Raw genomic sequence first — 57671 nt, 5'->3', positions numbered from 1 at the left:
GCGCTAGTTGCGGCGCAGGAGGCGTTGTTTCTGGCGGTTCCAGTCGCGTTCCCGCTCGGTGGCGCGCTTGTCGAACTTCTGCTTCCCTTTGGCCAGGGCGATGTCCAGCTTGGCCAGCCCCCGCTTCCAGTACAGGCTCACCGGCACGCAGGTGTAGCCGTCCTTTTGCACGCCACTGAAAATGCGGGCCAGCTCGCGCCGGTGCAACAGCAACTTGCGGTTGCGCAGCGGGTCCGGGGTGATGTGGGTGCTGGCGGTGGGGAGCGGCTCGATGCGGGCGCCGAACAGGTAGGCCTCCCCGTCGCGGAGCAGGATGTAGGCCTCCGACAGGTTGGCTTTCCCTTCACGCAGGGATTTCACTTCCCATCCTTCCAGCGCCAGTCCGGCCTCGAAGTGCTCTTCCAGGTGGTAGTCGAAGCGCGCCTTGCGGTTCTGCGCCACGGTGCTGGATGGTGTTTTCGCTTTTTTCGTTTTGCCCATGGGGGCGCGATTATAGAGACAGCCCGGTGCTTTAGCGAGCGTCATTGGCATGCCGGCATGGACGTCCGGCGGTTTTGCGGCTTGAGCGCCTGTCGCAAAATCAACACAATGATCGCATTTCACCAAGGGGTAAGGTTTGCATGAAGCAAGGTGACAAGCCGGTCCATGGCATGTGGACCAGCCGGTGGGCGTTTATTCTCGCCGCCACCGGATCCGCCGTCGGGCTCGGTAACATCTGGAAATTCCCGTATTTTGCCGGGGAATATGGCGGTGGCGCCTTCGTGCTGGTCTACCTGCTTTGTATTGCGCTGGTCGGTGTGCCGATCATGGTGGCGGAGGTGATGCTCGGTCGCAAAGGCGGCATGAGCCCGGTGCATACGATGAAAAAACTGGCGGCGGAGAGCAAGGTGAGCCGCCGCTGGGCCGGGATCGGTTACATGGGCGCTCTGGCCGGGTTCCTGATCCTGTCGTTCTATTCGGTGATCGCCGGCTGGACGCTCTATTACATCTGGGACATGGCCCAGGGGGGCTTCCAGGGTATTTCCGCCGCCGGCTCCCTGGCTCACTTCGAGGGGATGCAGGCTAACGCCTGGTTGATGCTGGGCTGCCATACCGCCTTTATGATTCTGACCATGTGGGTGGTGGCCCGCGGTGTCAGCCGGGGGTTGGAAAAAGCGGTTCAGGTGCTGATGCCGCTGCTGTTCGTGCTGCTGATCGGGCTGGTGGTTTACGCCAGCACCACGCCGGGGTTCGCCCAGGGCGTGAACTTCATGTTCCACTTCGACTTTTCGAAGTTGTCCGGCAAGGCGGTGATGGCGGCCCTGGGGCAGGCGTTCTTTACTCTGAGCCTGGGGATGGGCGCGATCATGGTGTACGGCGCCTACATGCCTCGCGAGGTCAAGGATCGCCGTAGCGGCCAGGCCCGGCGGGTGTCCATCGTCTCCACCGTGGGGATCATCGCGTTGCTGGATACGCTGGTGGCGCTGGGTGCCGGCCTGGTGATTTTTCCGGTGGTGTTTTCCAACGGCCTGGAGCCCTCCCAGGGCCCGGGGCTGCTGTTCGTGACCCTGCCGCTGGCTTTCGGACAGATGCCCGCCGGCGTCATCGTCGGGACGGTGTTCTTCGTGCTGGTGATGTGCTCGGCGTTGAGTTCCTCGATTTCCCTGGGGGAACCGATGGTGGCCTGGCTGGTGGAGCGAGGGCTGGGGCGGCCGCTGGCGGCGGTCGCTGTGGGCCTCACGGCCTGGGTGATTGGTATCGGCACGGTGCTGTCCTTCAATTACTGGAAGGACGTGACTTTCCTGGTGGGCACCTTCTTCCAGAATGTGGACTTCCTTGCTTCCAGTCTGATGTTGCCCCTGGGCGGCATGCTGATCGCTATTTTCGCCGGTTGGGTGATGAAGGAAACCCAGGCACGCAAGGAACTGGCGATGAAGAGCTTCGGGCTGTACATGGTATGGCGCGCGGTGGTGCGCATCGTGGCGCCACTGGCGGTGGCGGCGGTGTTGCTCAATGCCTTGATCGGCGTGCTGGGGGGAAGCTGAGGCATGGCCGGGACGATTCGTGTCGAGGTGGTTTACGCCCTGCCGGAGAAGCAGGAACTGATTTCCGTGGAAGTGCCGGAAGGCGCTTCCATGATGGAAGCGGTGACCGCTTCGGGGATCGCCGAGCATTTTAACGGGCTGGATCCGGCCGGGCTCAGTATGGGGGTGTTCGGCAAGGTAGAGCCAAATCCGGCGGGGCGGACGCTGGCGGAGGGGGAGCGGGTGGAACTCTACCGGCCGCTTAAAGCGGATCCGAAATCAGCGCGCCGGGCCAGAGCCCGGCGTGCCAGCCAAGGCTGAGATTGGATTACTTGGCGGCTTCCTGACGCCGGTCCTCGGCGCGCCGCAGCAATTCCTGATCCTGGTGACCGGAGGTGCGCTCACGCAGGTCGCTGGTGGCCTGACCGTCGTAGTGGCTGTACTGCCCCTGGTCGAAGTGCACCACGATCTGCTGTTCCACCATTTCACCGTTACCGGGCTGATACTGCAGCAAGTAGTACCAGGTGTTGGGGGTGAACGGATCGGTCAGTGTGGGCGGGCCGAGCACGAAGCGAACCTGTTCGGGAGTCATGCCTGGTTGCAGGCCGGACAGCATATCCTCGGTGACCACATTCCCCTGGGGAATGTCGATACGGTACACCCCGGGAAAGCGCAGGGAGCTGCAACCGGCCAGCAGGGTGGTCAATATGGCAAAAAGGGCGATGATCCTTGGCATGGGTTTTCGACTTGGCATAATGTTCGGGCGATAATACAGACTTGAACGGGGGGAACAAGGTTCCCTGAAAGTCAGGCGATTCCCATAAGGCGGCTACGGAGCGAGTACATTGGATAATCAGGATCTTAGAAAGGCAGGACTCAAGGTGACCTTGCCGAGGGTGAAAATCCTTCAGCAGCTGGAATCCTCGGAATCCCGGCATCTCAGCGCGGAAGATATCTACAAGGCCTTGATGGAGGCCGGCGAGGACGTGGGGCTGGCCACCGTCTACCGGGTGCTCACTCAATTCGAGCAGGCGGGCATCGTATTGCGCCACAATTTCGAGGGCGGCTCCGCGGTGTTCGAACTGGCTGATGAAGGCCACCATGACCATATGGTCTGCACCGAGACCGGTGAGGTGATCGAGTTCGTCGATGAGGAAATCGAGAAGCGCCAGAAGATGATCGCCGACAAGCACGGCTACGACATCGTCGATCATGCCCTGGTGCTGTACGTCAAACCGAAGCGCAAATAACCGATCAGCCCAGGCCCGGTTCCACCGCCAGCCAGCCCAACGCCGCCTAGCGGCGCCACGCCCGCAAGCCCTGCTCCCCGACCCAATCCCCGTGCTTCAGGGCACGGGCGGTGGGGTTTTGTCAGGCCACTTCCTGGCCCTTCTCGAGCATTTCCCGGGCGTGGGCCAGGGTGGAGTCGGTGATCTCCACGCCGCCCAGCATGCGCGCCAGTTCCTCTACCCGGGCGTCCGGGGCCAGGGGCTGGATGCGGGTGCGGGTGGTGTTCTTGCTCTGAATCTTGTGCACTTGCCAATGTTGGTGCCCCTGGCTGGCCACCTGCGCCTGGTGGGTGATGCACAGCACCTGGGCGTGTTCTCCCAGTTCCCGCAGCAAGCGGCCGACGATTTCGGCCACGCCACCGCCAACGCCCACATCCACTTCATCGAACACCAGGCTGGGTACGGTCAGGTTGCGGGCACAGATCACCTGGATCGCCAGGCTGACCCGGGACAATTCGCCGCCGGAGGCGACTTTGGCCAGTGGCCGCAATGGCTGGCCGGGATTGGCGGAAAAGCGGAATTCCACCAGGTCCAGGCCCTCGGCGCCGGGGCTGTCGTCTTCCACCACGGTTTCCAGTCTGGCGGCTTTCATGCCCAGGGCCTTGAGCTGGGTGGCGATCTGGCGAGTGAGGGTGGTGGCGGCGGTCTTGCGGGCCTTGCTGAGTTTGCGGGCCTGACCCATGTAGTGCTCCCGGGCCTCTTCCTCCGCCTTCGCCAGGGCCTCAAGATGCTCGTCGAAGTGCTCCAGGGTGTCCACTTCCCGGGCCAGTTGCTGGTGGTGCTCCGCCAGTTCTTCCGGGCGCACCCGGTGTTTGCGGGCCAGGCTGTAGGCCTGCCCCAGGCGCTCTTCCACCTGTGCCAGCCGCTCCGGGTCCAGGTCCAGGCGATCCAGGTAGTGGCGCAGGGCTTCAGCGGCTGCTTCCACCTGCAGGCGCGCGGATTCCACCGTGTCCAGGGCTTCCGACAAGGCGTTGTCGTGGTCGCGGGCTTCTTCCAGCCAATGGCGGATCTGGCCCAGTTGATCGTTACAGGTGCCTTCCTCGCCATCGTACAGGGCCGCCACGGACTGCTGGCACAGCCGGATCAGCGCATCGGCATGGCCCAGGCGTTGTTGTTCCTGATCCAGTTCCATCAGCTCGCCCTCGCCCAGAGCCAGGGCGTCCAGTTCATCCAGTTGAAAGCGCAATAACTCCTGGCGTTCGCTTTGTTCGCGGGCGCCGGTGAGGGCCTGGTCGTGCTCCTGGCGGGCCTGCTGCCACCGAAGCCGCCAGGTCGCCGGCGTTGGCGAAGTTGTCGAGCAGTTGGCGGTGAGTGTCCCGATGCAGCAAGGCCTGGTGTTCATGCTGGCTGTGAATGCTGATCAGCAACTCGCCGAGCTGGCGGACGTCGGCGAGCGGGGCCGGCGTGCCGTTGATATAGGCCCGGGAGCGGCCGTCGGCGCGGACCGTGCGGCGCAGCAGGCAGTCATCGCCATTGTCCAACTCCCGCTCTTCCAGCCAGGCCTTGGCCTGGGCGTGGTTGGCCACGGTGAAACTGGCCAGCACTTCCGCCCGTTCGCAGCCCGGCCGAACCACGGCGGAATCCGCCCGTTCGCCCAGGGTCAGGGAAAGGGCATCGATCAGTACGGATTTGCCGGCGCCGGTCTCGCCGCTGATGACGGTGAGGCCGGATTCCGGTTCCAGTTCGAGTTGATCGACGGTGGCGAAATGGCGAACGCTCAAGTGAGTGAGCATGTACGGAACCCCCGTGTTTCCTGGTTTGGGCGTTTGCATTGGGGCGTGTGGCGGAGCCCGCCACACAGCCTGGACAACTGTTATTCTGGCCAGTGCCTTGTCGATGTTAGGCGATTCCGGCCGCGAGCGTAAGAGCGAGGTGAAGAGGAGTAACACTGGACGGCGACCGTTTCGCTGGCAACAATCGGCAGTGGGTGGGCGCTCCGCCCATCCCGATTGGCAGTAATGGGTGACGAAAGGCAGCTGTGGAACTCAACGAACGCAAGCAACGGTTACTCATGGCCCTGGTGGAACGTCACATCCGTGACGGTCAGCCGGTGGGCTCGAAAACTCTGGCCCAGGGAGGCGGCCTGGCGGTCAGCCCGGCGACTATTCGCAATATCATGGCGGAACTGGAGGATCTGGGGTTGCTGATCAGCCCTCACACTTCGGCGGGCCGGGTGCCCACTGAGAGGGGCTATCGCCTGTATGTGGATACGCTGCTGGCGTCCAGCGCCATGCGCAGCCCGGATCACCAGCAGTTGCGTGATGAATTGCGCCAGTTGCTGGCACCGGATCAATCGCCGCAGGAGTTGGTGTCCCAAGCGTCCAGGACGCTGGCGGAACTGACTCGCATGGCCGGTCTGGTGGCGGCGCCGAGGCGTCAGGTCAGCACGCTGCGGCAGGTGGAGTTCCTGCCACTGTCCGGTCAGCGCGTGCTGGTGATTCTGGTGGTGAACCGCTCCGAAGTGCAGAACCGTATCATCCATACCGCCCGCCAGTACGACGAAGCGGAATTGCGCCAGGCCGCCAACTACATCAATCACACCTACGGCGGTTGTGATCTGGACGCCATCTGTGACGGTCTGTTGAGCACCATGGCGGCGGACCGGGCGCAGATGGACGCTCTGATGCGGACCACCCTCGACGTGGCCGGTCAGGCCTTGAGGCAGTCCGGGGATGAAGAGTCCGATTACGTGGTGTCCGGGGAGTCCAATCTGCTGGATACCGCCCAGGCCGACAGCATCGACAAGTTGCGCGACCTGTTCAATGCCTTCAACCACAAGCGGGATATCCTGCATTTGCTGGAACGCAGCATAAAAGCCGATGGCGTGCAGATCTTCATCGGCCGGGAGTCCGGCTATCAGCCGTTCGAGGAGTATTCGCTGGTATCAGCGCCGTATCGGCTGGAAAACGGCCCGGTGGGCGTGCTCGCCGTGGTCGGCCCTACCCGCATGGATTATGAGAAAGTCATCCCCACCGTGGACATCACCGCCCGCATCCTTTCCGCCGCCCTCAATCAACTGTGAAAAGCAATGAAGAGTTAATAGTGAACAGTGAATAGCGCGCGATGAAGCGTGGTGGGCGCTGAAAGCCAAGAGGCCGCGTCCAGGTGTTGGGCGCGGCCTTTTTGTTTTTGATGTTAACTCTTCACTATTAACTGTTAACTGCTTTCTCGCTTGCCCTTGAATCCGCTCAACCTGTTCCCATATCTTTGCCCGCTTTCCCGAGATGGAGCCCGCATTCGGGTATTTTGGAGTGGATATGAACGATCAGGACAAACAGAACCCCCAAGATGAGGCGGTGTCCCAGGATTCCGAACTGGAGACCCCCCAACCTGCCGCCGAGGTGACTGACGAAGACGCCGCCGCGGAGCCGGATGCGGCCCGGCAACTGGCCGAGGCGCAGGAGCAGATGCAGCGTCTGGAGAAAGCGCTGGCCGAAGCGGACCTGCGCGCCCAGGCGGAAATCCAGAATGTACGCCGCCGTGCCGAACGTGAGGTGGAGAACGCCCACAAGTTCGCTTTGGAGAAATTCGCCGGTGATCTGCTGTCCGTGGCGGACAGTCTGGAGCGAGGGCTGTCGACCCTGGATGCCGGGGATGAGGCGCTCAAACCCGCCCGCGAGGGGCTGGAGCTGACGCTGAAGGTGCTGATGGATGCCTTCGGCCGGCACAACCTGGAGCAGGTGGACCCCCACGGCGAGCCCTTCAATCCCGAGCGCCACGAGGCGATGACGATGATCCCGGCCCCCGGGGCGGAGCCCAACACCGTGATCGATGTACTGGAGAAAGGCTACCTGCTCAACGGCCGCCTGATCCGCCCGGCACGGGTGGTGGTCAGCAAGGCGGAAGGTTGATCCGGCTCCCTTGAAAAGAATCGGGGCGCCGCCATATAGCTGGCAAGTTCATTGAGGTTCAACTGTCCGGGTGGCCTTTGGCATTCGGATCGTGTGAAGGAGAAACAGACGTTATGGGTAAGATTATTGGTATCGACCTTGGCACCACCAACAGCTGTGTGGCTGTTATGGAAGGTGACAAGACCAAGGTGATCGAAAACGCGGAAGGCGCGCGCACCACGCCGTCCATCATTGCCTACACCGAGGACAACGAGGTGCTGGTCGGGCAGGCCGCCAAACGTCAGGCGGTGACCAACCCGCAGAACACCGTGTACGCGGTGAAGCGCCTGATTGGCCGTCGGTTTGAAGACGAGGTGGTGCAAAAGGACATCAAGATGGTGCCCTACAAAATCACCAAGGCCGACAATGGCGATGCCTGGGTCGATGTGAAGGGCGAGAAAATGGCGCCCCCGCAGATTTCCGCCCAGGTGCTGAAGAAAATGAAGAAGACCGCGGAGGACTATCTGGGTGAGCCGGTGACCGAAGCCGTCATCACCGTGCCCGCGTACTTCAATGATTCTCAGCGTCAGGCCACCAAGGACGCCGGCCGTATCGCCGGTCTGGACGTGAAGCGGATCATCAACGAGCCCACCGCCGCGGCCCTGGCCTATGGCCTGGACAAGAAAGGCGGTGATCGCACCATCGCGGTGTACGACCTGGGCGGGGGTACTTTCGACCTGTCCATCATCGAAATCGCCGAAGTGGACGGTGAGCACCAGTTCGAGGTGCTGGCCACCAATGGTGACACCTTCCTGGGTGGCGAGGATTTCGACCTGGCGCTGATCAACTTCCTGGCGGATCAGTTCAAGGCCGATTCCGGCATCGATCTGGGCGGCGATCCGCTGGCCATGCAGCGCCTCAAGGAAGCCGCTGAGAAAGCCAAGATCGAACTGTCCTCCGCCGAGCAGACGGAAGTGAATCTGCCCTACATCACCGCGGATTCCACCGGTCCCAAGCACCTGGTGGTGAAAGTGACCCGGGCCAAACTGGAGTCCCTGGTGGAAGGGCTGGTGAGCCGCTCCCTGGAACCCTGCAAGATCGCGCTCAACGATGCCGGCGTGAAAGCGTCCGACATCACCGACGTGATCCTGGTGGGTGGTCAGACCCGGATGCCGCTGGTGCAGAAGAAAGTGGCCGAGTTCTTTGGTAAGGAAGCGCGCAAGGACGTCAATCCGGATGAAGCCGTGGCCATTGGCGCCGCGATTCAGGGCGCCGTGCTCAGCGGTGACGTGAAGGATGTGTTGTTGCTGGACGTGACCCCGCTGACCCTGGGTATCGAGACCATGGGCGGTGTGATGACGCCGATCATCGAGAAGAACACCACCATCCCGACCAATGCGTCGCAGGTGTTCTCCACGGCGGACGACAACCAGACCGCGGTGACCGTGCATGTGCTGCAAGGCGAGCGCAAGCAGGCGGCGCAGAACAAGTCTCTGGGGCAGTTCAACCTGGAAGACATCCCGCCGGCGCCGCGCGGCGTGCCGCAGATCGAGGTGACCTTCGATATCGACGCCAACGGTATTCTGCACGTGGGCGCCAAGGACAAGGCCACCGGCAAGGAGCAGACGATCCAGATCAAGGCGTCTTCCGGCCTGTCCGATGATGAGGTCGACAAGATGGTGCGCGACGCCGAGGCCCATGCCGACGAGGATCGCAAGTTCGAGGAGCTGGTGCAGACCCGTAATCAGGCGGATCACCTGGTTCACGCGACTCGCAAGACCCTGGAGGAAGCGGGCGACAAGGCCACCGAGGAAGAGAAAGAGGCGATCAACAAAGCCATCTCCGATCTGGAAGCCGCGCTCAAGGGCAACGACAAGGACGATATCGAAGCCAAGACCAAGGCGCTTACCGAAGCGTCCGGTTCCCTGGCGCAGAAACTGTATGCGGAGGCGCAACAGGCCCAGGGCGGCCCCGCTGGTGATGAGCAAGGCAAGCAGGCCGGAGACGATGTTGTCGATGCCGAGTTCGAAGAAGTGGATGACGACAAGAAGAAATAAAACCGGCACGCTGGCACGCACCACGCTTGCACGCTGACGTGGTGCGTGCCGGAACGTCAACCGCGCTTCTCGCGGGCATGGCCTATGTTTTGCGTGTGGGCGTGCAAGCGTGAAGCGTGTTTGCGTTTATAAGCAGGAACTTTTATGTCCAAACGCGATTATTACGAAGTGCTGGGGGTGTCCAAGGACGCTGATCAGCAGGAACTGAAGAAGGCCTATCGGCGCCTGGCGATGAAATACCATCCGGACCGTAATCCGGATGACGCCGAGGCGGTGGCCAAGTTCAAGGAGGCCAAAGAGGCCTACGAAGTCCTGTCCGATGAGGATAAGCGTGCCGCCTACGATCGCTTCGGCCATGCCGGGGTGGAAGGCCAGGGCGGCTTCGGCGGCGCCGGTGCCGGTGGTTTTGGCGGCGGCGGTGGCTTCGGCGATATCTTCGGCGATATTTTTGGCGACATCTTCGGTGGTGGCGGCCGTGGTGGTCGCGGGCCGGCCCGTGGCGCGGACCTGCGCTATACCCTGGAACTCAGCCTGGAGCAGGCGGTACGGGGCTGCGAGGAGAAGATCCGCATTCCCTCCTGGGACAGCTGTGAAGTGTGCCACGGCACCGGCGCGGAAGCCGGCGAGGAGCCGGTGACCTGCCCCACCTGTAACGGTGTCGGGCAGGTGCGCATGCAGCAGGGCTTCTTCACCGTGCAGCAGACCTGTCCGGCGTGTCATGGCGAAGGCCGGATCGTTAAGAACCCATGTCGCAACTGTGGCGGCCAGGGTCGGGTGCAGAACACCAAGACCTTGTCCGTGAAGATTCCGCCCGGAGTGGATACCGGGGACCGTATCCGTCTGGCCGGCGAGGGCGAGGCCGGCATGCACGGGGCGCCGGCCGGTGACTTGTACGTGCAGGTGGCGGTGCGTGAGCACGAGATCTTCAAGCGTGACGGCAGTGATCTGCACTGCGAAGTGCCGGTGAGCTTCGTCGACGCCGCTCTGGGCGGTGAACAGGATGTGCCTACCTTGAATGGCAAGGTCAAACTCAAGGTGCCACCGGAGACGCAGACCGGTAAGCTGTTCCGGTTGCGCGGCAAGGGGGTGACCCCGGTGCGGGGTGGCCCGCCAGGCGACCTGATCTGCAGAGTGGTGGTGGAAACCCCGGTCAAGCTGAATAGCGAACAGAAAGACCTGTTGCGCAAGTTCCAGTCCTCCCTGGACAAGGGTGGCGACCGGCATAATCCCCGCCGAACCAGCTGGTTCGAGGGCGTGAAGCGCTTTTTCGACGGGCTTTGACGCTGTGAGCAGGCTCTAAACCCTCTGAAGCAATAGGGCGAAAAACCATGAAAGTAGGCATCATCGGCGCCGCCGGGCGTATGGGGCGCATGCTCATCGAGGCGACGCTGGCCAATCCGGAAGCCGAGCTGGCGGTGGCGGTCGACGTGCCGGGTTCTTCCCTGATCGGGGTGGACGCCGGTGAACTGGTGGGCGTCGGCAAGCTGGGTGTCACCGTGGGCGATGACCTCGCCCTGGTGGCGGACCAGGCGGATGTGTTCATCGATTTCACCGTGCCGGAAGCGACCGCGCGGAATATCGAGACTTGCCGCCAGGCCGGCAGTCGGCTGGTGATCGGCACCACCGGTCTGAACGATGAGCAGAAGGCGCAACTGCGCGCCGCCAGCGAGGAGATGGCGATCTGCTTCGCGCCGAACTACTCGGTGGGGGTGAATCTGTGCTTTAAACTGCTGGAAGCCGCGGCCGCCGTGCTGGGCGACGATGTCGATATAGAAATCATCGAGGCTCATCACCGCCATAAGATTGACGCGCCTTCCGGCACGGCTCTGCGCATGGGGGAAGTGGTGGCTCAGACCCTGGGGCGGGACCTCAAGGAATGCGCGGTGTATGGTCGTGAGGGGCGCACCGGTGAACGTGACCGTCAGACCATCGGATTCGAGACCATTCGTGGTGGTGATATTGTCGGCGATCACACCGTCCTGTTCGCCGCCGAGGGCGAAAGGGTGGAGATTACTCACAAGGCGTCCAGTCGCATGGCTTTTGCTCGCGGAGCGGTGCGCGCGGCTCTGTGGCTCGGGGCTCGGCCCAAGGGATTGTTCGACATGCAGGACGTGCTTGGTCTGGCGGGAGAGAGCGCCGGCTGGGGCGCCCGCTGAGATTGCCGCCGGGTGTTCCGGCGGCTTCCGCCCGTGACACTGGCGGCCGAAAGCACTAGAATAGGCCAAGCCTGAGGGCGCGTGGGGCGCATGAATCGCTGAATGACATGAAAAAGCGAGGTGGAGGAATCCATCTCGCTTTTTTGCGACCGGCCCCCGTCCCCGATCTTCCAAGGGTTTGTCCGCTGTAAACGGTGTCGCCCGCCCTGGCTTCACGCGGACAACCCGGAACCCTATCAGCCTTGGAGGTTGCGTTGACGGTACCCGCCATACTCGCATTAGAAGACGGCAGTCTCTTTCGGGGTGTTGCCATTGGCGCCACGGGTGAGACCGTGGGTGAGGTGGTGTTCAACACCGCGATGACCGGATATCAGGAAATCCTCACGGACCCGTCCTATGCCAAGCAGATCGTCACGCTGACGTATCCGCATATCGGCAACACCGGCGTCAATGAGGAGGACGAGGAGTCCTCCCGGGTGTGGGCCGCCGGCCTGATCATTCGTGATCTGACCTTGACGGTGAGCAGCTGGCGTGCGGAGCAGTCTTTGCCGGAGTACCTGGAACAGCGGAACATCGTTGCCATCGCCGACATTGATACGCGTCGTCTGACCCGTATTCTGCGGGAAAAAGGGGCTCAGAACGGCTGCATCGTCGCCGGTGACGATATCGACGAGGAAAAGGCCCTGGCCGCCGCCCGTGCTTTCCCCGGCCTCAAGGGGATGGATCTGGCCAAGGAGGTCAGTGTCAGCGAGCCTTATGCCTGGACTGAAGGCACCTGGGTGCGTGGTGAAGGCCATCGCCCTCAGGCGGAGGCGCTGTTTAACGTGGTCGCCTACGATTTCGGCTGCAAGCGTAATATCTTCCGGATGCTGGCGGATCGTGGCTGCAAGCTGACCGTGGTGCCGGCCCAAACCCCGGCATCCGAGGTGCTGGCGATGAATCCGGATGGTGTTTTCCTGGCCAATGGTCCGGGTGATCCGGAGCCTTGCGACTACGCGATCCAGGCAATCCGCGAGATACTGGAGCGCAAGCTGCCGCTGTTCGGTATCTGTCTGGGACACCAGCTGCTCGGCCTGGCCAGTGGCGCCCGTACCATGAAGATGAAGAACGGCCACCATGGCGCCAACCACCCGGTGAAAAACGTGGAAGACGGCACGGTGATGATCACCAGCCAGAACCATGGTTTCGCGGTGGACGCGGAAACCTTGCCGGATAATCTCAAAGTGACTCACGTGTCGCTGTTCGACGGCACGCTGCAGGGCGTGCATCGCACCGATGTGCCGGCCTTCAGCTTCCAGGGGCACCCGGAGGCCAGTCCTGGTCCCCACGACTGCGCCCCCCTGTTTGATCACTTCATCGAGTTGATGGAGGCGCATCGCGCCTGAGACGCGCCGGACGCCTCACCCCTGGCGTCCGGCCCGGCAATGAATTAACCCGGTAACGAATTAACCAGAGTCCGACGGTCAGCAAAAATGCCCAAGAGAACAGACATCAAAAGCATCCTCATCATCGGCGCTGGTCCCATCGTGATCGGCCAGGCCTGTGAGTTCGATTACTCCGGTGCCCAGGCCTGCAAGGCGCTGCGAGAGGAAGGCTACCGGGTGATCCTGGTGAACTCGAACCCGGCCACCATCATGACCGATCCGGCCATGGCCGACGCCACCTACATCGAGCCGATCACCTGGGAGACGGTGGCCAAGATCATCGAGAAGGAGCGCCCGGACGCGCTGCTGCCCACCATGGGCGGACAGACCGCGTTGAATTGCGCTCTGGATCTGGAACGCCATGGCGTGCTCGAGAAGTTCGCCGTGGAAATGATCGGCGCCAACGCCGACACCATCGACAAGGCGGAGAACCGCGACCGCTTCGACAAGGCGATGAAGAACATCGGCCTGGAATGTCCGCGCGCGCGGGTTGCTCACACCATGGATGAGGCCTGGGAGATTCAGGCGGAACTGGGCTTTCCCTCGATCATCCGTCCTTCCTTCACCATGGGCGGCTCCGGCGGCGGGGTGGCCTATAACAAGGAAGAGTTCGAGGAAATCTGTACCCGGGGTTTCGAGCTGTCCCCCACCCACGAGCTGCTCATCGACGAGTCGCTGCTGGGCTGGAAGGAATACGAGATGGAGGTTGTTCGTGACCGCAACGATAACTGCATCATCGTCTGTGCGATCGAGAACTTCGACCCGATGGGGGTGCACACCGGTGACTCCATCACCGTGGCGCCGGCGCAGACTCTGACCGACAAGGAATACCAGGTCATGCGCGATGCCTCCCTGGCGGTATTGCGTGAGATCGGCGTGGAAACCGGCGGCTCCAACGTGCAGTTTGGCATGTGCCCGGATACCGGCCGCATGGTGGTGATCGAGATGAACCCGCGGGTATCCCGGTCCTCCGCGCTCGCCTCCAAGGCCACCGGCTTCCCGATCGCCAAGGTGGCGGCGAAGCTGGCGGTGGGCTACACCCTGGACGAGTTGCAGAACGATATCACCGGCGGCGCGACCCCGGCCTCTTTCGAGCCGTCCATTGACTATGTCGTCACCAAGATTCCGCGGTTCAACTTCGAGAAGTTCGCCGACGCGGATCCGGTGTTGACCACGCAAATGAAGTCCGTGGGCGAAGTCATGGCTATCGGCCGTAATTTCCAGGAGTCCCTGCATAAGGCTCTGCGCGGGCTGGAAGTGGACTCCGTGGGGTTCGATCCGAAAGTGGATCTGGATGCACCGGACGCCGCTGAGCGTATCGCTCAGCAACTGTCGACGCCGGGGCCGGAGCGCATCTGGGTGATTGGCGATGCATTCCGTAGCGGTCTTGGCGTGGATGATGTGTTCGCGCTGACCAAGGTCGACCGCTGGTTCCTGGTGCAGGTGGCTGACCTGATTGCCGAGGAAGGTCGGCTGGCCGATTTCACCTTCACCGATCTGAGCCGGGACACCTTGTATCGCCTCAAGCGCAAGGGCTTTTCCGATGCCCGCCTGGCCCAGTTGCTGGGCGTGCGGGAAGCGGATGTGCGCAGCAAGCGTCAGGATCTGGGGGTGCGGCCAGTGTTCAAACGGGTGGATACCTGCGCCGCCGAGTTCCCCACCAGTACCGCTTATATGTACTCCAGTTACGACGAAGAGTGCGAATCGAACCCCTCCGACCGTGACAAGATCATGGTGATCGGCGGTGGCCCGAACCGGATCGGCCAGGGCATCGAGTTCGACTACTGCTGCGTGCACGCCGCCTTCGCCATGAAGGACGACGGTTACGAGACCATCATGGTCAACTGTAACCCGGAGACCGTGTCCACCGATTACGACACCTCCGACCGTCTCTACTTCGAGCCGGTGACGCTGGAAGACGTATTGGCCATTGCCGATGTCGAGCGGCCCAAGGGCGTGATCGTGCAGTATGGCGGGCAGACGCCGCTGAAACTGGCGCGGGCTCTGCAGGCAGCGGGCGTGCCGATTATCGGCACCAGCCCGGACGCCATCGACGAAGCGGAAGATCGCGAGCGCTTCCAGCAGATGGTCAACAAGCTTGGCCTCAGACAGCCGCCGAACCGTACCGCCCGTTCCCTGGAGGAAGGGCTGAAGCTGGCGGAAGAAATCGGTTATCCGCTGGTGGTGCGGCCCTCCTACGTGTTGGGCGGCCGGGCCATGGAAATCGTTTACAACGAGGCGGAACTGCGCAGCTACATGAACAACGCGGTGAGCGTCTCCAACGACTCTCCGGTGCTGCTGGACCGCTTCCTGGACGACGCCATTGAAGTCGACGTGGACGCTATCTGCGATGGTTCCGACGTGGTTATCGGCGGCATCATGCAGCATATCGAGCAGGCCGGCGTGCACTCTGGCGACTCCGCCTGCTCGCTGCCGCCCTATTCTCTGGATGACAATGTGCAGGACGTGATGCGCCAACAGACCGCTGACATGGCCCGCGAGCTGGGTGTGGTCGGTTTGATGAACGTGCAGTTCGCGGTGAAGGGCGAGGACGTCTATGTGCTTGAAGTAAACCCGCGAGCGTCCCGGACCGTGCCCTATGTGTCCAAATGCATTGGCGTTTCACTGGCCAAAGTGGCCGCCCGCTGCATGGTTGGCGTCAGCCTGAAGGATCAGGACTTTACCTCGGAGGTCTCGCCGCGCCACTATTTCGTCAAGGAAGCGGTTTTCCCGTTCGCCAAATTCCCGAAAGTGGACCCCATCCTCGGTCCGGAAATGAAATCCACCGGTGAGGTGATGGGTATTGGCGGCAGCTTCGCCGAGGCTTTTGGCAAGGCTTCTCTGGGAGCCGGCGAACGCCTGCCCCAGGAAGGCACGGCGTTCATTTCGGTACGCGAAGTGGACAAGTCCGCGGCGGTGGATGTGGCCCGCACCCTGAGTGAACTGGGTTTCGATCTGGTCGCCACCCGCGGTACCGCCGCGGTCATCGCTGAGGCGGGACTGCCGGTGACTCCGGTTAATAAGGTGCTCGAGGGGCGTCCGCATATTGTCGACATGATTAAAAACGACGGTGTGGCGTTGATCGTGAATACCACCGAAGGCAAGCAGGCGATCCGCGATTCCTTTGCGATCCGTCGTTCCGCCCTGCAGCACAAGGTGTTTTACACCACCACGATCACCGCCGCGCAGGCGGTGTGTCAGGCCATGGCCCTGCGCGATGAGCCGCAGGTGCGCCGATTGCAGGATTTGCACGCCGAAATCTAATTGTGCGGGGTACCCGGGGCCGGGTGCCCCGCGCTACCCACGGACGATTATTTGAGGTTGAACCTATGCAACGCATTCCGATGACGGTCAGTGGTGCCGAAGCATTGCGCAAAGAGCTGGACCATCTGAAAAAGGTGGAACGGCCCCGTATCAGCGCGGCCATCGCCGACGCTCGTGAACACGGTGATCTGAAGGAAAACGCGGAATACCACGCTGCCCGTGAACAGCAGAGCTTCTGCGAAGGGCGTATCAACGAGATCGAAGGCAAGCTGTCCGCTGCTCAGATCATCGATATTACCCAACTGGATAACACCGGTAAGGTCATTTTCGGCTCGACCGTGACCATCATCGACGTGGACACCGATGAAGAGAAGGTCTACCAGATCGTTGGTGACGACGAAGCCGATATCAAGCAGGGCAAGATCAGTGTGAATTCACCCATCGCGCGCGGCCTGATTGGCCGGGAGGAAGGCGATGTGGTGCAAATCGACACCCCGGGAGGCACCCGGGAGTACGAAGTGGACAAAGTCGAGCACCTGTAGAGGGCTGGTTTGCGCGGGGCTTCGGGCCGGACCCGGGAGCCCCGCTTTAGTCCTGGGCTCTCAGGATATTGGACAGTTTGGGGTTGGGCTTGGCGGCCGCCCGGTAAAGCAGGGCGATATTGCCGATACGCTGGATCAATTCGGCGCCACTGGCGTCGCACAGCGCATTGACCAGTTCGGTACGCTGGTCGCGGGTGGGGGCGTTGACCCGGACCTTGACCAGTTCGTGGTCTTCCAGGCGCCGGTTCAATTCCTCGGTAAAGGACTCGGTCAGGCCCTTGTCGCCAGTCTGCAGCACCGCTTTCAGGTGGTGGCCGATGGTGCGTAAGCGCTTTCTGTCCTGTGGGCTCAAAGGCATGGTGTTCTCCAAATCGGGGGCGCTATTCTAGGTACGCGGCTGCTGCCCTGCAATCATCACCGGGCGCCCCGACACTATTCCCTCGGGCGGACATCCGGGCCGGGTAACAGGATGAACCTTTATGGCCAGATCAAAAAGCAGCCAGCGCTGGCTGCGGGAACATTTCGACGATCACTGGGTGGCCCGCGCCCAGGCCGAGGGCTACCGCTCCCGGGCCAGTTTCAAGTTGCTGGAGATCCACGAAAAAGACAAGTTGTTCCGGCCCGGCATGCGTGTGCTTGATCTGGGGGCCGCCCCCGGCGGCTGGGCCCAGGTGGCCGGCCGGCTGGTCGGTTCGCGGGGGACAGTGGTGGCCAGCGATATTCTGGCCATGGACCCGATTCCCGATGTGGCCTTCATTCAGGGCGATTTCCGTGAGGAAGAGGTCTACCAGCGAATCCTGGACAGCCTGGGCGGGCACAAAGTGGACCTTGTAATGTCCGATATGGCCCCCAATATGAGTGGTAACCGTGCCGTGGATTTGCCGCGGGCCATGTATCTGGCCGAATTGGCCCTGGATATGGCGGAGAGCGTTCTTGAACCGGACGGCGTTTTCCTGGTCAAGGTGTTTCAGGGGGAGGGCTTCGATGAGTATCGGCGGAGTCTTCAGAGCCGGTTTCGCCGGGTGGTGAGCCGCAAACCGGCGGCCAGCCGCCCACGCTCCAATGAAGTGTATCAATTGGGGTGGCACCTGAAATAGTGTAAGGTTTAGATGTCAGTATGCGCACTTGCGCCCGAACGAATCGAGGTCTCCCTTGAACGACATGACCAAGAACATCGTACTGTGGCTGGTGATTGCCGGGGTCCTTTATGTGGTGGCCTCCAGCATCAATCCTCAGCCCAGTCAGCAGATGCTGAACTACTCCTCCTTCATCGAGAGCGTGGAGAGTGGCAAGGTGGCCCGGGTAACCATCGGGGATACCCGGATTTCCGGTGAAATGACGAATGGCGGCAAGTTCGAGACGGTCAAGCCGCCGGCGCTGGACACCAATCTGATTCCCACCCTGATCCAGAATAAAGTGGATGTGGTTGGCAAGGAGCCGGAGCGCCAGGGGTTCCTGACCCAGTTGTTCCTGTCAGTGCTGCCGATTCTGCTGATTCTGGCCATTTTCATCTTCTTCATGCGGCAGATGCAGGGCGGCGGCAAGGGCGGTGGTGGCCCGATGACCTTCGGGAAGTCGAAGGCGCGGCTGATGAGCGAGGATCAGATCAAAACCACCTTCGCGGATGTGGCCGGTGTCGAGGAAGCCAAGGAAGAAGTGCAGGAATTGGTGGAGTTTCTGCGCGATCCCGCCAAATTCCAGCGACTTGGCGGCAAAATTCCCCGTGGTGTGCTGATGGTGGGGTCGCCGGGTACCGGTAAGACCCTGCTGGCCAAGGCCATCGCCGGCGAAGCCAAGGTGCCGTTTTTCAGCATCTCCGGTTCCGACTTTGTGGAAATGTTCGTCGGCGTCGGCGCCTCCCGGGTGCGGGACATGTTCGATCAGGCCAAGAAGCATGCGCCCTGTATTATCTTCATCGACGAGATCGACGCGGTGGGCCGTTCCCGTGGCGCCGGTCTTGGCGGCGGCCATGATGAGCGTGAACAGACCCTGAACCAGTTGCTGGTGGAGATGGACGGTTTTGATGCCAATGACGGCATTATCGTTATCGCCGCCACCAACCGCCCTGATGTGCTGGACCCAGCGCTGCTGCGTCCGGGCCGGTTCGACCGTCAGGTGACCGTGCCGTTGCCGGATATCCGTGGGCGTGAGCAGGTATTGAAAGTGCATATGCGCCCGGTGCCGGTGGCCGAGGATGTGGATGCCAGCGTGATCGCCCGTGGCACGCCGGGCTTCTCCGGCGCCGACCTGGCCAATCTGGTTAACGAAGCAGCCCTGTTCGCCGCCCGCGCCAACAAGCGGGTGGTGACCATGGAGGAGTTTGAGAAGGCCAAGGACAAGATCCTGATGGGCGCCGAGCGCCGCTCCATGGTTATGAGTGAGAAAGAGAAGCTCAACACCGCCTATCACGAAGCCGGTCACGCCATCGTCGGCCGACTGGTGCCGGAACACGATCCGGTCTACAAGGTGAGCATTATCCCTCGCGGGCGGGCTCTGGGTGTGACCATGTACCTCCCCGAGGAGGACAAATACTCCCAGTCCAAGCGGGCCATCGAGTCGGCGATCTGTTCGCTGTATGGCGGTCGTCTGGCCGAGGAAATGACGCTGGGCTTTGACGGGGTCACCACCGGTGCCTCCAACGACATCGAGCGCGCCACCAAAATGGCCCGTGCCATGGTCACCAAGTGGGGGCTGAGCGAAAAAATGGGGCCGCTGGCCTATGAGGAAGACGAGGGTGAGGTCTTCCTGGGTAAGCAAGTGGGGCAGCGCAAGCATATGTCCGAGCAGACCGCCGAGGAAATCGACCGGGAAGTTCGCGCCATCATCGATCGCTGTTACACCCATGCCAAGGACATCCTGGACAATAACCGCGACAAGCTGGATCTGATGGCCGAAGCGTTGATGCAGTATGAGACCATCGATGCCGAGCAGATCAACGATATCATGTCCGGACACAAACCCCGCCCGCCGAAGGACTGGCGCGACCAGGGGCCGGGGAGCGGTGCGTCCTCTTCTGGCGAGAACGCTTCCGACGACGCCAAGCCCGGCGATGACGCCATCGGTGGACCTGCCAATACCCACTGATGCGCCAGATTAGCAAACTGACCTGTGGGGCGCGGACACTGGACCTGTCCGCGCCCGTCGTTATGGGCATTCTTAATGTCACCCCGGATTCGTTTTCGGACGGTGGCCAATTCACTTCCCTGGACTCGGCGCTGCGTCGGGCGGAGCAGATGCTCGCCGACGGTGCCGCCATCATCGATGTCGGTGGAGAATCCACCCGCCCCGGCGCTGATCCAGTATCCGAACAGCAAGAGCTGGATCGTGTGGTACCGGTGGTGGAAGCCCTGACCCGCGAGTTGGATGCCCTGGTGTCGGTGGATACCAGTACTGCCGGTGTGATCCGTGAAACGGCTCGTGCCGGCGCCGGTCTGATCAATGATGTGCGTTCATTGCGCCGCCCCGGCGCCTGTCAGGCGGCGGTGGAAACCGGCCTGCCCGTGTGCCTGATGCACATGCGTGGAGAGCCGGGGGATATGCAGGACAATCCGCGATATCAGGATGTCACCGCTGAGGTGATCCGGTTCCTGGAAGAGCGGGTGGAGGCGTGCGTCGCCGCTGGAATAGCCCGTGACAGGCTGCTGGTGGATCCGGGGTTTGGTTTCGCCAAGACCGTGCGCCACAATCTGAAACTGTTGGCGGAAATGGACCAGCTCAAGCGTTTACAGTTGCCGATACTGGTGGGGCTATCGCGTAAATCCATGGTCGGAAAAGTGCTGGACCGGCCGGTGGAGGAGCGCTTGCCTGGTTCACTGGCGGCGGCGGTGATGTGTGTTGAACGGGGCGCGCTGATCGTGCGTACCCATGATGTCAAAGAGACCGTGGACAGCGTGCGCTTTGCCCGCGCTGTAATGGAGACAGTGGATGAGTCGTAAATATTTCGGTACGGACGGGATTCGTGGCACCGTGGGTGAGGCGCCGATTACCCCGGATTTCGTGCTCAAACTGGGCTGGGCCGCCGGCCGCGTGCTGGCGGCACGTGGTGGCAGCAAGATTTTGATCGGCAAGGACACCCGGATTTCCGGATATATGTTTGAATCGGCGCTGGAGGCGGGTATTTCCGCCGCCGGGGTGGACGTGCGGCTGCTGGGGCCGATACCGACGCCGGGGATCGCTTATCTGACCCGCACTCTGCATGCCCAGGCCGGGATCGTTATCTCCGCCTCCCACAACCCTTACACCGACAATGGGATCAAGTTCTTCGGCGCCGATGGCCGTAAGCTGAATGATCAGATTGAGCAGGACATCGAACAAATGCTGGACGAGCCGATCTCCGTGGTCGGTTCGGACCGGATTGGCAAGGTGCGCCGTATCGACGATGCCCGTGGCCGTTATATCGAGTTCGTCAAAAGCACGGCGCCGGGGCTGAGTCTGGCCGGGTTGACGATCGTCGTCGATACCGCCAACGGGGCCGCCTACCACATCGCCCCGGATGTGCTGGAAGAGCTGGGCGCCAACGTGCTGCCGATGGCCAACACGCCGGACGGCTTCAATATCAACCGGGATTGCGGTTCCACCAGCCCCGAGGCGCTGCGGCGCAAGGTGCTGGAAAGCGGTGCCGATCTCGGCCTTGCCCTGGATGGGGACGCGGACCGCCTGATCATGGTGGACGATCAGGGTGAGGTGGTGGATGGTGACCAGCTTTTGTACGTGATTGCCCGTGACCGCCAGCGGAAGGGCGCCTTGCACGGCGGTGTGGTGGGGACCCTGATGTCCAACTATGGCCTTGAACTGGCGCTGGAGCGGCAAGGCATTCCGTTCGCCCGGGCCAAAGTTGGTGACCGCTATGTCATGGAGCAGTTGGACAGCCGCGGCTGGCTGCTCGGCGGTGAGTCTTCCGGGCACCTGGTGTGCCTGGATCGCACTTCCACTGGTGATGGCATGGTGGCGGCGTTGCAGGTTTTGGCGGCCCTGCGTCGGGAGGAGCGGAGTCTGCGCGACGCGGTGGCGGATGCGCCGCTGGTGCCGCAGACCTTGATCAATGTGCGCGGTGATAATCGCGATGGCTTCATGGAGCGCCCCGAACTGCAGCAGGCGGTGAGTGACGTGGAGGCGGAACTGGCCGGCAAGGGGCGGGTGTTGTTGCGCCCTTCCGGCACCGAGCCACTGGTTCGGGTCATGGTGGAAGGGCTTGATGGCGCGCAGGTGGAACGCCTCTGCCAGCGTCTGGCGGAACAGGTGCGGGCAATCATAGCCTGACCTCTGAACACGGGAACAAGTGAATGACAAGAACGCCGCTGGTAGCCGGTAACTGGAAAATGAATGGCCGGTTGGACATGGTGGAGGCTCTGGGGGCTTCCCTGAAAGGGTTGCGGAACAGCCGGGCGGAAGTGGCGGTGTGTCCGCCGTTTCCCTATCTGGCGTCCCTGGCCGGTGCTCTGAGTGGCAGCGGGGTGCAAGTCGGCGCTCAAAATGTGAGCAGTCACGAGGATGGCGCCTTCACCGGTGAGGTCTCCGCCGAGATGCTCGCCGATCTTGGCTGCCGGTACGTGATCGTGGGTCACTCCGAGCGCCGCGCCCTGTATGGCGAAGATGACGAACTGGTGGGCGAGAAGTTTCTTCGCGCCCAGCAGGGAGGGCTGATCCCGATCCTGTGCGTCGGCGAAACGCTGCGTGAGAGGGAGGCGGGCGAAACCGAACAGGTGGTGGTGCGTCAGGTCACGTCGGTGCTGGACGTGGCCGGCATCGGCGCTTTCGACCAGGCGGTGGTGGCCTACGAGCCGGTCTGGGCGATCGGAACCGGGGAAACCGCCACCCCGGAACAGGCCCAGGAAGTGCACGCCCGTTTACGCACGGCGCTGGCCGCGGAGGACGCCGGTGTGGCTTCCCGCATCCGGCTGCTTTACGGCGGCAGTGTAAAGTCGGATAATGCCGCCCTTCTGTTCGCCCAGCCGGATATTGACGGTGGTCTTATCGGCGGGGCCTCACTGAGCGCGGATGAATTCAGCGCGATTTGTCTCGCGGCGGAATAAACGGTTACTTATGGATATTGTGCTTCATGTGGTCCACGTGTTGACGGCTCTGGGTCTGATCGGCCTGGTTCTGATTCAGCACGGCAAAGGTGCCGATGCCGGCGCCTCCTTTGGCGGCGGCGGTTCGCAGACGGTGTTTGGCAGCGCGGGTTCCGCGAACTTCCTGACCCGGTCCACGGCGGTGCTGGCGGCGGTGTTCTTTGTTACCAGCCTGGCCCTGGCCTGGATGGCTCGTAATGAGGTTGCCCAGAATTCCAGTGTTCTGCCGATGGTGGAGACCGTTGACGAACTGGATGTGCCGGAGAGTGATGCGCCGGCGGTGCCGCAATCCCCCGATGTGCCTTCCGGTGGACAGGGTGACGTTCCGGCCGCGAGCTCCGATGTGCCCGCCAGCGGTCAGGGCGAAGTTCCCGCCACGGAAAGTTCTGAAAAAGGCACTTCAGATGTGCCGGCGAGTAATGTAGAATCCCCGGCCCTGGATGAGAGTCAGGCTGGTTCTCAATCCGAGTGATACCAGGTTCTTTGCCGAAGTGGTGGAATTGGTAGACACGCTATCTTGAGGGGGTAGTGGGCTTACGCTCGTGCCGGTTCAAGTCCGGCCTTCGGCACCAATTTGGAATGGGCTTTATTGTAACCGCCCTTCACGGTGGTCACCGTTTTCAAGCTGGAAAACGGGTGTATTGGTAGTAAATTCGAACGTGCTTCTCGAGGCCTTTCGAATTCCCTGGCCAGGGCCAATGGCTCCGCGATAATGCCGCGGTTAAGACTCGGAAAAATAAATACTTTTTTTGAGTTTGCATTGACAACGGCGGCATGAATACATACTATGTGCGCCGCGATTTAGTGCGGGGTGGAGCAGTCTGGTAGCTCGTCGGGCTCATAACCCGAAGGTCGTAGGTTCGAATCCTGCCCCCGCTACCACTTAACGGAACCGCATCCCGGTTCTGTGGTAAGAAAGCCCCTCATCGTAGGGGCTTTTTGTTATTCAAAGCCGGGATGGCAAGTGGGAATGGGCGTTACGCCCATTTTTTGTTTCTGGCGCCGGAATCAAGGCAATGTCAAAACGCACGGAACAGATCAAGGAGCTGCTGGCTCCGGTAGTCAACGACATGGGCTACGAGCTCTGGGGTATTGAGTACCTGCAGGGGCGTGGCGCGGTATTGCGTCTTTTCATTGACCATGAAGCCGGCATCACCGTGGACGATTGCGTCGCGGTGAGCCATGAAGTCAGTGGCGTGCTTGACGTGGAAGACCCGATTCCCGGCGAGTACAACCTTGAAGTGTCCTCTCCGGGCATGGATCGGCCGCTGTTCGAACTTTCCCAGTTTGAACGTTACCTTGGCGAGCAGGTGCAACTGAAACTGTTGGCCCCGGTAGCGGGCAAACGCAAGATGATGGCGACTCTGGTGGCTGTCGATGGCGATACGCTGGTGGTGATGCTCAATGGTGACACCCTGCGTATTCCTTACAGTCAGGTGGACCGCGCTCGTCTGGAGCCGCGCTTCGACTGAGCGTGACCTGAAAAAACCTTTGTAAAGGCCTGGCCATGAACAAAGAGATCCTGCTGGTAGCGGAAACCGTTTCCAACGAGAAAGGCGTCAGTCGTGACGTCATTTTCGAGGCCATCGAACTGGCCCTGGCGGCGGCAACCAAAAAACGTTTCAAGGAAGAAGATGTGGAAATCCGTGTGCAGATCGACCGGGTTACCGGCGATTCCCGCACCTTCCGCGTCTGGCATGTGGTGCCCGATGAAGACCTCTATGAGTTCGGCAGACAGCTGACTCTGGACGAGGCCCACGAGCACGACGAAAACCTGCGGATTGGCGACGTTTACGAGGAAGAAGTGGAATCCGAGGCCTTCGGTCGTATCGGTGCCCAGACCGCCAAGCAGGTGATCGTACAGAAAGTGCGTGAGGCCGAGCGTCATCAGGTGATCGAGGAATACCGCGACCGTATCGGTGAACTGATCAGCGGCACGGTGAAGAAGGCCACCCGTGACGCCATCATTCTCGACCTGGGCGGCAATGCCGAAGCGCTGATTACCCGCGAACATATGATTCAACGGGAAAGCGTGCGCCAGAACGATCGCGTGCGCGCTTATCTGCTGGGCGTGAATGAAGAAAATCGCGGCCCGCAGTTGTTCGCCAGCCGGGCGTGCCCGGAGATGCTGATCGAATTGTTCAAGATCGAAGTGCCGGAGATCGGCGAGGAACTGATCGAAATCAAAGGCGCCGCCCGTGATCCGGGTTCCCGCGCCAAGATCGCGGTGAAGACCAACGATCAACGTATCGATCCGGTGGGGGCTTGCGTGGGCATGCGCGGTGCCCGGGTGCAGGCGGTATCCAACGAGCTGGCCGGCGAGCGTATCGATATCGTGCTGTGGGACGACAACCCGGCTCAGTTGGTGATCAACGCGATGCAGCCGGCGGAAGTGGCGTCCATTGTGATGGACGAGGAAAGTCATTCCATGGATATCGCCGTGGAAGACGAGTCCGCCCTGGCCCAGGCGATTGGACGCAGCGGCCAGAATATCCGTCTCGCCTCCGAGCTGACCGGCTGGGAGCTGAACGTGATGACGCTGGACGAAGCGCAGAATAAGCAGCAGGAAGAAGCCCAGATGGCCATGGAAACCTTCATGAGCCTGCTGGATGTGGATGAAGACGTGGCGGCGATCCTGGTGGAAGAAGGCTTCTCTTCCCTGGAGGAAGTGGCTTATGTGCCCACCGAGGAAATGCTCGCCATCGAAGGCTTCGACGAAGATGTGGTCGAAGCCTTGCGCCAGCGCGCCAAGGACGCTTTGTTGACCCGCGCGCTGGTGTCCGAAGAGAAATTTGAATCGGCCGAGCCCGCCGACGACTTGCTGGGTATGGACGGCATGACTCGTGAATTGGCGGTGGAATTGGCCTCCCGTGGCATTGTCACCATGGAAGACCTTGCCGAACAAGCGGTGGATGACTTGCTGGATATTGAAGGGATCGACGAAGAGCAAGCGGCTCAGTTGATCATGACCGCCCGCGCTCCCTGGTTTGAAGATGAGAACGCCGGTGAGTAAGTAGAGCGGTGGGGCAGGGCGCCACCATAAGCGGACAGGAGAGTGTTGCTGACATGGCAGAAACGACCGTAAAAAGTCTGGCAGAGGTTGTGAAGATTCCGGTGGATACGCTGCTTTCGCAGATGAAGGACGCCGGACTTCCTCACACCGACGCAGGTGATGTGGTCTCCGATGAACAGAAGCAGCAGCTGCTCGCGCATCTGCGTAAGTCCCATGGCGCCCAGGACGCGGAGCCCAAGAAAATCACCCTCAAACGTCGCTCCACCAGCACCATCAAGACGACGGGTGCCGCCGGTAAAGCGAAAACCGTGAACGTGGAAGTACGCAAGAAGCGTACCTACGTGAAGCGTGAGTCCATCGAAGAGCAAGAGCGTTTGGAAGCGGAGCGCCAGGCGGAAGAAGAAGCCCGCCTGAAGGCCGAGGAAGAGGCCCGCCGCGCCGCCGAGGAAGAAGCCCGCCGTAAGGCCGAGGAAGAGGCTCGTCGCAAGCAGGAAGAAGACGCTCGTCGCGCCGAGGAAGAGGCGCGCCGTAAAGCTCTGGAAGCGGAAAGCGCGGCTCAGGGTGATGCGGAGAAAGAGGCCGAGGACAAGAGCAAGCGCGTTTCCGTGCCGAAGACCGCCAAGAAAGCCGACAAGGTGGAGACGGCGGAAGAACGTGCCAAGCGCGAAGAGGAAGAACGTAAGCAGCGCGAGGCCGAGGAAGCACGGCGCAAGCAGGAAGCCGAAGCCCGCCGCAAGGCGGAGGAAGAAGCTGCCCGCCGTACCGCCGAGGAAGCCCAACGTATCGCCGAGGAGCTGGAGAAGCGCGGCGGTGAACAGTCCCAGGAAAAGAAGGAAGAGGAAGACGACAAGGCCTCCTCCATCGTCCGGGATGCCGTGGAAGCCGGATACCGTACCGAGGAACGGCAATCGCGCCGGCGGCGTCGCAAGCCCAAGAGCGGCGGCGTGGTCCACGGCCAGATGAAGAGCTCCATGAACCGGGAGCACGGGTTTAAAAGCCCCACGGAGAAAATGGTGTACGACGTAGAAATTCCGGAAACCATCACCGTGGCGGAACTGGCTCAGCGCATGAACATCAAGGCCAAGGAACTGATCAAGGCCATGATGAAAATGGGCGAAATGGCCACCGTCAATCAGTTTATCGACCAGGAAACCGCTGTCCTTCTCACCGAGGAAATGGGTCACACCCCGAAACTGGTGAAAGGCGAGGAAGAGGCTCTGGAGGACGATCTGGCGTCTCTGGTGGACCGCTCCGGAGAACAGGAAGTCGCCCGTGCGCCAGTGGTGACCATCATGGGTCACGTCGATCATGGTAAAACCTCCCTGCTGGACTATATCCGCCGCGCCAAAGTGGCCGCCGGTGAAGCCGGGGGGATTACCCAGCATATCGGTGCCTACCATGTGAACACCGAGCACGGCATGATCACCTTCCTGGACACCCCGGGTCACGCCGCTTTCACCGCCATGCGCGCCCGTGGCGCCAAGGCCACCGATATCGTGATCATCGTGGTAGCCGCGGATGACGGTGTGATGCCGCAGACCGAAGAGGCGATCAACCACGCCAAGGCCGCCGGCGTGCCGATCATCATCGCGGTGAACAAGATCGACAAGGAACAGGCCGACCCTGACCGGGTCAAGAATGAGCTGGCCGCCAAGGACGTGATCCCCGAGGAATGGGGGGGCGACATTCAGTTCGTCAACGTGTCCGCGCACAGCGGCGAAGGCGTGGATTCCCTGCTGGAAGCGGTGTTGTTGCAAGCCGAGGTGCTGGAACTGAAAGCCGCCGCCGTGGGGCCCGCCAGTGGTGTGGTCATTGAGTCCCGGGTGGAAAAAGGCCGAGGCAATGTGGCCTCCATCCTGGTCCAGGCTGGTGAGCTGGAAGTGGGTGACATGCTGCTGGCCGGTGCCTGCTTCGGCCGCGTTCGTGCCCTGGTGGACGAAAATGGCCAGCAAGTGAATAAAGTGGGCCCGTCCATTCCGGTGGAGGTGCTTGGTCTGAATGGCGCGCCGGAGGCTGGTGAGCAGGTTCAGGTGGTGCCGGATGAGAAGAAAGCCCGTGAAGTGGCTGAATTCCGTCAGGACCGTGATCGCGACGTCAAACTCAAGCGTCAACAGGCTTCCAAACTGGAAAACCTGTTCCAGAACATGGGCTCCGAGGAAACCAAACACGTCAATATCGTGCTCAAGGCTGATGTACGCGGCTCCCTTGAGGCGTTGATCGGCGCACTGACTGACCTGTCCACCGATGAGGTGAAAGTGGGGCTGGTCTCCACTGGTGTCGGCGCGATCAACGAGTCCGATGTCAACCTGGCGATGACCAGTGAGGCGGTGCTGCTCGGCTTTAACGTACGGGCGGATGCCAAGGCCAAGCGTTTGTGTGAGGCGGAGGGCATTGATCTGCGCTATTACAGCGTGATCTATGAGCTGATCGACGACGTGAAACAGGCCATGAGCGGTCTGCTGGCACCGGAGAAGCGCGAGGAGATCCTCGGTGTTGCCCAGGTGCGGGACGTGTTCCGCTCCTCCAAGTTTGGTGCCGTGGCCGGCTGTATGGTGGTGGAAGGAACCATTCACCGGAATCGTCCGATCCGCGTGCTGCGTGACGACGTGGTGGTGTTCGAAGGTGAGCTGGAATCCCTGCGCCGCTTCAAGGACGACGTTCAGGAAGTTCGCAACGGCATGGAGTGTGGTATTGCCGTGAAGAGCTACAACGACGTCAAGGAAGGCGACAAGATCGAAGTCTTCGAAGTGAAGGAGGTGGCGCGCTCCTTGTAAGCGCGCCCGCACTATGAGTCGTCATCGCCGTCCCCAAGGTTTCCAGCGCACGGACCGTATTGCTGACCAGATTCAGCGCGAACTGGCCCGGGTCCTGCGCTTTGAGATGAAGGACCCGCGTGTGGACCTGGTGACGATTCAGGATGTCCGGGTTTCCCGTGACCTGTCCTACGCCGATGTGTACTTCACATTGCTGGGGCAGGATGCGGACGCCGGAACCGAGGCCGAAGCCGTATTGGGCGGCGCCGCCGGTTTCCTGCGCAGTGCTCTGGCCCAGACCCTGAATACCCGCACCACGCCCCGGTTGCGTTTCCATTACGACCTGACCCCCGAAAAGGCATCACACCTGTCGCGGCTGATCGATGAGGCGCGGGCGGAGGACCGGGCACAAAGCCCGGATCAGGAAGACCAAGACCACGATTGATCTCGGAGCATAAGACGGTGGGAAAACGACGCCGCGGAGGCCGCCCTCTGAATGGCATTTTGTTGTTGGATAAGACCGATGGCGTGACCAGCAACGGGGCCTTGCAAATGGCCAAGCGTATGTTCGCCGCGGCCAAGGCAGGGCACACCGGCAGCCTGGATCCGCTCGCTACCGGTATGTTGCCGGTGTGCTTCGGTGAGGCGACCAAATTCAGCCAGTTTCTGCTCGACGCGGACAAGCGCTACCGGGTCACCGCTCGCCTTGGTGTGACCACGGAAACCGGTGACGCCGACGGTGAGGTGCTGGAAACCCGTCCGGTATCGGTCACCGAGGCTCAGGTGCTGACCGCGCTGGACCGCTTCCTTGGCGAGATCGAGCAGGTGCCGAGTATGTATTCGGCGATCAAGCACAATGGCACGCCGCTGTATAAGCTGGCGCGGGAAGGTATCACCGTTGAGCGTGAGCCGCGCAAGGTGACCATCCACGAAATTCGCGGGGCGCGCCTGGAAGGCGAGGACCTGACGTTCGAGGTGGCCTGTTCCAAGGGCACTTATGTGCGTTCCCTGGTGGAGGACCTGGGTGCGGCGCTTGGCTGCGGCGCTCATGTGATTGCACTGCGGCGCCTGTCCGCCGGCCCGTATCCCGAGGAGCGGATGATCACCCTCGAGCAGCTGGGGCTGCTCAAGGAGCAGGGAGGATTCGAGGCAATTGACGATTTGCTCTTGCCTTTATCCACCAGCGTGGCAGACTGGCCGCGCGTCAATCTGGGTGACAATGCGGCGTATTATCTGCGCCAGGGTCAGCCAGTGATGGCCAGTGATCGCCCGGCCGAGGGCTGGGTGAGTCTTTATCAGGCTTCCACGGAGCAGTTCCTGGGAGTCGGAGAAGTACTGGAGGACGGGCGGATAGCGCCTCGTCGTCTGGTATCGGAGTGACCCAGAGGGGTCGTGAAACGGGACGGCAGCTATAAATATGCGTGGCTGACCGTGACTAATGTTGCATATTGGAGTGTAAAAATGGCTTTGAGCGTCGAAAAGAAAGCGGAAATCCTGAAGGAATTCGGTCGTAAGGAAGGGGACTCCGGTTCCCCGGAAGTGCAGGTTGCCCTGCTGACCGAGAACATCAACCAGCTGCAGGGTCACTTCAAGGCCCATAACAAGGACCACCACAGCCGTCGTGGTCTGATCCGCATGGTTAACCAGCGCCGTAAGCTGCTGGATTACCTGGCTGGCAAGGATCGTAGCCGCTACCTGCAGTTGATCGAGCGTCTGGGGCTGCGTCGCTAAGCCCTGGTTATGTTCGATTCACGACGGAAGCTCGGCCATGCCGGGCTTCTGTTGTTTTTGGCGTACTGAAAAAGCAGCAACGAATGCCGGGACGATCCATGGTGAACAGAGGCTATGGCGCCCACGGAGCCGGGGTTATGATGCCTTGGCAAAGACTGATGGAAGAGTGAAGAGAAGAGACGAGAGATATGTTCAATATTGTGCGCAAAGAGATTCAATACGGCGCGGATACCGTGGTGCTGGAAACCGGGCAAATCGCCCGTCAGGCCACCGCCGCCGTTATGGTCACCATCGGTGACACCCAGGTCCTGGTGACCGTGGTGGGCAAGAAGGAAGCGGATCCCGGAAAAGGCTTTTTCCCGCTGACCGTGAACTACCAGGAAAAAACCTATTCCACCGGCCGTATTCCTGGTGGCTTCCTCAAGCGTGAAGGGCGTCCCAGTGAGAAGGAAACCCTCACCTGCCGACTGATCGATCGCCCGATCCGGCCGCTGTTCCCCAACGGTTTCATGAACGAAGTGCAAATCGTTGCCACCGTGATGTCCTCCGACAAGAACCGGGACCCGGACATTGCCGCCATGATCGGCACCTCCGCCGCTCTGGCGATTTCCGGTATTCCGTTCAACGGCCCGATCGGTGCCGCCCGGGTAGGCTTCAAGGACGGTATGTATCTGCTCAACCCCGGCTATTCCGAGTTGGAGGATTCCCTGCTTAATCTGGTAGTGGCGGGTACCGAGCCGGCCGTGCTGATGGTGGAGTCCGAAGCCCAGGAGCTGAGCGAGGACCAGATGCTGGGCGCCGTGCTTTACGGCCACCAGGAAATGCAAACCGTTATCCAGGGCATCCAGGCATTTGCCCAGGAAGTGGGCACCCCTGCTTGGGAATGGCAGGCACCGGCGGAAAATGCCGAGCTGAAAGCCGCGATCAAAGCCAAATACGCAGGCGCTCTCACCGAGGCTTACACCATCACCGAGAAGCAGGCGCGCTACACCAAGGTGGGTGAGTTGCGTGATGCCTGTGTGGCCGAGTTCGTCACCGAAGATGAAAACAGCCCGGACGCCGGTGAAGTTAAAAGCCTGTTTGGCAAGATCGAGAAAAGCGTGGTGCGGGAGGGCGTGTTGTCCGGCAAATCACGCATCGACGGCCGCGCCCTGGACCAGGTTCGTGCCATCGACTGTAAAGTCGGTGTACTCAAGAAAACCCATGGTTCCGCTCTGTTTACCCGTGGTGAAACCCAGGCCATCGTTACCGCCACCCTGGGCGGCATGCGTGATGCCCAGTTGATTGATGCGCTGGAAGGCTCCCGCCAGGATCACTTCATGCTGCAGTACAACTTCCCTCCGTACTGCGTGGGTGAAACCGGCATGATCGGCTCCCCCAAGCGCCGTGAAATCGGTCACGGCCGTCTCGCCCGTCGCGGTGTGGAAGCGGTGGTGCCGAATGAAAAGGAATTCCCCTACACCATCCGTGTGGTCTCCGAGATCACCGAGTCCAACGGCTCCTCTTCCATGGCCAGTGTATGTGGTACTTCCATGGCACTGATGGACGCCGGCGTGCCGTTGCGTGCTCCGGTGGCGGGTATCGCCATGGGGCTGGTGAAGGAAGAGGACGGCCGCTTCGCGGTGTTGTCCGATATTCTGGGTGACGAGGATCACCTGGGCGATATGGACTTCAAAGTGGCCGGTACCGAGCGCGGCGTGACCGCCCTGCAGATGGACATCAAGATTGAGGGCATCACCGAAGAGATCATGGAGAAAGCGCTGGAACAAGCTCAGCGTGGCCGCCTGCATATCCTTGGCGAAATGGCCAAGGCGATCTCCGTGTCCCGTGATCAGGTTTCCGACAATGCTCCGACCCTGCTGACCATGAAGATCAATTCGGAGAAAATCCGCGATGTGATCGGTAAAGGTGGCGCGGTGATTCGGGCTCTGACCGAGGAAACCAGCTGCACCATCGACATCGAGGACGATGGCAGCATCAAGATCTACGGCGAGACCCGCGAAGCGGCCCTGGAAGCGCAGCGCCGCATCGAGGAGATCACCGCCGAGGCCGAAGTGGACAAAATCTACGAAGGCGAAGTGACCCGCGTGGTGGATTTCGGGGCTTTCGTGCGCATCATGCCGGGTACCGAAGGGTTGTTGCACATTTCCCAGATTGCCGAGGAGCGTGTGGAGAAAGTCTCCGACTACGTGAAAGAAGGCGATGTGATCCGGGTGAAAGTGCTCGACGTGGACCAGCGTGGCCGCATCAAGCTGTCCATGAAGGAAGCGAAAGAAGGCTGATTGCGTTTAATTACACCCTTTCGGGAGTTCAGCCAGAATAAAAAGGCCCGCGGATGCGGGCCTTTTTATTGGTTCCTCGCGGAATGACGGGAATGAGAGCCTTCATCGGGGGCACGGGTCCGTACGGAGGCCTTCCGGGGTCGCTGTAAATACATCCCTGTAAGCTCCCGGTTTGACGTCCCTGTCAAACCGGGTCCCGGAAGGCCTCCGTGCGGACCCGCTTCGAGTGAACCGCCGCGTTCCGGACTCCAACGACGACGGACCTTTCTGGAGAGAGGGGAGGGTGCCCTCCATCCCGGTGTGCGGGTTTGCTCGTGGTGGGCAGGACAACCTTTCCCTTTGCGGAACCTGCTTCACGACGTTCCCGCAAAGGTGTAACACAGCTCCGCTGTCCCTGATGGAGGGCAATTTCAAATCCCGTCAAACCGCGATGAATTTTTTTAATACCTGACCAAATGGTGCAGGGCTGATCCGTCGGTTACAACACCATGGCCGCGGTCCAACCCGCCATCAGTAATGGCAGGTTATAGAACACAAAGGTTGGAATCACGGTGTCCCGGATATGGTCATGCTGGCCGTCGGCGTTGAGTCCCGCGGTGGGGCCCAGGGTTGAATCCGAGGCCGGTGAGCCGGCGTCTCCGAGTGCCGCCGCGCTGCCCACCAGGGCCGCGGTGGCCAGGGGCGAAAAGCCCAGTGCCAGACACAGGGGCACATACAAGGTGGCGATAATCGGAATGGTGGAGAATGAGGAGCCGATGCCGAGAGTGATGAACAAGCCCAGTAGCAACAGCCCGGCCGCCGCCACGCCGGGGCTGCTCAATTGGCCGGTAACCGCTTCCACCAGCAACGGTACCTGCCCACTCCCTTTCACCACCGCCGCGTAGCCGTTGGCGGCGATCATGATGAAACCGATCAAGGACATCATCTTCACGCCCTGAGTGAAGGCATCCTGGGATTCCCGCCAGGGCACCACGCCCCCGGCGGTAAACAGCAGAAAGCCGACCAACGCGCCCAGCACAATGGAGTCGGTGAGCAGCTGCAGGCTCACCGCGCTGCCCAGCGCGAGCGCCGCCACCACCAGCGTCCGTGGGGATAGCCGTACTTGATGGTCTTCGCCGGGCAGGGTCACCGGCTGATAATCCCGGGGGTTGCGAAATCGCCAAAGTGCCAGCAACAGACCCGCCACCATGCCGCCGGCTGGCAACAGCATGGCCTGGGGGATTTGATCCTTCGCCAGATCGAGGCCCGCCTGGGCCAGGCTGGGTTCCAGTTGTTTGTAGAGAAACAGGCTGCCAAAACCCACCGGCAGCACCATGTAAGGCGTGATCAGTCCGAACGTCAGCGCGCAGGCGGCCAGCCGCCGGTCAAGTCGGAGCCGGGCCATGACCCCAAGCAGGGGCGGAACCAGGATGGGGATGAAGGCGATGTGCACGGGGATCAGATTCTGACTGATTACCGCGGCAACCAGCAGGACCAGGATGATCAGGTTGCGCAGCCGCCGCAGCTGTCCGGGGTCGGGTGTGCCGCCGAGGCGCCGGATCAGCCGTGCCGCCAGCCATTCGGTGACGCCGGATCGGGCGATGCCCACGGCGAAGGCGCCCAGTAAAGCGTAGCTGAGAGCAATCGGGGCGCCGCCGCCCAGCCCTTCGGTGAACAGGGCCAGGGTGTCATCCAGGGACAGGCCACTGAACAGGCCGGCGGTGAGGGCGGCGCACACCAGCGCCAGAACCACGTTCAGGCGCGCCAGGCTCAGACCCATCAGAACCAGAACCGATATCACGACCGCATTGGTCAACATTGCATTGTCCTCGACGCCGGGGCTCGCGAGGTGCGCAGTCTACCGGGGTTGGTTTTGGCTGTCTCCGGTGAGGGCGCGGATATGGGTCAAATCATTTGACCCTATTGCCAGAATTATAAGCATCCTTATAATAAGGATGTTATCCGAGGAGTGAGCATGGGCGGAACGGACACCACGGTTGGGATGAGCCTGAACGACGTCGCGCGCATGATGCGGCGGGACTTCGATCGCCGGGCCCGGGAGCAGGGCTTGAGCCGCGCGCGTTGGCAGGTGCTCTGGCAACTGTCGCGGCGGCAGGGGGTGCATCAGGCCGCACTGGCCGAGGTGATGGATTTGGCCCCTATCTCGCTGACCCGTCAATTGGACCAACTGGAAGCGGAAGGGCTGGTGGAGCGACGTCCGGATCCATCCGATCGACGGCGCCGGCTGTTGTTTCTGACGGAGCAGGCCCGGCCGGCTCTGGAACGATTGAAGACATTGGCCGAACAGACCCGTGCACGGGCTTTTGCCGGATTGGAGTCCTCGGACATCGACATGCTCATTCGGATTCTGGCCGCCATGCGTGCCAACTTGTGTGATCGCCCGGACCAGGGAGACTAGAGTGACCTCAATGCAACGAACCCGCCGTCTTGGTATGGGCTTTGGCCTGCTGGTGGCGATAGTGGTGATCCTGTGGCTGATTTTTGGCGGCCAGCGCTACGTCAGTACGGATAATGCCTATATCAAGATCGATATGTTATCCCTGGCCGCCAATGTTAGCGGGCAACTGGTGGCGGTGAACGTGGAACGCAATCAGGTGGTGGAGAAAGGGCAGGTGCTGGCGGAAGTGGATCCACGCCCCTTTCGCATCGCCGTTGCCGAGGCACGGGCGGATCAGCAGGCGGTGCGCAATCGTATCCTGTCTTTGCGCGGAGACTACGCTCAGGCCATGGTGGAACGGGACCAGGCCAACCGCGATGTGTCTTATTACCGGCGTGAGTTGCAACGTCTGCAGCGGATGAGGCGCAGTTCGGTATCCGAGGCGCAACTGGACGGGGCCCGCCAGAAACTGGACCAGGCTCGCGCCACCGGTTCCGTGGCGGAACAGCGCCTGGTCAGCTTGCGGGCGCAACTGGCGGGTGGGCCGGATGTGGCGGTGGAAGATCACCCGGATTATCAGGCCGCCACCGCCAAGCTGGAGCAGGCGGAATACGATCTGTCCCAGTGTCAGGTTATCGCCCCCGCTTCCGGCATTGTTGGCGGTGAGGTGCCGATGATTGGGGAACGGGTTAACGCCGCGGTGCCGATCATTTCCTTGTCGAAGACCGATACCTTGTGGGTGGAAGCGAACCTCAAGGAAACCCAGCTGACGCGGATCGTGCCCGGTCAGACGGCGGAGGTGGAGGTGGATACCTTCCCGGGGGTCAAGTGGGAGGCGCAAGTCATCAGTCTGAGTCCGGCCACCGGCTCTGAGTTCGCGCTGATTCCCCCGCAGAATGCCAGCGGCAACTGGGTAAAGGTGGTTCAGCGGCTACCAGTGCGGCTGCGTCTGCAGCCCAAGGACGGTCAACCGATCCTGCGTGCCGGAATGAGCGCCGAGGTCACTATCGATACCGGTAATGAGCCGGAGCAACAAACCGCGCAGGCTCGATAATATGACGCGTATCGAGGACCAGCGTCTCGTCACCGTCAGCATTATGCTGGCGACGGTGATGCAGGTGCTCGATACCACTATCGCCAATGTGGCCCTGCCGCACATGCAGGGCAGTCTCTCCGCCAGTACCGATCAGATCACCTGGGTCCTGACCTCTTATATCGTAGCCTGCGCCATCATGACGCCGACGGTGGGGTTCGTGACGTCACGCATCGGCCGCCGTCAGGTGTTTTTGTGGTCGGTGGCCGGGTTTACCGTGGCTTCCGGCTTGTGTGGCCTGTCCACCTCGTTGGAACAGATGGTGGCGTTCCGCATTCTGCAGGGCATCTTCGGCGCGGCCTTGGTGCCTTTGTCACAGGCTGTTCTGCTGGATTCCTACCCGGTGGAAAAGCACGGTCAGGCGATGGCGATTTGGGGTGTGGGAGTGATGGTTGGGCCGATCCTCGGGCCAACGCTGGGTGGGTGGCTCACCGAGTGGTACAGCTGGCGCTGGGTGTTCTATATCAATCTGCCATTCGGGCTGCTGGCTTACCTTGGCATCTGGCTCAGCGTCCCCGACACGGAAACCCGGAAGAGCCGGTTCGATCTGACCGGTTTTGCCCTGCTGGCTCTGGCGATTGGTTCCTTCCAGTTGATGCTGGACCGCGGTGAGCACTTGAAATGGTTCGATAGCATCGAGATTCAGATCGAAGCGGTGCTGGCTCTGGCCGGCCTGTATTTGTTTGTCGTGCACTCATTGACCCGTAAGCAGCCGTTCATCGACATGGCCTTGTTTCGGGACCGTAACTTTGTCACCGGAGTGATCTTTATTTTCGTGGTTGGCATCATCCTGCTGGCCACCATGGCACTGTTGCCGCCCTTCCTGCAGCAGTGGAAAGATTATCCCGCCGCGACGACGGGAATCGTGCTGGCGCCGCGGGGGTTGGGGTCGATGGTGTCGATGATGCTGGTGGGACGGTTGATGCGTACCCGCCTGGATCCACGGGTTTTGGTGATTACCGGTTTATGTCTCACCAGTCTGTCGTTGCACCAGATGGCGGGGTTTACCCTGGAGGTTTCACAGAGTGATCTGATCTGGACCGGCGTCTTACAGGGGCTCGGACTGGGGCTGGTGTTCGTGCCAGCATCGGCGATGACCTATGCGACGTTGGCTCCGGCATTGAGAACGGAGGCTACCTCTCTGTTCTCCTTGTCCCGTAACCTGGGCTCCAGCGTGGGTATCTCGATCATGACCGCCATGTTGACCCGCAATCTGTGGATCAACGAGCAGCAGTTGGGTGAGCAACTGCAACTGAAGGCCTGGATCGCCCAGGGATTGCCGATGAAGGACCTGGTGTCCGGGGTGCCCGCACAGGTATACCACACTCTGCTGAGCCAAGCGGCGGAGATCAGCTACATGAACGATTTCCGCTTGCTCATGTGGATCAATATGGCGGCCATCCCGCTGGTGCTGCTGCTGCGTCGTCAGCACTCGACGGCGGTTTAATCGCCTCTCTTCTCAAGAAAGAAAAACCTTCCCTTCCTGTTTGTGGAAAATGTCGAGCTATTCTTTCCGATTTTAAGGTCGGATTTTTATAATTATTAATAAAATAAGTTATCGGCAGATTCTGATAAAACTTTAGTTGTTTTTTATTGGCATAAGAGGTTTGTTCCTTAATGCCAATTTGATTTAAAAGATGGTTGTATATTGGTTTTTTATTTCTTTGTTTTTCTATTACAGTCATGAATGTGAACAAATGAAAACGGCAAGAATTCCGGAATAAGAAGGCGGAGTCGTGTCGGAGGAAGGAGCTTCGGTTACCCGGTACGGCTGGTAACGTACTGATTATTGCGGTGATTGGCCTGCCAGGCGCTGGCGAGGTCGGCGCTTATAAAAATGTGAAATCAGTAACGGGATAATAATCAACGGAGCGAGGGGAAAGACATGGACGCAACGCTGGGGAATCAGGGAAATGAAAAGGGTGAACCGCGAGTCAAGCGGGTTTTAAGGGGGAATGCGGGTGACGCCGGGCGATCGCCACGACGGTGTTCCCCGCGATGGCATTTGTTGACGGGGGGGGTTGGCCTGTTGTGTGCATTGCTGATGCCGCTGAGCTATGCCGGCGATGGCAAGATACGTTTCCATGGCAGAATCGCGGTGGCGACCTGCGAGGTTGGCGTCAGTGTCGCTACCAGGGATAACGCGGTGGTTTCCAGCTGCGAGCGGGTGAGACAGGAAGTGGCGGATCCAATGGTGTTGATGAATACACCCAGCCCCTACATGAGCTGGCATCGTCTTGATGGCAGCGTGATCACGGGGGATGCGCAAACCATTGTCAGTCAGGCCGCCAAGACGCCGACCATTCTGTACCTGAACTATCCGTGAAGGTATCCGTGAAGGTCTTGGCGACGGGCATGCCCGGCCGTTAAAAAGCCCGGCCCCTTATTGTACCGGGGCCGGGAGACAGGCTAACGGTGTTATCGATTCGCCCTAGCGGTTGCGGCGGGTCTCGATCAGTTGGTCGACCACGCTGGGATCCGCCAGGGTGGAGGTGTCACCCAGGCTGTCCAGCTCATCGGCGGCGATTTTACGCAGGATACGGCGCATGATCTTGCCGGATCGGGTCTTGGGCAGCCCCGGCGCGAAGTGGATCAGATCCGGTTTGGCGATCGGGCCGATTTCCTCGGTGACCAGCTTGCGCAGCTCATCGATCAACGCTTCACTGCCGGTGGCGCCGGCCATCAGGGACACATAGGCGTAGATGCCCTGGCCTTTGACGTCGTGCTGATACCCCACCACGGCGGCTTCGGCGATGCTCTTGTGCAGCACCAGAGCGGACTCGATCTCGGCGGTGCCGAGGCGGTGGCCTGACACGTTCAGGACGTCGTCGACGCGGCCGGTGATCCAGTAATAGCCGTCTTCGTCGCGGCGGGCGCCGTCACCGGTGAAATAGTAACCCGGGTAGGCACTGAAATAAGTGTCGATCATGCGTTGATGATCGCCGTAAACCGTGCGGATCTGGCTCGGCCAGCTTGCTTTGATCACCAGGTTGCCGGAGGTGGCGCCGTCCAGTTCCTTGCCGTCCGGGTCCATCAGCGCCGGTTGTACACCAAACATCGGCAGGGTGGCGGAACCCGGCTTGAGGTCCACGGCTCCGGGCAGGGGCGCGATCATGATGGCGCCGGTCTCGGTTTGCCACCAGGTGTCGACAATCGGGCAGCGCTCCTCTCCCACCACCTTGTAGTACCACTCCCAGGCTTCCGGGTTGATCGGCTCGCCCACCGTTCCCAGCAGCTTCAGGCTCTGTCGCGATGTCTTGGTGACGGGCTCATCGCCGAGCCCCATCAGCGCACGGATGGCGGTGGGCGCGGTGTAGAAGATGTTCACCTTGTGCTTGTCCACTACTTGCCAGCAACGGGAAGCGTCCGGATAGGTGGGTACGCCCTCGAACATCAGAGTGGTGGCGCCATTGGCCAGTGGGCCATAAACGATATAGCTGTGGCCGGTGACCCAGCCCACGTCGGCGGTACACCAGTAGATGTCGCCGTCGTGATAATCGAATACGTATTTGTGGGTCAGGGCGCTTTGCAGCAAATAGCCGGCGGTGCTGTGCACCACGCCTTTCGGTTTGCCGGTGGAGCCGGAGGTATAGAGGGTGAACAGTGGATCCTCGGAGTCCATCCACTCTGGTTCGCACTGCGGGTCGGCCTGCGCCATGGCCTTGTGGTACCAGAGGTCGCGGCTGTCATTCCAGTCCACGTTGCCGCCAGTACGTTGCACCACCACGCAGCTGTGGACGCTGGACTGGCCATTCATCGCCTTGTCGGCGTTTTGTTTCAGCGGCACGGTGCGGCCGCCACGCACGCCTTCATCGGCGGTGATGACGGCACAGGCGTCGGCATCGTTGATGCGGTCCTTGAGCGCTTCCGGAGAGAAGCCGCCGAAAACCACTGAGTGGATGGCACCGATGCGGGCACAGGCGAGCATGGCATAGGCGGCTTCCGGGATCATGGGCATGTAAATCACGACCCGGTCCCCTTTTTTAATGCCGCGGGCGCGCAGCACATTGCCCAGCTTGCTGACCTGCTCGAACAGCTCCTGGTAACTGATATGTTTGTCCTGGTCCGGTTCGTCGCCTTCCCAGATGATGGCGGTTTGCCCGGCGCGTTGAGGCAGATGACGATCGACACAGTTGTAGCAGGCGTTCAGCTTGCCACCGACGAACCAGGCCGCGCGACCTTCCTTGAAATCCCAGTCGCTGACCGTATCCCAGCGGGTATGCCAATGCAGCAGCTCCCCGGCGCGGTCCGCCCAGAAGGTTTCCGGATCATTGACGGATTGTGCGTACCAGCGCTCATAGGTGTCACGGTCCATGAGGGTTTGACGCTTGAATGACTCCGGAACCGGGTGGATTTTATGCTCGGACATCGCGGCCTCCTTCCATACTGCTCGCCGGTGGCTTGTTGTTAGACATTGTCCGCACCCGCACCGGGTCGGGACACGCCCTTGGGCGCTGGTGATGACACGGGGCGGGTGAGGTGAAAGTGCGGCCGCATTATGGCGCGGCAAAGGAACGCACAGGAATTAAACTATGGTCTAACTCCTTTTGGCGCAAGGGTGGGAGATACTTTGGAGCCAGGCCGATGAGGGAATGGCGGTTCGCCGGCCGTTCTCGCACGATGATCGCGAGCGGGACAAACAAAAACGCCGGCCTCGGGGGCCGGCGTAGGCGAATCAGGGTACGGGCGCGAGCATGGCGCGCAAAAAATCAGGCGACTTGTACCGGGATCGCGTTGCTGGAGCCTTTGACTTCGTTGCCTTCGCCGACGTAAATCAGCCGCGGCTTGAAGTTAATCAACTCTGAGCTGCCGTAGCTGGCGTAAGCGCAAATGATCACGCGGTGGCCAGGTTGGGCTTTATGGGCGGCGGCACCATTGACGGAGATGATCTTGGATCCTTCTTCCGCGCGAATGGCGTAAGTTTCAAAACGCTCGCCGTTATCCAGGTTATAGATCTGGATTTGCTCATACTCGAGAATGCCGGCCATATCCAGCAGATTGCCATCGATGGCGCAGGAGCCTTCATACTCCAGTTCCGCGTGGGTAATGCGGGCCTGGTGCAGCTTGGCTTTCAGCATGGTGCACTGCATATCGGGTACCTCTCTGAACAAGCCACGGACGGCCTGGCAGGCTGTCTGCGGGCCGGCAGTATGCATGAATCACCGGTCACATACAAGGCGCCGCCGGGCCGCTGAATCTAGGGTTTAAGTAATGAAATCGTCACGTTGTCGATCAGTCGCGGCTGCCCCAGTCGGGCGGCGGCGGCGACCACCAGATCATGATGTCGTGGGCCCGCCGGGACCAGAGTATGGGCATCGGCCACGGTGAAATAATCCACCTGGAACCCCTGTTCTCCGAGAGTTCGGGCCAGGCGTGCCTCCAGGGCCCGGTAATCCCTTTCTCCGGCGGCGATGGCATGGCGCGCCTGTTCCAGATGCTGGTGCAGCAACGCCGCCCTGGGCCGTTCCGCGGCGGTCAGGAAGCCATTGCGGGAACTGCGGGCCAGGCCATCCTCCTCGCGGTCGGTGGGGGCACCGACAATGCGGATCGGCATCATCAACTCCGTGGTCATGCGGCGGATCACCGCCAACTGCTGGAAGTCCTTTTCACCAAAGACGGCGATATCCGGTTGTACTATATTAAATAATTTGCTTACAACGGTGGTGACACCGCGGAAGTGCCCCGGTCGGTTGGCACCGCACAAATGGTCCCCCAGGTCGTCCACGGACACCCAGGTCTTGTTGCCCCCCAGGGGATACATTTCGTCCACGCCAGGTACGAACAGCAGATCCGCCTTTTCCTCCCGCAGCAGTGCGCTGTCCTGGTCCAGGGTGCGCGGGTAGGCGTCATAGTCCTCGCCGGGGCCGAACTGGGTCGGATTGACGAAGACCGAAACCACCACGCGGTCAGCCTGCCGGCGCGCCTCGCGCACCAGACTGAGATGACCGTTATGCAAGTTCCCCATGGTGGGGACCAGGGCCACGGTTTCGCCTGCCCGTTTCCAGGCGGCGATGGCGTCGCGAGTGGCGCTCACGGTTTCCGCGATATGCATTGGGATGCCTCCACGATGACAGGATGCCCCGGCACGATCGTGCCGGGAACTCTCAAAAACAGTGTTCCTCGGCGGGGAAGCTGCCGTCCTTGACGGCTTGATCATAGGCTCGAACCGCGGCGGCGATGTCGCCGGCGCCGGCCATGAAATCCTTGACGAAGCGCGCCGGCCGGGGGTTCAGGCCGAGCATGTCGTGCAAGACCAGCACCTGGCCATCGCACTCCGGCGCGGCACCGATGCCGATGACCGGCGCCTGCACGTTGGCAGTGATCTCAGCGCTTAGGCCGCGTGGCACGCACTCCAGCACGAACAAGGCGGTTCCGGCCCGGTCCAGGGTGATGGCGGCTTCCAGCAGTTCCCTGGCGCCGGCTTCATCCTTGCCCTGTACCCGGTAACCGCCGAAGGCGTTCACCGATTGCGGGGTCAGCCCCATATGGACGCAGACCGGGATGCCGTTGCGTTTGAGCACGGTAACCGCTTCTTCAAGCCAGGCGCCGCCTTCCAGTTTGATCACGTTGGCGCCGGCGCGCATCAATTGGGTAGCGGCATCCAGGGTGCGTTCCAGGGTGGCGGCCCCCATGAACGGTACATCAGCGATGATCAGACTGTTCTGATTGCCGCGAGCCACGCATTCCGTGTGATACACCATCTGTTCCAGCGTGACCGGCACGGTGCTTTGCTGTCCCTGGATCACATTGCCAAGAGAATCACCGATCAGCATGGCTTCCACGCCGGCATCGCTGATCAGCCGGGAAAAGGTCGCGTCATAGGCGGTCAATACCGAGAACTTGCGTTGCTCCTGTTTATACTTCTGCAGGGTGCGGATGGTTACGGGCATGGGGCTCTCCCCTGACGAATAGACGGAGGCGCCTGGAAGGTAAGGGCAGGCACCCGGGGCGGGCTTGGGGACTCGGAAGCAAGGCGGCTCAGAGGTTCCCCAGCGGCCGGGGGTTAAAATAGTGGCGCCCCGAGCGGATGTCCAGCAACTCGGCCACCAGTTGTTGGTAGTCCCGGTCCCCCTCCACCAGATCGATATCGGCGGTGTTGACGATCAGCAGCGGCGCGTCGTCATAGAAATGGAAGAAACGGGTGTAGGCGTCGTTGAGCCGTTCCAGATAGTCCGGATCCATGCGTTGCTCGAAATCGGTGCCGCGTTTGAGCACCCGTTGTCGCAGGGTGGCGGTGGGCGCTTGCAGGTAGATCACCAGATCCGGTGTCGGGGCGTCGATCAGCATGTGTTTGTAGACGTTGTCGTAGAGCGGGAACTCTTCGTCGCTCAACGTCACCTCGGCGAACAGGCGGGTCTTGTCCACCAGGAAATCCGCCACCCAGGGACCACTGAACAGTTCCTGTTGGCGCAGGTTGCGCAATTGTTCCGCCCGTTGGAACAGGAAAAACAGCTCGGTTTGCAGGGCGTAGCGGGCCGGGTCCTGATAGAAGCGGGACAGGAAGGGGTTGGCTTCCGCTTGCTCCAACAGGGTGTCGAAACCAAATGTATCCGCCAGGCGCCGGGTCAGGGTGGTCTTGCCGACACCGATGGGGCCTTCCACGGCAATCAGACGAGGCAGATTGCCGGCTTCACGACGCTGTTGAATACGCTGGCTCAACAAAATGGTTCTCCTCCAGGCTGGGCAGACGGCGCAGCGGCTGATCCGCCACTCCAGGCCAATAGTCGGACAGCGGGCGGCCGTCGGGCAAGCGCGCGTCCGGGGCGATGTCCAACAGGGGGCGCAGAACAAAGGCGCGTTTGTGCATTTCCGGGTGCGGGACGGTGAGGCGGGGCAGGTGGATGGTCTGGTCCCGCCACAGAAGGATGTCCAGATCCAGGGTGCGTTCGCCCCAGCGCCGGTGCCGCACCCGGCCGGCCGCCTTCTCCAGGTCCTGCAAGGCGCTGAGCAGGGACAGGGGGGGCAGACGGGTTTCCAGCAAGGCCACGGCATTGATGAAATCGGGCTGATCCTGTGGCCCCACCGGCGCGGTATCGTACAGAGCGGAGTGCGCCAGAAGGCGGGTCATCGGTAATACCGCGATGGCTTCCAGAGCATGGCAGACGCGTTCGGCGGGGCCGTCGAGATTGCTGCCGAGACCGACGGCGATCATGCTTCGCCGCCGCCGTTCCCACCACGTCGACGTCTACGCCGCCGCCGACCGCCTTGGCCGCCGGCCTGGCCCAGATCCTGGACCATGGCGCGTTGCCGGGATTCATCGGCGGCTTGATAGCGGGTCCACCATTCGCCCAGGCCGGGTTTGATCTCACCGGCCTGCTCGCGCAGCAGCAGAAAGTCGTAAGCGGCGCGGAAACGGGGGTGCTCCATCAGCGTGTCCGCCCGCTTGCCATTACGTTTGTCCAGGCGCGGTTGCAGGTCCCACATCTCGCGCATCACCGAGGAGAAGCGGCGTGGCACCGAGGTGTGATGGCTCTGCTCATTGAGGGCCCAGGTGGCGGCTTTGTGCAGGGCCGGCGCCGGCGGAATGCCATCCTCGCGATAGCGCTTCAGCTGCGTGACCAGCACCGGCCACAGAAACACCGCATAAAGGAAGGCGGGGGTGACCGGTTTATCCTCGGACAGGCGCCGGTCGGTGTTGTCCATGGCGGCGAGAATCAGCCGTTCCCAGACTTCTCCGCCCTCGCTTTCCAGAGCCTCGTGGGTATTGGGAAACAGGAAGGCAAACAGGCCCAGCTTGCGCAGCTGTTCAAAGGAAGCCCGGGCGTGGCCGCTGAGAAACAGCTTGAGCACTTCGTCGAACAGGCGGGCCGGCGGGACCTGCAGAAGCAAGGGCGCCATTTCCGGGATCGGTGCCCGGGTGGCGCGATCCAGCTGGAAGCCCAGTTTGGCGGCGAAGCGGGCGGCGCGCAGCATGCGTACCGGATCTTCCCGGTAACGCTGCTGGGCGTCTCCGATCAAACGGATAATGCCGCGTTCGATGTCCTGCCGGCTGTTGACGAAATCGTGCAGGGAGAAATCGGCGATGTTGTAGTACAGGGCGTTGATGGTGAAGTCCCGGCGGAGGGCATCTTCCTCGATGCTGCCCCAGGTATTGTCGCGCAGGACCAGGCCGGTCTCCTCATGGGCCCGGTGCTGGTCGTCATCCAGATCATCGTCCCGCTGGAAGGCGCGGAAGGTGGATACCTCGATGATCTCGCCGCCGAAACGCACATGCACGATCTGGAAGCGGCGGCCAATAATGCGGCTGCGTTTGAACAGCCGGTAGACCTGCTCCGGGGTGGCGTCAGTGACCACGTCGAAATCCTTTGGCTGACGCCCGCACAACAGATCCCGCAGGCAGCCACCGACCAAATAGGCTTCGAACCCGGCCTTATGCAATCCGTAGAGTACATTGAGCGCGGCCCGGGACACCTGTTTACGGGAAATAGGGTGGGCGTCGCGGGGGATCACCTTGGCCTTGGGAAGGCGGGGCGTACGTGGGGAACCAAACTGAATAAGGCGGGTCAGTTTCTCCAGAAGCTTTGACGCCATTGAGCGATTATCGTCCTGACTGAATGAAAGGCGGCATGGTAGCACCTTTTTTACGCCACAGGTTATTGATCAGCGTCTTGCAACGGAAAGAGATCGGGAGCAAGCTGGGCGTTTCAACGTGACCGGGCGTTGAAAAGTAAAAAGGGATCACAACCTTGGTTGTGATCCCCTATGCGCTGATTCTGTTGTTATTATTGTTTGTGTTGTTTTCTGCCTTGCGCCGTACGCACATGGTGTTACGGCATTTCTCTCGTTTGGCTCATCACCTTTTTGTTCTTCTTTTCTTGTTCTTATTTTGAGCCTCGTCGCCTTGGTTGTTTTGTTTATCTGGCGTGGGATTCATAGTGCATGGATGGTTTTTCCTTTGCAATAGCATGTTAAATGCTTATAAATCAGTAACTTACGAAAATTCCGAAAAAGCGATTCAAAAGGTGGGGGTGTGGGGTAACGTTCTTGTTACCCGGCCTGTGTAGTAAGGTAACACTTGATCGTTGAATGCGATCGAGAGAGTAACAAGAAGGTCATCCACAAGCTGTTCCTGGCAAAAAAACGCTGGGAATCATCTTCGACGCTGCTTCAGCGGGGCTATGACAAAGGCCACGAAGCCGCTGTGGGAAGCTTGCTTGCAAGCGAATTGCCCCCCTGGCCTTGGCCATTCGCTTGCAAGCAAGCTTCCCACAGCGGCTTCGCGGCCCGGGTTCTTCACAGCACTAAGCCGCTCTGTTGGAGTCTGGCCGGGCCCCGGGCCCCGGGCTCAGCGCCGGCCGCCCTTGCGACGGGGAATACCCAGGCGCTGGCGGCGCTCCCACAGGCTTTTGCGGCTGATACCGAGCTTATTGGCCAGCTCGGTCTCGGTCATGCTGTCCTGGTTTTCCAGAACAAAGCGGGTGAAGTAGTCTTCCAGTGACAGATCCTCGGAAGGGTCCAGGCTGGCGCGGCTGGCACGGGTGGTGCGTTGTGGCGCGCGATCCGGGTTCAGACCCAATTGGCCAGGGCCTATGGCTTCCTCCTCGGAGAGAATCACCGCCCGCTCGATGACATTCTCCAGTTCCCGCACATTGCCTGGCCAGCTGTAACCGCGCATCGCTTCCAGTGCTTCCTGAGTGAAAAACAGGTTTTGCCGCCGCAGTTTCTCGCTGCCGCGAGCGAGAAGCGCACTGGCAAGATCCTCGATATCCTGTTCGCGGGCTCGCAGGGGCGGCACTTCCAGCTCCATCACGTTAAGCCGGTAGTAGAGGTCGCGGCGGAATCCGCCTTCGGTGACCCGGGTGGGCAGATCGGTCTGGCTGCTGGCCAGAATGCGTACGTCCACTCGTCGTGTGGCCAGGGAGTCCTGCCGGTGGATCTCGCCCTGTTCCAGCAATGTCAGCAATCGGCTTTGCGCTTCCCCTGACAGTTCGCCCACTTCGTCCAGAAACAGGGTGCCGCCTTCCGCCTCTTCAATGCGGCCGGGCTGCTCATCGTTGCCGAACAGATCATCCAACTGCAGGGTTTTCGGCAGCGAGGCGCAGTGCACGGTTATCAGCGGGCCGCTCGCCCGATCACTGTGTTCATGGATGGAGCGGGCGGTCAGTTCCTTGCCGGTGCCGGCTTCCCCGAGAATCAGCACAGGAGTATCGGTGGGCGCCACCCGGGCAATGCGGTGCTTGAGGTCACGCATCGCCTGGCAATCGCCCACCATGGCGTTGACCGGATAGCTGCGTTCCATGTCACGGCGCAGTGCCTGGTTGCCGCGATTAAGCCGGCCTTCCTTCAGCACTCGTTCCACGGCCAGCAGCATTTCCTCGTGGTCGAAGGGTTTGGGGATGTAATCCACCGCGCCCTGGCGCATGGCGTCCACCGCCGAGCGCAGACTGGCGTAGCTGGTCATGATCAGCACCGGGGTCGGGTTGGCCTGTTCGATCAGGGCGGTGCCCGGTTCTCCCGGCAGGCGCAGATCGCTGATGATCAGGTCGTACTGGTGCAGGCTTTTCTCCAGCGCCTGCTCCACCGATTCCGCCTCCATCACGGAGTGATCATGCCGCTCCAGCAATTTGCGCAGCGCGCCGCGAATAACGGGCTCGTCTTCCACGATCAGTATGTGACTCATACTGCCTTCCTTCTAATTCTAAGAGCCTGTTTAAGGTCTATTCACCGCCGCGCCGGAGTTCCCTCTTCACCTGGTAGAAAGTGTCGCCAGGTCGTGATTCCGATTGTGCAGTGTAGTCATTCTACATAAACAAGCGTAATCGCGGGCTGGCGGCACTCTCCACCTAAGGAAAGTGGGCCCGGCCCTCCGGGTATTTTCCAGCAGCAACGCGGTGGCGAATAGACCTTAAGCAGGCTCTAATAAGCGGGCAGGTCGATGATAAACCGGGTGCCTTGGTCGCCCTCCACCGGGCTTTCCACGCGCACCGTCCCCTGATGGTCCTCGATGATACTGTAAACCAGCGCCAGTCCCAGACCTGTGCCGCGGCCCGGCGGCTTGCTGGTGACGAAGGGTTCGAACAGAGCATCACGTAACTCCGGCGGAATACCGTGGCCGCGATCCTCGACTTGAATGCGAACATACTCCCCTTCAGGGTAGCTGCGGACGGTAATCGGGGCGTCGTCCTCGCTGGCGTCCGAGGCATTACTGAGCAGGTTAACGAACACTTGCAATAAACGCTGCGGGTCACCCATCACCTCGTGGCTCGGGTCGCAGAGATTGCGGAAGTGCTGCTGGCGGCGATCCGGATCCAGTTGCAGCAGGGCGATGGCTTCGGCGGCGGTGTCATGGACCCGCACCGGGCCATGGATGACGTCGCGCATGCCGCCGGAGTGGCTGAAGGTCACCAGGGATTCAACGATGCGGGTGATACGGCGGGTCTGCTCCATGATCTGCTGTCCACTGAGGCGCTGCTCCTCATCAAGACTATCGCCTTCCAGATTCTGTGCCAGGCAGGCGATCGCGGTGACCGGATTGCCGATTTCATGGGCGACGCCCGCGGCCAGACGGCCGATGGAGGCCAGCCGCTCGTTGTGTGCCAGGTGCGCTTCCATATGGCGTAGATCAGTGATGTCCTCAAGCACCAGTACCAGGCCGCCGGCCTGCTCGGACGGGCCAGCGCCGCGGATCAGTGATTTGTGCAAACTCAACCAGCGGGCCTGGCCGTTGACCTCGATGCTGCGTTTGGGATCGTGGGCGTCCTCGCCACGGCTGAATTCGGTGAGCAGTTCCCCCCAGGGGGAGGGCAGATGGTCCAGGCGTGAGCCTATGGTGTCTTCCGCGTCGATGCCGGTCAGGGCTTCCACCGCGCGGTTCCAACCGATGATCTCGCCGTCGGCGCCCAGAGAAATAACCCCCATCGGCAACTCCAGCAGGGTTTGCCGGTGAAAACGGCGCAGGCTGTCCAGTTCCGCCGCCAGACCAGAGAGGCGATCCCGGTACTTCTCCAACCGCGTTTCGATAAAGCGGATGTCCTCGCTGGATTCCTCCCCTTCGCGCGGCCGATAGGGCACATTCTCATCCATCAACTGATGGGCAACGGAGGGGCCGAGCAAACCGGACAGGTTGGTTTCCAATTGATCGCGCAGCCGCCGCAGGGCATAGGGCCGGGTCTCGGTATACTTCAGGCGCAGATCCCGCAGTGCCATTTCCACTTCCCGGGCGGCGGTCACCGGCCCCAGTGGACCGCTCAGTGACGCGATAAAATCGTCCACGGACTGGGCGCTCAATTCCCAGCGGTACGGGCGGCGCAGGCTGTCCACCGCGCAGGCCTCGGCGGCGGAGCGCTCCGCCCGGGACATCGGGGTGACGATCGACACCACCGCATAGATCAGGCCATTAAGACTCACTGACGCCAGAGCCACCCGATGCCACTGGGTGGCGCCTTCCGGGTACCGCCAGCCGAGCCACTGCAGGATTTCCTGCGCGTGCCAGTGCGGGGTGATCAAGGGAAATAGCAGGGCCACCGCCCAGATCACGAACCCGGCCAGCATACCGGCGAACAGGCCGCTGCGATTACCCGAGGGCCAGAACAGGGCTCCGATCAGCCCGGGCACGAATTGCAGCGTCGCGACGAACGACAGCACCCCCAGTTCCACCAGTGAATGGTTGGGGCCAGTGAGCCGGTAGAACAGAAAGGCCAGCGCAAGAATGGCCGCGATCAGTACCCGGCGGGTCCACAGCAGATTGCGGTACAGATCCTGGGCGGAGCTGAGAGGGCTGGCCGGCAACACCAGGTGATTCAAACACATGCCGGACAGTGCCAGGGTGGCGACGATCAGCATGCCACTGGCGCCGGCGAGCCCGGCCAGATAGGCCAGCACCGCGCCGTGGCCGGTCTCCCGGCCGACACCGAGGGCGAAGTAATCGGGAATGGTCGGGGCGTCGATGGCGAGCGCGGACCACAGGATCAGCGGTACGCACAGTGCCATGATCAGAAACAGCAGCGGCAGCCCCCAACTGGCGGTGACCAGGGCGCGTGGATTGAGGTTCTCGGTGAAGGCCATGTAGAACATGTGCGGCATCACCACCGCGGAGACAAAGAACGCCATGATCAGGCTGTGCCAGGTTCCGTCCTGCAACGGCTGGTAAAGACGGGTGAGCATCTCCGGATTGGTGTCCAGCCACTGGTTCAAGCCGCCGAGACCACCAAAGACGCCGAACAGCCCGAGCAGGGCCACCGCCACGAACGCCACCAGCTTGATCAGCGATTCGGTGGCGATGGCCACCACCAGGCCCTCATGCCGTTCCCGGGCAGTGGCATGGCGGGCGCCAAACAAAATGGCGAACAGGGTGATCAGCAGACAGAACCAGAACGCCAGCCAGGCGGGATCGGGATCTCCGGTGAGAATCTGGATGGACTCCGCCACCGCCTTTAACTGCAGTGACAGCAACGGCAGCATGCCGACCACCATCATCACCGTGGTGAGTGCCCCGGCCAGGCGGCTGCGATAGCGGAAAGCGAACAAATCCGCCAGGGAGCCCAATTGATACGTCGTGGTCAGGCGAAGGATCGGCGCCAGCAGGATCGGCGCCAGCAAAAACACCCCGGAGATACCGAGAAAATAGGCGAGAAAGTTGTAGCCATAACGATAGGCGTAACCCACCGAGCCATAGATCGCCCAGGCGCTGGCGTAGACTCCGAGTGACAGTACATAGACTACCGGATGACGCACCCAGCGTGAGGGGATCCAGCCCCGCTCGGTGATCCAGGCCACCAGGAACAGAAACAGCAGGTAGCCGCAGGCGATCAGAATCAGTTCGCTGACACTATACGTCATTCGCGTCCCGGCTCTTGGCGATCCAGTAGCTGAGAGCGATCAGGGCAAGCCAGATCAGGTAGGGGCGATACCAGCCGCGTCCGCCTTCGCTCCACCAGCCAATGATGGCCGGGGAAAGCAGATAGGTGCCTAGAATGAAAATGATCAGTAGTCGGTCGGTATACATGCACTCTAGTCCGGCGGCGAGGGCGCCTCGACCGATTCAGGCTCGGTTCGGCCCAGTATGATTGAGCAAACGGCTGGGATTGAGCATACCAGAGCCGGTTTATGATCTGTACATCACTGGAGAAGGCCTCAGCCGGCGCGGCGATGTACAGACCATAAACCGGCCCTCAGGCCTGCCCGCCTTGTAAAAGCGCCGGCGCTGGCCGCTCGGCGCCGCGCGGCAGCTGTTCCGGCGTCCAGTTTTCCCGGGCCCATTGCAACAGATCGGCAACCGCCGACTGTTGCAATCCGGCGGGCGGGGAAAGCCCGAGGCAGGTCAGGGCCGCATGGGTGAGCGGCCCCTTGCGATCCGGATCCAACGCGGCGCCATTCGCGGACTTGCTGATCTTCTGGCGCCCATCCGGTTGCAGGATCACTGGCAGATGGGCATAGCGGGGTCGGGGCGCGCCGAGACAATCCAGAACATGGATTTGCCGCAATGTGGAGGTCAGCAGATCCGCGCCGCGCACCACATCGGTGATGTCCTGATCACGGTCGTCCAGAGCGCAGGCCAGCTGATAACTGAACAAGCCGTCGCGGCGGCGAATCACGAAAGGGCCTTCCTCCTCCGCGAGCGCCGCGCATACCCGCCCCTGCAGGCGGTCATCGAAACACAGCGGCGCCGCGGGCACGGTCAGACGCACGGCGCGGTCCGGCCCGGGCGGTTGCGCCACCGAAGGGCCAGGGTGCACATTGCCCAGCGCTTTCAATTGTTGCCGTGACAGCGTGCAGTAAAACGCCTGCCCCTGTTCCAGCAGTGAGTCGACTGCCGCCTGATAGGCATCACCGCGTTTGCTCTGATAGAGAAGGGGGCCATCCCAATGCAGGCCGAATGCTTCCAGTTGCCGAAGAATGGTATCCGCCGCTCCCGGTTGTTCCCGGGGTGGATCCAGATCGTCCATGCGTACCCACCACTCGCCCCGGTGATAGCGGGCATCCAGCCAACTGGCCAGCGCGGTGACCAGAGAACCGAAGTGCAGGGGGCCGGAGGGGGTGGGAGCGAAACGACCGCGGTAGGACATAAAGCAGCTAACAGTGAAAAGTTAATAGTTAACAGCGCAAAGAGAAGAAGCAGGACTAGGTCCTGCTTCCCGGGTTTTTAACTGTTCATTGTTCACTATTCACTTGGTGGGCCTAGCCCGCCAGTTGTTTTTCCTTGATCTCGGCGAGCTCCTTGCAGTCGATGCACAGCTCCGCGGTGGGGCGGGCTTCCAGTCGGCGAATGCCGATCTCGATGCCGCAGGCCTCACAGTAGCCGTAGTCGTCCTTATCGATCTGATCGAGGGCTTTCTCGATCTTTTTCAGCAGTTTGCGCTCGCGGTCGCGGGTGCGCAGTTCCAGCGCGAATTCTTCCTCCTGGGTGGCCCGGTCGGCGGGATCGGGCAGATTGGCCACCTCGTCCTGAAGGTGGTGCATGGTGCGATCCGCTTCTTCCATCAACTCCTGGCGCCAGGCCAGAAGAACCTGACGGAAATGAGCGCGCTGAGCTTCGTTCATGTACTCCTCGCCTGCTTTGGCGACATAGGGAGCGACTCCATGAATAAGATTGTCCGCTTTGTCGGCGGCTGTTGCGGGTTTTTTCACCGTCGATTTCACCTGAACTGAAGAAGAGGAACGGGACGGCCTGCGCTCCTGGCTGCCGGGAGCCTTCCTGGCGGTTCCCGATGACGTCGTCGTATTCCGGGTCGGCGCTTTGGCCGGAGCCGGTGTGGCCTTGGCACCGCGTTTGGCGGTGCCGGAAGCCTTGGATTGGGGTGCGGTCGTGGCGCTCGGTTTGCTTTTGGCTGTGCTTTTCACCTGTTTGCTGCGAGTGGGGGATGCCGGGCCCGGAGAGGCTTTCCGGGTCGCCTGAGCTTTCGGTTTGGCTTTGCTGGCGGTCGCCTTGGCGGCGGACCGGGTGGTTTTGCTGACAGCGGCCTTTTTGCTGGCGGCCTTGGCCGTGGCTTTCTTCGCGGCGGGGCGCTTGCTGGCGGCTTTCTTCGCGGTCGTGACTTTTTTCGCCGTCGTCTTGGCCGCCGCTTTCTTGGGCGCGGCTTTTGGGGCTACGGCTTTCTTCTTGGCGGCGGCCGTCTTTTTCACCGCGGCTTTTTTGCTGGCGGTAGTGGAAGAAGTCCGGGCTGCACCGGCCTTGGGTTTGGCGATGGCTTTCTTTTTTGCTTTTTTCCCGGTGGCCATTTTGATCAACTCCCTTAACATAGTCACGACTCGCTATTCGGAGCCCAGTTCCCTGAGCATTCCCTGAGCAAGGCTCCGCCCAACCGGAGCCCGTCAATAGTGTAATCTTCGACCTTACCGCGTTAGTGCCCGCCATGCCACTGTTGGCGATGGCAGTCAACCCGGTGGGCTTTCCTTCGCCCGGTGGCGTTTCTAGACGCCACGAAACCACGGGATTATAGCCACAACATAGCGACAGAAAAGGGGTTTTTCTTGACCGATTCACAAAGAATTTCCCGCCTTGCCAACACCGTTCCGCCTTTTCACGTGATGGCATTGCTGGAGCGGGCCCAACAACTGGCCGCCCAGGGCCGGGATATTATCCACCTGGAGGTGGGGGAACCCGACTTCCCCTGCCCGTCGCCAGTGATGGCGGCCGCCCGCCATGCCCTGGATCTGGGGCGGACCCGATATACTCCGGCGGCGGGTTTGCCGGCATTGCGTGAAACCATCGCCGAAGACTACCGCGACCGCTTCGGCGCGCGGGTGGATCCGGCCAGGATCGTGGTCACACCGGGAGCCTCCGGGGCCTTGCAACTGGCTCTGGGGGCATTGCTCGACCCCGGTGACGGCGTGTTGCTGTGTGATCCGGGCTACCCCTGTAACCGTCAGTTCGTCCGTATGTTTGGCGGCGTCCCGCAGCCCATGCCGCTACAGGCATCGACGGGGTTTCGTGCCAGCGGCGATATACTGCGCTCCGCCTGGGGGGAAACGACCCGGGCCGCCCTGGTGGCCAGCCCGGACAACCCCACCGGTAATCGTATCCCGGCCGGGGAATTGAATGACTGGGCGCGGTGGTGTTGGGAGCGCCAGGGCACTCTGATCGTCGATGAAATCTACCAGGGGCTCTGCTACGGCGCCGAAGCGGAAACGGTACTGGCCCATGGCGATGCCGCCTGGGTCATCAACAGCTTTAGCAAATATTTCGGCATGACCGGTTGGCGGCTGGGATGGCTGGTGGCACCGGAGGCGGCGGTGCCGGCGGTGGAGCGGCTGGCGCAAAACTGGTTCCTGGCTCCGGGCACGGTGGCGCAATACGCGGCCATGGCGGCGTTCAGTGAGGATACGCTGGCCATCGCGGAGCAGCGACGGCAGCTGTTGGCCCGGCGTCGCACCTTGTTATTGGAGGCGTTGCCGGGGATGGGGCTGCCGGTGGTTGGTGACAGCGAAGGCGCCTTCTATATCTATGTGGACGTCAGCGCCCACACCCGGGACAGCTTCGAGCTTTGCCGGCGCTTGCTGGAAGAGGCGGGCGTGGCGGTAACACCCGGGCTGGATTTTGGTGAGACTCACCAGCCCGAGCGGTACATTCGTCTCGCCTATACTTGTGACGAGGAGCGCTTGCATCAGGCGCTGGAGCGTCTGGCCCGCTTTCTGGAGATGCCGTGAAATTCGATCCCCCAATGCAGGCGGTGACCCTGTTGCGCCGTTACAAGCGTTTCCTGGCCGATGTGCGTCAGGCTGATGGCAGCGAAATCACCGTGCACTGCCCCAACACCGGGTCCATGAAGCATTGCGTGCTGCCAGGGTGGGAACAGGCGGCGCTGATCTCCGACAGCGGCAACGACAAGCGCAAGTATCGCCACACACTGGAAGCGGTGCAGGTGGCCCACGGTCATTGGGCCGGGGTCAATACCGGCCGCCCCAATGCCCTGGTGGCGGAAGCCATCGCGCAAGGGCGGGTGCGGGAGCTGGAACCGGGCGCTGGGGTGCTGCGCGAGATCACCTTCGGTGACAGCCGCTTTGACCTGGCCCTGGGCGAGCGTGCCGCTCCCCATACTTTCATCGAAGTGAAGAACGTCACTCTGGGGCCGGGCCCCGACGATCCCGATGATGGCGTCATCGCCTTTCCGGATTCGATCACCGAACGCGGTCAGAAGCATTTGCGGACCCTGATGTCGGTGGCGGCGTCGGGCAAGCGGGCGGTGCTGTTTTTCTGTGTACAGCATTCCGGCGCGGTGGCGGTGCGCCCGGCGGACGAAATCGACGCTCGTTACGGCGAGCTGTTGCGGGAGGCGATGGAGAACGGCGTGGAAGTCCTGGCCTGGAAAACCGCGATGACGGCGGCCGAGACCCGGATGGATACGGCATTGCCGCTCAGATTGTGACAGGCGCTCATGCCGTCGGTATGCGCGCCTTGGCGGAAAGAATCATGCGTGTCAGGATGACAGCCGCTGAACCTGCTCCGCCATGGTGGTGACCCGGTCCTGCCAGTAGCGCGGGCTGTCGAACCAGGGAAAGGCGGGAGGAAAGGCCGGATCATCCCAGCGCTGGGCCAGCCAGGCGTCATGGCAGATCATGCGGCGAATACGCAGGGGTTCGATCAGCACGCTCTGATCCCAGGGGAAGGGCAAAAACAGCTCATAGCCCCGGGCCACCACCTGCAGTTGATGGCGCTGCTCTTCCTGCTCACCGGAAAGCAGCATCCACAGATCCTGCATGGCGGGCGCTCGCACGCTGTCGTCCAGATCGACGAAGTGAGGGCCACCTCCGGTTTCTCCGTATTCGCGCCAAAGGATATTGCCGCCATGGCAGTCGCCATGAACGTTGAGCAAAGGAAAATCACGATCCGCCAGGCGCGTTCGCAACAGAGATACCAGAGTGGTGGTCAGGTCCCGGTACTGACCGCGATAGTTCAGATCCACCACTTCTTCACTGAGCAGGAGGGCGGTGGCCCTTTCGATGTCGGCGATCACGTCCAGGGTGGGGCGTTGCTGGTAGGGGCGGTCATTGCCGCACGCGTGCCAGCGCGCCAGAGTCCGGCCCAGTTGCTCAAGATGAGCGTCGTTGGCCAACTCCGGTGCATGACCGCCGGCACGGGGGAAAACGGCAAAGCGGAAGCCGCAGTATTCAAACAAAGTGCGGCCGTCACGTTGCAAGGGCGCCACCACCGGCAAATCCCGTTCCACCAGAAACAGGCTGAAACGGTGCTCTTCCAGGATCTGTTCATCACTCCAGCGCTGGGGCCGATAGAACTTGACGATCACCGGCGGCCCTTCTTCCTGGCCGATCTGATAGACCCGGTTCTCGAAGCTGTTGAGCGCCAGCAGGCGGCCGTCAGTGAGAAAGCCGACGCCGTCCAGGGCGTCCAGCATGAGATCCGGGGTCAGATGATCGAAGGGGTGACTCATGCCGGTTGTGGAACCTCGCCCAGCCAGATCTGCTCTTCGCGGATTTCCAGTGGTACCGGCAGCAGGGCGTCGCCGCTGCAGGGGCCGGACAGGCAATCGCCGGATTCAATTTCGAACAGGGCGCCGTGATTGGCGCAAATGATGAATTGGTTGTCGCTGTCCAGGAATTGATCCGGCATGAAATTCAGCTCGATGCCCAGGTGCGGGCACCAGTTCAGGTAGGCATGGAACTGCCCGTCCCGTTTGACGATCACCACCGGCTGGTCATCCACCTGGAATTCCCGGGCGCTGTCGTCCTCGATATCGTGAATACTGCATACGGCCTGCATCGCGGTCTTGCTCTCCTTTGGCTTGCCTACTCACCCAGAACGCGCTGGCGGATTTCCGCGTGGGCGCCATTGGGCAGTCGCGGGCCAAATTCAACGATCAGGCGGCCGGCGGCGGCGTTGGCCAGACGGGCGGCGGTGACCGCGTCGTGCCCATGGGTGATGGCATAAAGATAGGCGCCGGCGAACATGTCTCCAGCGCCGTTGGTATCAATCGGTTTTACCGGGTCGCAAGGGATATGGTGTGCCTGCTGGCCGTCCCACAACAAGGAGCCTTCCGCGCCCCGTGTCATCACCAGGGTGCGGCACAGCGGCTTCAGAGCCTCAAGGGCGGCTTCCGGAGTATCGGTATCGGTAAAGCCCTTGGCCTCGTCTTCGTTGCAAAACAGCAGATCGACACCGTCGCCGAGCATTTCCGTCAGGCCATCACGGAAGAAACGCACCATGGCCGGATCGGAAAACGTCAGAGCCGTGCCGACGCCGTTCTTTTCCGCCAACTGACGCAGACGGATGGCGGCGGCCCGGGCACTGGGGGAACTGACCAGGTAGCCTTCCAGATAGACGTAGCGGGAGGCCGCCACGATCTCCTCGTCGACCTCGTCTTCGGAAACCTGCTCGGAAATGCCAAGAAAAGTATTCATGGTGCGCTCGGCGTCCGGGGTGATCATCACCAGGCAGCGACCGGAAATGCCCAGAGGGCGGTTGCCGTTCATGTTGGTGTCGACGCCGGCGGCCAGCAGCTCGCGTACGAAGATGTCGCCGGTGTCATCGCTGGCCACCTTGCAGGCGTAATAGCCGCTGCCACCGAACTGACGGGCCGCCACCACGGTATTGCAGGCGGAACCGCCGCTGGTCAGTTTGTGGGGTTCGGCTTCGCCCGCCAGTGCTTGAAGTAATTCCGCCTGACGCGCCTGGTCCACCAGGGTCATCAGCCCCTTGCCTACCTCCATGCGTTCGAGAAAGGCGTCACTGACCTCGATTTCCGTATCCACGAGGGCATTGCCAAGGGCGTAGACGTCGTATTTCTTTTCCATGGAGGCTCCGTTGGGGCTGTTCCCACCTATGATTATCCCTATTCCGTATGGCACGGAAGGTGGCCCGGGTGGGTGGGCGGGCCTGGCGGGGCCTATTAT

General features: G+C 61.4%; 51 protein-coding genes and 2 tRNA genes. 32 read left to right on the top strand and 21 right to left on the bottom strand.

All coding sequences use genetic code 11. From position 1 onward, the window contains the following. Positions 1-3 precede the first annotated feature (3 nt). A complete protein-coding gene (smpB, locus tag A6D6_RS07545) occupies positions 4-480 on the bottom strand; it encodes an SsrA-binding protein SmpB (RefSeq protein ID WP_159660422.1) in 477 nt (158 codons plus the stop codon). Positions 481-620: 140 nt separating this feature from the next. Between smpB and A6D6_RS07540 the strand changes: the two genes are divergently transcribed. Together A6D6_RS07540 and A6D6_RS07535 are read left to right on the top strand one after the other, a co-directional pair. Beyond that, a complete protein-coding gene (locus A6D6_RS07540) occupies positions 621-2024 on the top strand; it encodes a sodium-dependent transporter (RefSeq protein ID WP_133490175.1) in 1404 nt (467 codons plus the stop codon). Between the two features lie 3 nt (positions 2025-2027). Then, entirely contained in the window at positions 2028-2324 is a 297-nt protein-coding gene (locus tag A6D6_RS07535) for an RnfH family protein (RefSeq protein ID WP_133490176.1), read from the top strand. A gap of 7 nt (positions 2325-2331) precedes the next feature. Here A6D6_RS07535 and A6D6_RS07530 read toward each other — a convergent pair whose 3' ends face one another. Next, the gene (locus A6D6_RS07530) at positions 2332-2739 is read right to left on the bottom strand and encodes an outer membrane protein assembly factor BamE (RefSeq protein WP_133490177.1); all 408 of its coding nucleotides are present in this window, start codon (positions 2737-2739) and stop codon (positions 2332-2334) included. Positions 2740-2848: 109 nt separating this feature from the next. Here A6D6_RS07530 and fur point away from each other — a divergent pair, with 109 nt between their 5' ends. Beyond that, the gene (fur, locus tag A6D6_RS07525; protein ID WP_133490178.1) at positions 2849-3253 is read left to right on the top strand and encodes a ferric iron uptake transcriptional regulator; all 405 of its coding nucleotides are present in this window, start codon (positions 2849-2851) and stop codon (positions 3251-3253) included. Positions 3254-3374: 121 nt separating this feature from the next. On the opposite strand, the gene A6D6_RS07520 is transcribed toward fur, so the two are convergent. Together A6D6_RS07520 and A6D6_RS22135 are read right to left on the bottom strand one after the other, a co-directional pair. Beyond that, positions 3375-4478 (bottom strand): DNA repair protein RecN, encoded by a 1104-nt coding sequence (locus A6D6_RS07520; protein ID WP_236564026.1) that lies wholly within the window; start codon positions 4476-4478, stop codon positions 3375-3377. Beyond that, positions 4459-5025 carry an AAA family ATPase gene (locus A6D6_RS22135; RefSeq protein WP_236564025.1) on the bottom strand — a complete coding sequence of 189 codons (567 nt, stop codon included), beginning with the start codon at positions 5023-5025 and terminating at the stop codon, positions 4459-4461. Before A6D6_RS22135 ends, A6D6_RS07520 begins: the two co-directional genes overlap by 20 nt. A 245-nt stretch (positions 5026-5270) precedes the next feature. On the opposite strand from A6D6_RS22135, the gene hrcA reads away from it, so the two are divergent. The 8 genes from hrcA (at position 5271) to greA (ending at position 16565) form a co-directional block, all read left to right on the top strand. Next, the gene (gene hrcA, locus A6D6_RS07515; RefSeq protein ID WP_159660365.1) at positions 5271-6314 is read left to right on the top strand and encodes a heat-inducible transcriptional repressor HrcA; all 1044 of its coding nucleotides are present in this window, start codon (positions 5271-5273) and stop codon (positions 6312-6314) included. Positions 6315-6549: 235 nt separating this feature from the next. After that, positions 6550-7143, top strand: coding sequence for a nucleotide exchange factor GrpE (grpE, locus tag A6D6_RS07510; protein ID WP_133490181.1), 594 nt, complete (start codon positions 6550-6552; stop codon positions 7141-7143). Positions 7144-7256: 113 nt separating this feature from the next. Continuing rightward, entirely contained in the window at positions 7257-9179 is a 1923-nt protein-coding gene (gene dnaK / locus A6D6_RS07505; protein WP_133490182.1) for a molecular chaperone DnaK, read from the top strand. Positions 9180-9323: 144 nt separating this feature from the next. Then, complete coding sequence (gene dnaJ, locus A6D6_RS07500; protein WP_133490183.1) at positions 9324-10460, top strand: molecular chaperone DnaJ; 1137 nt, start codon at positions 9324-9326, stop codon at positions 10458-10460. 47 nt (positions 10461-10507) lie between these two features. Next, complete coding sequence (dapB, locus tag A6D6_RS07495) at positions 10508-11335, top strand: 4-hydroxy-tetrahydrodipicolinate reductase (RefSeq protein WP_133490184.1); 828 nt, start codon at positions 10508-10510, stop codon at positions 11333-11335. A gap of 254 nt (positions 11336-11589) precedes the next feature. Next, complete coding sequence (gene carA / locus A6D6_RS07490) at positions 11590-12720, top strand: glutamine-hydrolyzing carbamoyl-phosphate synthase small subunit (protein WP_159660364.1); 1131 nt, start codon at positions 11590-11592, stop codon at positions 12718-12720. Between the two features lie 87 nt (positions 12721-12807). After that, on the top strand, positions 12808-16023 hold the full coding sequence (gene carB, locus A6D6_RS07485) for a carbamoyl-phosphate synthase large subunit (RefSeq protein WP_133490186.1): 3216 nt from the start codon (positions 12808-12810) through the stop codon (positions 16021-16023). 65 nt (positions 16024-16088) lie between these two features. Further along, on the top strand, positions 16089-16565 hold the full coding sequence (gene greA / locus A6D6_RS07480; RefSeq protein ID WP_133490187.1) for a transcription elongation factor GreA: 477 nt from the start codon (positions 16089-16091) through the stop codon (positions 16563-16565). 46 nt (positions 16566-16611) lie between these two features. Here greA and A6D6_RS07475 read toward each other — a convergent pair whose 3' ends face one another. Further along, entirely contained in the window at positions 16612-16923 is a 312-nt protein-coding gene (locus A6D6_RS07475) for a YhbY family RNA-binding protein (protein ID WP_133490188.1), read from the bottom strand. A 121-nt stretch (positions 16924-17044) separates the two neighbouring features. On the opposite strand from A6D6_RS07475, the gene rlmE reads away from it, so the two are divergent. The 15 genes from rlmE to pnp all read left to right on the top strand — a co-directional run bounded on the left by rlmE (position 17045) and on the right by pnp (position 32415). Beyond that, complete coding sequence (rlmE, locus tag A6D6_RS07470) at positions 17045-17662, top strand: 23S rRNA (uridine(2552)-2'-O)-methyltransferase RlmE (protein WP_133490189.1); 618 nt, start codon at positions 17045-17047, stop codon at positions 17660-17662. A 64-nt stretch (positions 17663-17726) separates the two neighbouring features. Further along, entirely contained in the window at positions 17727-19649 is a 1923-nt protein-coding gene (gene ftsH, locus A6D6_RS07465) for an ATP-dependent zinc metalloprotease FtsH (RefSeq protein WP_201303729.1), read from the top strand. Beyond that, entirely contained in the window at positions 19649-20500 is an 852-nt protein-coding gene (folP, locus tag A6D6_RS07460) for a dihydropteroate synthase (protein ID WP_236564024.1), read from the top strand. Before ftsH ends, folP begins: the two co-directional genes overlap by 1 nt. Beyond that, the gene (gene glmM / locus A6D6_RS07455; protein WP_133490191.1) at positions 20490-21824 is read left to right on the top strand and encodes a phosphoglucosamine mutase; all 1335 of its coding nucleotides are present in this window, start codon (positions 20490-20492) and stop codon (positions 21822-21824) included. The genes folP and glmM overlap by 11 nt, the downstream gene beginning before the upstream one ends. A gap of 23 nt (positions 21825-21847) precedes the next feature. Continuing rightward, positions 21848-22597, top strand: coding sequence for a triose-phosphate isomerase (gene tpiA / locus A6D6_RS07450; protein ID WP_133490192.1), 750 nt, complete (start codon positions 21848-21850; stop codon positions 22595-22597). Positions 22598-22607: 10 nt separating this feature from the next. After that, on the top strand, positions 22608-23108 hold the full coding sequence (secG, locus tag A6D6_RS07445; RefSeq protein WP_159660363.1) for a preprotein translocase subunit SecG: 501 nt from the start codon (positions 22608-22610) through the stop codon (positions 23106-23108). Between the two features lie 13 nt (positions 23109-23121). Continuing rightward, positions 23122-23208 (top strand) — tRNA-Leu (locus A6D6_RS07440). A 233-nt stretch (positions 23209-23441) separates the two neighbouring features. Further along, positions 23442-23518, top strand: a tRNA-Met gene (locus tag A6D6_RS07435). A 134-nt stretch (positions 23519-23652) separates the two neighbouring features. Continuing rightward, positions 23653-24108 (top strand): ribosome maturation factor RimP, encoded by a 456-nt coding sequence (gene rimP / locus A6D6_RS07430; RefSeq protein ID WP_133490194.1) that lies wholly within the window; start codon positions 23653-23655, stop codon positions 24106-24108. A gap of 35 nt (positions 24109-24143) precedes the next feature. Continuing rightward, a complete protein-coding gene (gene nusA, locus A6D6_RS07425; RefSeq protein WP_133490195.1) occupies positions 24144-25649 on the top strand; it encodes a transcription termination factor NusA in 1506 nt (501 codons plus the stop codon). 53 nt (positions 25650-25702) lie between these two features. After that, a complete protein-coding gene (gene infB, locus A6D6_RS07420) occupies positions 25703-28423 on the top strand; it encodes a translation initiation factor IF-2 (protein WP_159660362.1) in 2721 nt (906 codons plus the stop codon). Positions 28424-28436: 13 nt separating this feature from the next. Next, entirely contained in the window at positions 28437-28847 is a 411-nt protein-coding gene (gene rbfA / locus A6D6_RS07415) for a 30S ribosome-binding factor RbfA (RefSeq protein WP_133490197.1), read from the top strand. Between the two features lie 17 nt (positions 28848-28864). After that, positions 28865-29782, top strand: a complete 918-nt coding sequence (gene truB, locus A6D6_RS07410) for a tRNA pseudouridine(55) synthase TruB (RefSeq protein WP_133490198.1) — start codon at positions 28865-28867, stop codon at positions 29780-29782. 81 nt (positions 29783-29863) lie between these two features. Then, entirely contained in the window at positions 29864-30133 is a 270-nt protein-coding gene (gene rpsO / locus A6D6_RS07405; RefSeq protein WP_014996168.1) for a 30S ribosomal protein S15, read from the top strand. A gap of 188 nt (positions 30134-30321) precedes the next feature. Next, positions 30322-32415, top strand: coding sequence for a polyribonucleotide nucleotidyltransferase (pnp, locus tag A6D6_RS07400; RefSeq protein ID WP_159660361.1), 2094 nt, complete (start codon positions 30322-30324; stop codon positions 32413-32415). 478 nt (positions 32416-32893) lie between these two features. On the opposite strand, the gene A6D6_RS07395 is transcribed toward pnp, so the two are convergent. Beyond that, positions 32894-34213 (bottom strand): Na+/H+ antiporter family protein, encoded by a 1320-nt coding sequence (locus A6D6_RS07395; RefSeq protein WP_159660360.1) that lies wholly within the window; start codon positions 34211-34213, stop codon positions 32894-32896. A 156-nt stretch (positions 34214-34369) separates the two neighbouring features. Between A6D6_RS07395 and A6D6_RS07390 the strand changes: the two genes are divergently transcribed. From A6D6_RS07390 to A6D6_RS07375, 4 genes are all read left to right on the top strand, one after another. Next, positions 34370-34813: a MarR family winged helix-turn-helix transcriptional regulator gene (locus tag A6D6_RS07390; protein WP_236564023.1), complete on the top strand. Its 444-nt coding sequence runs from the start codon at positions 34370-34372 to the stop codon at positions 34811-34813. 10 nt (positions 34814-34823) lie between these two features. Beyond that, positions 34824-35846, top strand: a complete 1023-nt coding sequence (locus A6D6_RS07385; RefSeq protein ID WP_236564022.1) for an HlyD family secretion protein — start codon at positions 34824-34826, stop codon at positions 35844-35846. A 1-nt stretch (position 35847) separates the two neighbouring features. Beyond that, a complete protein-coding gene (locus A6D6_RS07380) occupies positions 35848-37332 on the top strand; it encodes a DHA2 family efflux MFS transporter permease subunit (RefSeq protein ID WP_133490202.1) in 1485 nt (494 codons plus the stop codon). 597 nt (positions 37333-37929) lie between these two features. Continuing rightward, on the top strand, positions 37930-38211 hold the full coding sequence (locus tag A6D6_RS07375) for a hypothetical protein (RefSeq protein WP_133490203.1): 282 nt from the start codon (positions 37930-37932) through the stop codon (positions 38209-38211). Positions 38212-38316: 105 nt separating this feature from the next. On the opposite strand, the gene acs is transcribed toward A6D6_RS07375, so the two are convergent. The 12 genes from acs to dksA all read right to left on the bottom strand — a co-directional run bounded on the left by acs (position 38317) and on the right by dksA (position 52409). Beyond that, positions 38317-40254 (bottom strand): acetate--CoA ligase, encoded by a 1938-nt coding sequence (gene acs, locus A6D6_RS07370; protein WP_159660358.1) that lies wholly within the window; start codon positions 40252-40254, stop codon positions 38317-38319. Positions 40255-40594: 340 nt separating this feature from the next. Further along, on the bottom strand, positions 40595-40975 hold the full coding sequence (gene panD / locus A6D6_RS07365; RefSeq protein WP_014996160.1) for an aspartate 1-decarboxylase: 381 nt from the start codon (positions 40973-40975) through the stop codon (positions 40595-40597). 107 nt (positions 40976-41082) lie between these two features. Beyond that, positions 41083-41937, bottom strand: a complete 855-nt coding sequence (gene panC, locus A6D6_RS07360; protein WP_133490205.1) for a pantoate--beta-alanine ligase — start codon at positions 41935-41937, stop codon at positions 41083-41085. Between the two features lie 52 nt (positions 41938-41989). Then, a complete protein-coding gene (gene panB / locus A6D6_RS07355) occupies positions 41990-42775 on the bottom strand; it encodes a 3-methyl-2-oxobutanoate hydroxymethyltransferase (RefSeq protein WP_133490206.1) in 786 nt (261 codons plus the stop codon). Positions 42776-42863: 88 nt separating this feature from the next. Beyond that, positions 42864-43544, bottom strand: a complete 681-nt coding sequence (locus A6D6_RS07350; protein WP_133490207.1) for a deoxynucleoside kinase — start codon at positions 43542-43544, stop codon at positions 42864-42866. Next, complete coding sequence (gene folK / locus A6D6_RS07345) at positions 43516-44037, bottom strand: 2-amino-4-hydroxy-6-hydroxymethyldihydropteridine diphosphokinase (protein WP_133490208.1); 522 nt, start codon at positions 44035-44037, stop codon at positions 43516-43518. The genes A6D6_RS07350 and folK overlap by 29 nt, the downstream gene beginning before the upstream one ends. Further along, on the bottom strand, positions 44034-45416 hold the full coding sequence (pcnB, locus tag A6D6_RS07340; protein ID WP_133490209.1) for a polynucleotide adenylyltransferase PcnB: 1383 nt from the start codon (positions 45414-45416) through the stop codon (positions 44034-44036). The genes folK and pcnB overlap by 4 nt, the downstream gene beginning before the upstream one ends. Positions 45417-46170: 754 nt before the next feature. After that, positions 46171-47505, bottom strand: coding sequence for a sigma-54-dependent transcriptional regulator (locus A6D6_RS07335; RefSeq protein WP_133490210.1), 1335 nt, complete (start codon positions 47503-47505; stop codon positions 46171-46173). A 236-nt stretch (positions 47506-47741) separates the two neighbouring features. After that, on the bottom strand, positions 47742-50663 hold the full coding sequence (locus tag A6D6_RS07330) for a sensor histidine kinase (RefSeq protein WP_159660357.1): 2922 nt from the start codon (positions 50661-50663) through the stop codon (positions 47742-47744). Next, positions 50653-50829, bottom strand: coding sequence for a hypothetical protein (locus A6D6_RS21710; protein WP_014996152.1), 177 nt, complete (start codon positions 50827-50829; stop codon positions 50653-50655). Before A6D6_RS21710 ends, A6D6_RS07330 begins: the two co-directional genes overlap by 11 nt. A 166-nt stretch (positions 50830-50995) precedes the next feature. After that, complete coding sequence (gene gluQRS / locus A6D6_RS07325; RefSeq protein ID WP_159660356.1) at positions 50996-51889, bottom strand: tRNA glutamyl-Q(34) synthetase GluQRS; 894 nt, start codon at positions 51887-51889, stop codon at positions 50996-50998. A gap of 112 nt (positions 51890-52001) precedes the next feature. Further along, the gene (dksA, locus tag A6D6_RS21705; protein ID WP_255433112.1) at positions 52002-52409 is read right to left on the bottom strand and encodes an RNA polymerase-binding protein DksA; all 408 of its coding nucleotides are present in this window, start codon (positions 52407-52409) and stop codon (positions 52002-52004) included. An 885-nt stretch (positions 52410-53294) separates the two neighbouring features. Here dksA and A6D6_RS07315 point away from each other — a divergent pair. Continuing rightward, complete coding sequence (locus A6D6_RS07315) at positions 53295-54470, top strand: aminotransferase class I/II-fold pyridoxal phosphate-dependent enzyme (RefSeq protein ID WP_236564021.1); 1176 nt, start codon at positions 53295-53297, stop codon at positions 54468-54470. Further along, positions 54467-55189, top strand: coding sequence for a DNA/RNA nuclease SfsA (sfsA, locus tag A6D6_RS07310; protein ID WP_159660354.1), 723 nt, complete (start codon positions 54467-54469; stop codon positions 55187-55189). The genes A6D6_RS07315 and sfsA overlap by 4 nt, the downstream gene beginning before the upstream one ends. Before the next feature lie 51 nt (positions 55190-55240). On the opposite strand, the gene A6D6_RS07305 is transcribed toward sfsA, so the two are convergent. From A6D6_RS07305 to A6D6_RS07295, 3 genes are read right to left on the bottom strand one after another with little or no spacing between them, the layout of a single operon-like run. After that, positions 55241-56212 carry a serine/threonine protein kinase gene (locus tag A6D6_RS07305; RefSeq protein WP_133490215.1) on the bottom strand — a complete coding sequence of 324 codons (972 nt, stop codon included), beginning with the start codon at positions 56210-56212 and terminating at the stop codon, positions 55241-55243. Then, positions 56209-56541, bottom strand: a complete 333-nt coding sequence (locus A6D6_RS07300; RefSeq protein WP_133490216.1) for a Rieske (2Fe-2S) protein — start codon at positions 56539-56541, stop codon at positions 56209-56211. Before A6D6_RS07300 ends, A6D6_RS07305 begins: the two co-directional genes overlap by 4 nt. Positions 56542-56567: 26 nt before the next feature. Then, positions 56568-57572, bottom strand: coding sequence for an adenosine kinase (locus tag A6D6_RS07295; RefSeq protein WP_133490217.1), 1005 nt, complete (start codon positions 57570-57572; stop codon positions 56568-56570). Positions 57573-57671: the final 99 nt, after the last annotated feature.

Origin of the sequence: Alcanivorax xiamenensis, from assembly GCF_009846745.1 — a bacterium.
Taxonomy (GTDB): Bacteria; Pseudomonadota; Gammaproteobacteria; order Pseudomonadales; family Alcanivoracaceae; genus Alloalcanivorax; species Alloalcanivorax xiamenensis.
Note: the sequence above shows the minus strand (reverse complement) of the source record. Positions and strands in the feature narration are given on the sequence as shown.

What these genes read in the sequence shown, in the direction of transcription:
- smpB (WP_159660422.1), bottom strand. Translation starts at nt 480, where the DNA reads ATGGGCAAAACGAAAAAAGCGAAAACACCATCCAGCACCGTGGCGCAG.
- A6D6_RS07540 (WP_133490175.1), top strand. Translation starts at nt 621, where the DNA reads ATGAAGCAAGGTGACAAGCCGGTCCATGGCATGTGGACCAGCCGGTGG.
- A6D6_RS07535 (WP_133490176.1), top strand. Translation starts at nt 2,028, where the DNA reads ATGGCCGGGACGATTCGTGTCGAGGTGGTTTACGCCCTGCCGGAGAAG.
- A6D6_RS07530 (WP_133490177.1), bottom strand. Translation starts at nt 2,739, where the DNA reads ATGCCAAGGATCATCGCCCTTTTTGCCATATTGACCACCCTGCTGGCC.
- A6D6_RS22135 (WP_236564025.1), bottom strand. Translation starts at nt 5,025, where the DNA reads ATGCTCACTCACTTGAGCGTTCGCCATTTCGCCACCGTCGATCAACTC.
- grpE (WP_133490181.1), top strand. Translation starts at nt 6,550, where the DNA reads ATGAACGATCAGGACAAACAGAACCCCCAAGATGAGGCGGTGTCCCAG.
- dnaK (WP_133490182.1), top strand. Translation starts at nt 7,257, where the DNA reads ATGGGTAAGATTATTGGTATCGACCTTGGCACCACCAACAGCTGTGTG.
- dnaJ (WP_133490183.1), top strand. Translation starts at nt 9,324, where the DNA reads ATGTCCAAACGCGATTATTACGAAGTGCTGGGGGTGTCCAAGGACGCT.
- dapB (WP_133490184.1), top strand. Translation starts at nt 10,508, where the DNA reads ATGAAAGTAGGCATCATCGGCGCCGCCGGGCGTATGGGGCGCATGCTC.
- carB (WP_133490186.1), top strand. Translation starts at nt 12,808, where the DNA reads ATGCCCAAGAGAACAGACATCAAAAGCATCCTCATCATCGGCGCTGGT.
- greA (WP_133490187.1), top strand. Translation starts at nt 16,089, where the DNA reads ATGCAACGCATTCCGATGACGGTCAGTGGTGCCGAAGCATTGCGCAAA.
- A6D6_RS07475 (WP_133490188.1), bottom strand. Translation starts at nt 16,923, where the DNA reads ATGCCTTTGAGCCCACAGGACAGAAAGCGCTTACGCACCATCGGCCAC.
- rlmE (WP_133490189.1), top strand. Translation starts at nt 17,045, where the DNA reads ATGGCCAGATCAAAAAGCAGCCAGCGCTGGCTGCGGGAACATTTCGAC.
- ftsH (WP_201303729.1), top strand. Translation starts at nt 17,727, where the DNA reads ATGACCAAGAACATCGTACTGTGGCTGGTGATTGCCGGGGTCCTTTAT.
- folP (WP_236564024.1), top strand. Translation starts at nt 19,649, where the DNA reads ATGCGCCAGATTAGCAAACTGACCTGTGGGGCGCGGACACTGGACCTG.
- glmM (WP_133490191.1), top strand. Translation starts at nt 20,490, where the DNA reads ATGAGTCGTAAATATTTCGGTACGGACGGGATTCGTGGCACCGTGGGT.
- tpiA (WP_133490192.1), top strand. Translation starts at nt 21,848, where the DNA reads ATGACAAGAACGCCGCTGGTAGCCGGTAACTGGAAAATGAATGGCCGG.
- secG (WP_159660363.1), top strand. Translation starts at nt 22,608, where the DNA reads ATGGATATTGTGCTTCATGTGGTCCACGTGTTGACGGCTCTGGGTCTG.
- rimP (WP_133490194.1), top strand. Translation starts at nt 23,653, where the DNA reads ATGTCAAAACGCACGGAACAGATCAAGGAGCTGCTGGCTCCGGTAGTC.
- nusA (WP_133490195.1), top strand. Translation starts at nt 24,144, where the DNA reads ATGAACAAAGAGATCCTGCTGGTAGCGGAAACCGTTTCCAACGAGAAA.
- infB (WP_159660362.1), top strand. Translation starts at nt 25,703, where the DNA reads ATGGCAGAAACGACCGTAAAAAGTCTGGCAGAGGTTGTGAAGATTCCG.
- rbfA (WP_133490197.1), top strand. Translation starts at nt 28,437, where the DNA reads ATGAGTCGTCATCGCCGTCCCCAAGGTTTCCAGCGCACGGACCGTATT.
- rpsO (WP_014996168.1), top strand. Translation starts at nt 29,864, where the DNA reads ATGGCTTTGAGCGTCGAAAAGAAAGCGGAAATCCTGAAGGAATTCGGT.
- pnp (WP_159660361.1), top strand. Translation starts at nt 30,322, where the DNA reads ATGTTCAATATTGTGCGCAAAGAGATTCAATACGGCGCGGATACCGTG.
- A6D6_RS07395 (WP_159660360.1), bottom strand. Translation starts at nt 34,213, where the DNA reads ATGTTGACCAATGCGGTCGTGATATCGGTTCTGGTTCTGATGGGTCTG.
- A6D6_RS07390 (WP_236564023.1), top strand. Translation starts at nt 34,370, where the DNA reads ATGGGCGGAACGGACACCACGGTTGGGATGAGCCTGAACGACGTCGCG.
- A6D6_RS07385 (WP_236564022.1), top strand. Translation starts at nt 34,824, where the DNA reads ATGCAACGAACCCGCCGTCTTGGTATGGGCTTTGGCCTGCTGGTGGCG.
- A6D6_RS07380 (WP_133490202.1), top strand. Translation starts at nt 35,848, where the DNA reads ATGACGCGTATCGAGGACCAGCGTCTCGTCACCGTCAGCATTATGCTG.
- A6D6_RS07375 (WP_133490203.1), top strand. Translation starts at nt 37,930, where the DNA reads ATGCCGCTGAGCTATGCCGGCGATGGCAAGATACGTTTCCATGGCAGA.
- acs (WP_159660358.1), bottom strand. Translation starts at nt 40,254, where the DNA reads ATGTCCGAGCATAAAATCCACCCGGTTCCGGAGTCATTCAAGCGTCAA.
- panD (WP_014996160.1), bottom strand. Translation starts at nt 40,975, where the DNA reads ATGCAGTGCACCATGCTGAAAGCCAAGCTGCACCAGGCCCGCATTACC.
- panC (WP_133490205.1), bottom strand. Translation starts at nt 41,937, where the DNA reads ATGCATATCGCGGAAACCGTGAGCGCCACTCGCGACGCCATCGCCGCC.
- panB (WP_133490206.1), bottom strand. Translation starts at nt 42,775, where the DNA reads ATGCCCGTAACCATCCGCACCCTGCAGAAGTATAAACAGGAGCAACGC.
- folK (WP_133490208.1), bottom strand. Translation starts at nt 44,037, where the DNA reads ATGATCGCCGTCGGTCTCGGCAGCAATCTCGACGGCCCCGCCGAACGC.
- pcnB (WP_133490209.1), bottom strand. Translation starts at nt 45,416, where the DNA reads ATGGCGTCAAAGCTTCTGGAGAAACTGACCCGCCTTATTCAGTTTGGT.
- A6D6_RS07335 (WP_133490210.1), bottom strand. Translation starts at nt 47,505, where the DNA reads ATGAGTCACATACTGATCGTGGAAGACGAGCCCGTTATTCGCGGCGCG.
- A6D6_RS07330 (WP_159660357.1), bottom strand. Translation starts at nt 50,663, where the DNA reads ATGACGTATAGTGTCAGCGAACTGATTCTGATCGCCTGCGGCTACCTG.
- A6D6_RS21710 (WP_014996152.1), bottom strand. Translation starts at nt 50,829, where the DNA reads ATGTATACCGACCGACTACTGATCATTTTCATTCTAGGCACCTATCTG.
- gluQRS (WP_159660356.1), bottom strand. Translation starts at nt 51,889, where the DNA reads ATGTCCTACCGCGGTCGTTTCGCTCCCACCCCCTCCGGCCCCCTGCAC.
- A6D6_RS07305 (WP_133490215.1), bottom strand. Translation starts at nt 56,212, where the DNA reads ATGAGTCACCCCTTCGATCATCTGACCCCGGATCTCATGCTGGACGCC.
- A6D6_RS07300 (WP_133490216.1), bottom strand. Translation starts at nt 56,541, where the DNA reads ATGCAGGCCGTATGCAGTATTCACGATATCGAGGACGACAGCGCCCGG.
- A6D6_RS07295 (WP_133490217.1), bottom strand. Translation starts at nt 57,572, where the DNA reads ATGGAAAAGAAATACGACGTCTACGCCCTTGGCAATGCCCTCGTGGAT.